The sequence below is a fragment of the Robertmurraya massiliosenegalensis JC6 genome (genome assembly GCF_000311725.1).
Taxonomy (GTDB): domain Bacteria; phylum Bacillota; class Bacilli; order Bacillales; family Cytobacillaceae; genus Robertmurraya; species Robertmurraya massiliosenegalensis.
The window spans coordinates 1,064,671-1,122,341 of sequence record NZ_HE978511.1 but is presented as its reverse complement, the minus strand read 5'-3'; the positions used below and the strand labels follow the sequence as shown (position 1 = coordinate 1,122,341).

The 57,671-nt window shown below is 38.3% G+C and carries 41 protein-coding genes, 3 tRNA genes and 1 CRISPR repeat array (1 of these 45 running past the window's edge); of the genes, 31 read left to right on the top strand and 13 right to left on the bottom strand.

The window, feature by feature from the left end; all coding sequences use genetic code 11:
- From nfsA to BMSHG_RS25755, 12 genes are all read left to right on the top strand, one after another.
- A protein-coding gene (gene nfsA, locus BMSHG_RS05615) for an oxygen-insensitive NADPH nitroreductase (RefSeq protein ID WP_019153458.1) crosses the window boundary here: on the top strand, positions 1 to 541 show its 3' portion. 209 nt of this gene lie to the left of the window's left edge; the window shows 541 of its 750 coding nt (coding positions 210–750); the start codon falls outside the window, past its left edge; its stop codon occupies positions 539 to 541.
- A gap of 418 nt (positions 542 to 959) precedes the next feature.
- On the top strand, positions 960 to 2,831 hold the full coding sequence (locus BMSHG_RS05605) for a PrkA family serine protein kinase (RefSeq protein ID WP_019153456.1): 1,872 nt from the start codon (positions 960 to 962) through the stop codon (positions 2,829 to 2,831).
- 439 nt (positions 2,832 to 3,270) lie between these two features.
- Positions 3,271 to 4,443 (top strand): sporulation protein YhbH, encoded by a 1,173-nt coding sequence (gene yhbH / locus BMSHG_RS05600; protein WP_019153455.1) that lies wholly within the window; start codon positions 3,271 to 3,273, stop codon positions 4,441 to 4,443.
- 509 nt (positions 4,444 to 4,952) lie between these two features.
- The gene (locus tag BMSHG_RS05595) at positions 4,953 to 5,927 is read left to right on the top strand and encodes a helix-turn-helix transcriptional regulator (protein WP_019153454.1); all 975 of its coding nucleotides are present in this window, start codon (positions 4,953 to 4,955) and stop codon (positions 5,925 to 5,927) included.
- Positions 5,928 to 6,265: 338 nt separating this feature from the next.
- The gene (locus BMSHG_RS05590; protein WP_019153453.1) at positions 6,266 to 8,677 is read left to right on the top strand and encodes a CRISPR-associated helicase/endonuclease Cas3; all 2,412 of its coding nucleotides are present in this window, start codon (positions 6,266 to 6,268) and stop codon (positions 8,675 to 8,677) included.
- A gap of 157 nt (positions 8,678 to 8,834) precedes the next feature.
- Positions 8,835 to 9,560 carry a type I-C CRISPR-associated protein Cas5c gene (gene cas5c / locus BMSHG_RS05585; RefSeq protein WP_019153452.1) on the top strand — a complete coding sequence of 242 codons (726 nt, stop codon included), beginning with the start codon at positions 8,835 to 8,837 and terminating at the stop codon, positions 9,558 to 9,560.
- Complete coding sequence (gene cas8c / locus BMSHG_RS05580) at positions 9,561 to 11,435, top strand: type I-C CRISPR-associated protein Cas8c/Csd1 (protein ID WP_019153451.1); 1,875 nt, start codon at positions 9,561 to 9,563, stop codon at positions 11,433 to 11,435.
- Between the two features lie 3 nt (positions 11,436 to 11,438).
- Positions 11,439 to 12,302: a type I-C CRISPR-associated protein Cas7/Csd2 gene (cas7c, locus tag BMSHG_RS05575; RefSeq protein WP_019153450.1), complete on the top strand. Its 864-nt coding sequence runs from the start codon at positions 11,439 to 11,441 to the stop codon at positions 12,300 to 12,302.
- The gene (gene cas4, locus BMSHG_RS05570) at positions 12,292 to 12,954 is read left to right on the top strand and encodes a CRISPR-associated protein Cas4 (RefSeq protein WP_019153449.1); all 663 of its coding nucleotides are present in this window, start codon (positions 12,292 to 12,294) and stop codon (positions 12,952 to 12,954) included. The genes cas7c and cas4 overlap by 11 nt, the downstream gene beginning before the upstream one ends.
- Complete coding sequence (gene cas1c / locus BMSHG_RS05565) at positions 12,951 to 13,982, top strand: type I-C CRISPR-associated endonuclease Cas1c (RefSeq protein WP_019153448.1); 1,032 nt, start codon at positions 12,951 to 12,953, stop codon at positions 13,980 to 13,982. The genes cas4 and cas1c overlap by 4 nt, the downstream gene beginning before the upstream one ends.
- An 8-nt stretch (positions 13,983 to 13,990) precedes the next feature.
- A complete protein-coding gene (gene cas2, locus BMSHG_RS05560; RefSeq protein ID WP_019153447.1) occupies positions 13,991 to 14,281 on the top strand; it encodes a CRISPR-associated endonuclease Cas2 in 291 nt (96 codons plus the stop codon).
- A gap of 169 nt (positions 14,282 to 14,450) precedes the next feature.
- Positions 14,451 to 26,776: a CRISPR direct-repeat array (repeat unit 32 nt; unit sequence GTCGCACCTTACATAGGTGCGTGGATTGAAAT).
- Positions 26,777 to 26,799: 23 nt separating this feature from the next.
- A complete protein-coding gene (locus BMSHG_RS25755) occupies positions 26,800 to 27,372 on the top strand; it encodes a class I SAM-dependent methyltransferase (RefSeq protein ID WP_262362257.1) in 573 nt (190 codons plus the stop codon).
- Positions 27,373 to 27,419: 47 nt separating this feature from the next.
- Here BMSHG_RS25755 and BMSHG_RS05550 read toward each other — a convergent pair whose 3' ends face one another.
- Together BMSHG_RS05550 and BMSHG_RS29220 are read right to left on the bottom strand one after the other, a co-directional pair.
- Positions 27,420 to 29,075, bottom strand: a complete 1,656-nt coding sequence (locus BMSHG_RS05550; protein ID WP_019153445.1) for an FAD-binding dehydrogenase — start codon at positions 29,073 to 29,075, stop codon at positions 27,420 to 27,422.
- Between the two features lie 116 nt (positions 29,076 to 29,191).
- Positions 29,192 to 29,314 carry a hypothetical protein gene (locus tag BMSHG_RS29220; protein ID WP_019153444.1) on the bottom strand — a complete coding sequence of 41 codons (123 nt, stop codon included), beginning with the start codon at positions 29,312 to 29,314 and terminating at the stop codon, positions 29,192 to 29,194.
- A gap of 161 nt (positions 29,315 to 29,475) precedes the next feature.
- Between BMSHG_RS29220 and speD the strand changes: the two genes are divergently transcribed.
- Both speD and BMSHG_RS05535 read left to right on the top strand, forming a co-directional pair.
- Positions 29,476 to 30,288: an adenosylmethionine decarboxylase gene (gene speD, locus BMSHG_RS05540; RefSeq protein ID WP_019153443.1), complete on the top strand. Its 813-nt coding sequence runs from the start codon at positions 29,476 to 29,478 to the stop codon at positions 30,286 to 30,288.
- 407 nt (positions 30,289 to 30,695) lie between these two features.
- Positions 30,696 to 31,313, top strand: a complete 618-nt coding sequence (locus BMSHG_RS05535) for an NUDIX hydrolase (protein ID WP_019153442.1) — start codon at positions 30,696 to 30,698, stop codon at positions 31,311 to 31,313.
- Between the two features lie 416 nt (positions 31,314 to 31,729).
- Here the strand turns inward: BMSHG_RS05535 and BMSHG_RS05530 are convergent, their stop codons facing one another.
- Positions 31,730 to 32,563 (bottom strand): aldo/keto reductase, encoded by an 834-nt coding sequence (locus tag BMSHG_RS05530; RefSeq protein ID WP_019153441.1) that lies wholly within the window; start codon positions 32,561 to 32,563, stop codon positions 31,730 to 31,732.
- A 105-nt stretch (positions 32,564 to 32,668) separates the two neighbouring features.
- Between BMSHG_RS05530 and BMSHG_RS05525 the strand changes: the two genes are divergently transcribed.
- From BMSHG_RS05525 to BMSHG_RS05500, 6 genes are all read left to right on the top strand, one after another.
- Complete coding sequence (locus tag BMSHG_RS05525) at positions 32,669 to 33,655, top strand: Gfo/Idh/MocA family protein (protein ID WP_019153440.1); 987 nt, start codon at positions 32,669 to 32,671, stop codon at positions 33,653 to 33,655.
- A gap of 76 nt (positions 33,656 to 33,731) precedes the next feature.
- On the top strand, positions 33,732 to 34,397 hold the full coding sequence (locus BMSHG_RS05520; RefSeq protein ID WP_019153439.1) for a YIP1 family protein: 666 nt from the start codon (positions 33,732 to 33,734) through the stop codon (positions 34,395 to 34,397).
- Entirely contained in the window at positions 34,397 to 35,518 is a 1,122-nt protein-coding gene (locus BMSHG_RS05515; protein ID WP_019153438.1) for an efflux RND transporter periplasmic adaptor subunit, read from the top strand. Before BMSHG_RS05520 ends, BMSHG_RS05515 begins: the two co-directional genes overlap by 1 nt.
- Positions 35,515 to 36,192, top strand: a complete 678-nt coding sequence (locus BMSHG_RS05510; RefSeq protein ID WP_019153437.1) for an ABC transporter ATP-binding protein — start codon at positions 35,515 to 35,517, stop codon at positions 36,190 to 36,192. The genes BMSHG_RS05515 and BMSHG_RS05510 overlap by 4 nt, the downstream gene beginning before the upstream one ends.
- Before the next feature lie 6 nt (positions 36,193 to 36,198).
- Positions 36,199 to 37,392, top strand: a complete 1,194-nt coding sequence (locus BMSHG_RS05505; protein WP_019153436.1) for an ABC transporter permease — start codon at positions 36,199 to 36,201, stop codon at positions 37,390 to 37,392.
- A gap of 409 nt (positions 37,393 to 37,801) precedes the next feature.
- Positions 37,802 to 37,984, top strand: coding sequence for a LysM peptidoglycan-binding domain-containing protein (locus tag BMSHG_RS05500; RefSeq protein WP_019153435.1), 183 nt, complete (start codon positions 37,802 to 37,804; stop codon positions 37,982 to 37,984).
- On the opposite strand, the gene BMSHG_RS05495 is transcribed toward BMSHG_RS05500, so the two are convergent.
- A complete protein-coding gene (locus BMSHG_RS05495) occupies positions 37,981 to 38,703 on the bottom strand; it encodes a DUF421 domain-containing protein (RefSeq protein ID WP_019153434.1) in 723 nt (240 codons plus the stop codon). The genes BMSHG_RS05500 and BMSHG_RS05495 overlap by 4 nt on opposite strands.
- 145 nt (positions 38,704 to 38,848) lie before the next feature.
- On the opposite strand from BMSHG_RS05495, the gene proC reads away from it, so the two are divergent.
- Together proC and BMSHG_RS05485 are read left to right on the top strand one after the other, a co-directional pair.
- Positions 38,849 to 39,652, top strand: coding sequence for a pyrroline-5-carboxylate reductase (gene proC / locus BMSHG_RS05490; protein ID WP_019153433.1), 804 nt, complete (start codon positions 38,849 to 38,851; stop codon positions 39,650 to 39,652).
- A 28-nt stretch (positions 39,653 to 39,680) separates the two neighbouring features.
- On the top strand, positions 39,681 to 40,583 hold the full coding sequence (locus BMSHG_RS05485) for an aldo/keto reductase (protein ID WP_019153432.1): 903 nt from the start codon (positions 39,681 to 39,683) through the stop codon (positions 40,581 to 40,583).
- Positions 40,584 to 40,627: 44 nt separating this feature from the next.
- On the opposite strand, the gene BMSHG_RS05480 is transcribed toward BMSHG_RS05485, so the two are convergent.
- Positions 40,628 to 41,386, bottom strand: coding sequence for a GNAT family N-acetyltransferase (locus BMSHG_RS05480; RefSeq protein ID WP_019153431.1), 759 nt, complete (start codon positions 41,384 to 41,386; stop codon positions 40,628 to 40,630).
- Between the two features lie 75 nt (positions 41,387 to 41,461).
- Positions 41,462 to 42,763, bottom strand: a complete 1,302-nt coding sequence (locus BMSHG_RS05475; protein WP_019153430.1) for an NCS2 family permease — start codon at positions 42,761 to 42,763, stop codon at positions 41,462 to 41,464.
- Positions 42,764 to 42,975: 212 nt separating this feature from the next.
- Between BMSHG_RS05475 and BMSHG_RS05470 the strand changes: the two genes are divergently transcribed.
- A complete protein-coding gene (locus BMSHG_RS05470; protein WP_019153429.1) occupies positions 42,976 to 44,631 on the top strand; it encodes a M20/M25/M40 family metallo-hydrolase in 1,656 nt (551 codons plus the stop codon).
- Positions 44,632 to 44,662: 31 nt separating this feature from the next.
- Here BMSHG_RS05470 and BMSHG_RS05465 read toward each other — a convergent pair whose 3' ends face one another.
- Entirely contained in the window at positions 44,663 to 46,510 is a 1,848-nt protein-coding gene (locus BMSHG_RS05465) for a beta/alpha barrel domain-containing protein (RefSeq protein WP_019153428.1), read from the bottom strand.
- A gap of 413 nt (positions 46,511 to 46,923) precedes the next feature.
- Here BMSHG_RS05465 and BMSHG_RS05460 point away from each other — a divergent pair, with 413 nt between their 5' ends.
- Complete coding sequence (locus BMSHG_RS05460) at positions 46,924 to 47,991, top strand: cytochrome-c peroxidase (RefSeq protein ID WP_019153427.1); 1,068 nt, start codon at positions 46,924 to 46,926, stop codon at positions 47,989 to 47,991.
- Between the two features lie 676 nt (positions 47,992 to 48,667).
- On the opposite strand, the gene BMSHG_RS05455 is transcribed toward BMSHG_RS05460, so the two are convergent.
- Positions 48,668 to 49,543 (bottom strand): RluA family pseudouridine synthase, encoded by an 876-nt coding sequence (locus BMSHG_RS05455; RefSeq protein WP_019153426.1) that lies wholly within the window; start codon positions 49,541 to 49,543, stop codon positions 48,668 to 48,670.
- Between the two features lie 174 nt (positions 49,544 to 49,717).
- On the opposite strand from BMSHG_RS05455, the gene BMSHG_RS25750 reads away from it, so the two are divergent.
- Positions 49,718 to 50,119 (top strand): YhcU family protein, encoded by a 402-nt coding sequence (locus BMSHG_RS25750; RefSeq protein ID WP_235776309.1) that lies wholly within the window; start codon positions 49,718 to 49,720, stop codon positions 50,117 to 50,119.
- A gap of 48 nt (positions 50,120 to 50,167) precedes the next feature.
- Here BMSHG_RS25750 and BMSHG_RS05445 read toward each other — a convergent pair whose 3' ends face one another.
- Both BMSHG_RS05445 and BMSHG_RS05440 read right to left on the bottom strand, forming a co-directional pair.
- Positions 50,168 to 50,638, bottom strand: a complete 471-nt coding sequence (locus BMSHG_RS05445) for a thioredoxin family protein (protein WP_019153425.1) — start codon at positions 50,636 to 50,638, stop codon at positions 50,168 to 50,170.
- On the bottom strand, positions 50,639 to 51,073 hold the full coding sequence (locus tag BMSHG_RS05440) for a disulfide oxidoreductase (protein ID WP_019153424.1): 435 nt from the start codon (positions 51,071 to 51,073) through the stop codon (positions 50,639 to 50,641).
- A 190-nt stretch (positions 51,074 to 51,263) separates the two neighbouring features.
- Between BMSHG_RS05440 and BMSHG_RS05435 the strand changes: the two genes are divergently transcribed.
- Positions 51,264 to 52,985 (top strand): phospho-sugar mutase, encoded by a 1,722-nt coding sequence (locus BMSHG_RS05435; RefSeq protein WP_019153423.1) that lies wholly within the window; start codon positions 51,264 to 51,266, stop codon positions 52,983 to 52,985.
- Positions 52,986 to 53,039: 54 nt separating this feature from the next.
- On the opposite strand, the gene BMSHG_RS05430 is transcribed toward BMSHG_RS05435, so the two are convergent.
- Positions 53,040 to 53,288 (bottom strand): YhdB family protein, encoded by a 249-nt coding sequence (locus tag BMSHG_RS05430; RefSeq protein WP_019153422.1) that lies wholly within the window; start codon positions 53,286 to 53,288, stop codon positions 53,040 to 53,042.
- Positions 53,289 to 53,533: 245 nt separating this feature from the next.
- Between BMSHG_RS05430 and BMSHG_RS05425 the strand changes: the two genes are divergently transcribed.
- Complete coding sequence (locus BMSHG_RS05425) at positions 53,534 to 54,949, top strand: SpoVR family protein (protein ID WP_019153421.1); 1,416 nt, start codon at positions 53,534 to 53,536, stop codon at positions 54,947 to 54,949.
- A gap of 205 nt (positions 54,950 to 55,154) precedes the next feature.
- Here BMSHG_RS05425 and BMSHG_RS05415 read toward each other — a convergent pair whose 3' ends face one another.
- Positions 55,155 to 56,066 (bottom strand): helix-turn-helix domain-containing protein, encoded by a 912-nt coding sequence (locus tag BMSHG_RS05415; protein ID WP_019153419.1) that lies wholly within the window; start codon positions 56,064 to 56,066, stop codon positions 55,155 to 55,157.
- A gap of 317 nt (positions 56,067 to 56,383) precedes the next feature.
- Between BMSHG_RS05415 and BMSHG_RS28150 the strand changes: the two genes are divergently transcribed.
- A complete protein-coding gene (locus BMSHG_RS28150) occupies positions 56,384 to 56,533 on the top strand; it encodes a hypothetical protein (protein WP_019153417.1) in 150 nt (49 codons plus the stop codon).
- A 242-nt stretch (positions 56,534 to 56,775) separates the two neighbouring features.
- On the opposite strand, the gene BMSHG_RS05400 is transcribed toward BMSHG_RS28150, so the two are convergent.
- Positions 56,776 to 56,961, bottom strand: coding sequence for a hypothetical protein (locus tag BMSHG_RS05400; RefSeq protein ID WP_019153416.1), 186 nt, complete (start codon positions 56,959 to 56,961; stop codon positions 56,776 to 56,778).
- Positions 56,962 to 57,169: 208 nt separating this feature from the next.
- Here BMSHG_RS05400 and BMSHG_RS05395 point away from each other — a divergent pair.
- The 3 genes from BMSHG_RS05395 to BMSHG_RS05385 all read left to right on the top strand — a co-directional run bounded on the left by BMSHG_RS05395 (position 57,170) and on the right by BMSHG_RS05385 (position 57,502).
- Positions 57,170 to 57,241, top strand: a tRNA-Glu gene (locus tag BMSHG_RS05395).
- Between the two features lie 77 nt (positions 57,242 to 57,318).
- Positions 57,319 to 57,395: transfer RNA gene (locus tag BMSHG_RS05390), tRNA-Met, on the top strand.
- 17 nt (positions 57,396 to 57,412) lie between these two features.
- Positions 57,413 to 57,502 (top strand) — tRNA-Ser (locus BMSHG_RS05385).
- Positions 57,503 to 57,671: the final 169 nt, after the last annotated feature.

Below are 57,671 nucleotides of genomic sequence, written 5' to 3'. Positions count from 1 at the left end.
AGAGCATAATGGTCACTTCTTTGTATTCTGTGCAGACCTATATCGACATACGTTGATTGGAGATCTAGAAGGAAGGGATGTTGAACCTTCTATTGAAAGTACAGAAAAATTTATGGTTGCGCTCGTAGATGCTTCATTGGCAGCCCAAAACGCAGCACTTGCAGCTGAATCGATGGGGCTGGGCATTTGTTACATTGGAGGAATTCGCAATCAATTAGATGAAGTGGTGAACCTATTAAAGACACCGAAAAGAGTGATACCTTTATTTGGTTTAGCAGTGGGCTACCCAGAGAAAATATCTGGACAGAAGCCTAGATTACCTTTCAAACATGTGTATCACGAAAATACGTATGAAGAAAAGGAACAAACCTATTTAGAAGAACTGAAAGAATATAATGAAATCATTCAAAAATATTATGAAGAAAGAACCGGCGGCAAAAGAAAAGATACATGGACAGAACAAATGGGTACGATGCTCGAAAAGCAATCCCGCATGTATATGAAGGAATTTGTTGAAGGACAAAAATTGAAATTACGGTAATGAAAAAAGCTGCTGAACGCTTCAGCAGCTTTTTGTATGTAGCAAAAATTATTTATTCGCACCTGGCTTATCGTTGTAGCCAGCTGTGAAGATAGCTGATAGGAATGCAACCATAACCCCAAGAATTAGAATTAGTTTCACTTATGTATGCCCCCTTAAAATTAAATTTTATCATCATAAATTATTCTCAAAAATAACATATAGGTTTATTATAGCCTATTCAATTAAAAGTGTGAATGTTAAGTATGGATTTTTTTTGACAGGTCATTTTTCTGCTAGGTAAGGGACTTTTCTCTAGTGCGTTATCAAAACTCACTCTTGTTTACGCATGTTCGAATGATAGCTCGCATAGATTATATTAATCGTCTCTGATCAAGCTACAGGGGAGGGTCCTTATGGATATTTTAAAAAAATTGAGATGCAAAGACATGAAGAAGAAAAATTAAAATGGGAAGGTACTTTTGCAGAATATTTAGAGATCATTAAAGAACAGCCATGGGTTGCCCAGTCAGCACATTCCCGCGTTTACAATATGATAAAAGATGCAGGAGTAGAAAAAGTTGATGGGAAGAATCAATATCAATTTTTCAGCAACCAGCTGTTTGGATTGGAAGAATCTTTAGAGAAGTTAGTGGAGGAGTATTTTCATCCAGCAGCAAAGCGACTAGACGTACGAAAAAGAATTCTATTATTAATGGGTCCTGTGAGTGGGGGTAAATCGACGTTGGTTGCGATGCTGAAACGAGGTTTGGAGACGTATTCTCGGTCAGATCGCGGTGCTATCTATGCGATTAAAGGCTGCCCCATGCATGAAGATCCATTACATTTAATTCCGCATCATTTACGCCAGGACTTTTTTGATGAGTATGGAATCCGAGTCGAAGGAAATCTTTCCCCTCTAAATACAATGCGTTTGGAAAAAGAATATGGTGGACGGATTGAAGATGTAATAGTCGAAAGAATCTTTTTTTCAGAAGACAAACGAGTGGGTATTGGAACGTTCAGCCCATCTGATCCAAAATCTCAAGACATTGCCGATTTAACAGGAAGTATTGATTTTTCAACCATCGCTGAATATGGGTCAGAATCAGACCCTCGTGCCTATCGTTTTGATGGGGAACTAAATAAAGCAAATCGAGGGATGATGGAATTTCAAGAAATGTTAAAATGTGATGAGAAGTTTTTATGGCACTTATTATCATTAACACAAGAGGGCAATTTTAAGGCGGGCCGATTTGCGTTAATTTCCGCCGATGAACTCATAGTGGCTCATACGAATGAAACCGAGTATCGTTCATTTATTTCAAATAAGAAAAACGAAGCTTTACATTCAAGGATTATCGTCATGCCTGTTCCGTATAATTTAAAGGTTAGTCAAGAAGAGAAGATCTATGAGAAAATGATTCGAGAAAGTGATGTTTCAAATGTACACATCGCGCCACATACATTAAAGGTTGCTGCGATGTTCACGATTTTAACCCGATTAAAGGAACCAAAAAAAGGGGACATCGACCTCGTTAAGAAAATGAGGCTCTATGATGGTCAAAATGTCGAGGGCTTTAATACAGCTGATTTAGAAGAATTGAAAAAGGAATACAATGATGAAGGAATGAGCGGGATTGATCCTCGTTATGTCATCAATCGTATTTCTTCAACTATCATTCGAAAAGAAATGACGTCCATCAATGCATTAGATGTTTTACGGTCATTAAAAGAAGGGCTTGATCAGCATCCTTCCATTTCGGATGAATTAAAAGAGCGATATTTAAATTTCATTTCTGTTGCCCGTAAGGAATATGATGATATTGCGAAGAAAGAAGTGCAAAAAGCATTTGTGTATTCGTATGAAGAATCGGCTAAGACTTTGATGGATAACTATTTGGATAATGTGGAAGCTTACTGCAACAAAATTAAGCTTCGTGACCCGCTAACAGGTGAAGAAATTAATCCAGATGAAAAGCTAATGCGATCAATTGAGGAGCAAATTGGAATCTCTGAAAATGCGAAAAAAGCGTTCCGTGAAGAAATTTTAATTCGGATTTCCGCTTATGCCCGTAAAGGTAAGAGGTTCGACTATAACTCACATGATCGATTGCGTGAAGCCATCCAGAAAAAACTATTTGCTGACTTGAAGGACGTTGTGAAAATCACGACCTCCACCAAGACACCAGATGAGCAACAACTGAAGAAAGTCAATGAAGTGGTAGCACGTTTGATTGATGAACACGGATACAATTCCACTTCAGCAAACGAACTTTTGCGATATGTAGGAAGTTTACTCAATCGTTAAAAATAGAAAACTGACAGAGCGTGAGTGTTCTGTCAGTTTTTTTGTATCTAATTGGGAAGGTTGAAAGCGGGCTATGATGTGGGAAGATTGAAGAGGTTCCTCATAATCTCGTCATGAGCTCGACTTTAAAGTGAAGAGAGTCAAAAAGTTACGGATATTTTGTCCAATAGCTTGTCCATTTTTTTTAGGCTATTTAGTCATTGTCGAAATAATTTGTAAATTATTTATAATTACTGCATAGGATAGAGTAATCACCAATTTACTTTATAACTGAGACATCCGAGATATTGTATGCAAGAAAGTAAAATTGTGTGAATCTTATTAATTATTATTATGATGATGCCATGATGAATGAGAAAAGAAAAGTAGGCCAAATGGGAGAGTCGTCAAGGTTTTCTAAGGTGAACTTATAAGAACAAAAAAATAAGGAGGGGTTAAAATGACTGATGCTAACAATCATCAATTTGTAATTTCGAAGGAAGATTGGTCCCTCCACCGCAAAGGCCACGATGATCAAACACGCCACCAGGAAAAAGTCCAAGAAGCGATTCGAAATAATTTACCGGATCTAATTACAGAAGAAAATATTGTCATGTCAAATGGTAGGGAAGTGGTTAAAATACCGATTCGTTCATTGGATGAATATAAAATTCGCTACAACTATGATAAGAACAAACATGTTGGCCAAGGTGATGGGGATAGTCAGGTTGGTGACGTGGTTGCGCGTGATGGTTCAAGTGGCCAAAAAGGACCTGGGAAAGGTCAAGGTGCAGGAGACCAAGCTGGTGAAGATTATTTTGAGGCAGAAGTATCGTTAATGGATATTGAGGAGGCGCTATTTAAGGAGCTGGAGCTTCCGAATTTGAAAAGAAAAGAGCAAGACGATGTCGTTGTTGAGAATGTCGAGTTTAATGATATTCGAAAGACGGGCTTAATGGGGAATATTGATAAGAAACGAACGATGATGACGGCCTTTAAGCGTAACGCAATGACGGGAAAGGCAAGCTTTCATCCTATTTATCGTGAGGATTTGAAATTTAAAACGTGGAATGAGGTTGTAAAACCTGATTCAAAAGCGGTAGTTCTAGCGATGATGGACACAAGTGGTAGTATGGGGATTTGGGAAAAGTATATGGCACGCAGTTTCTTTTTCTGGATGACCCGATTTTTACGGACAAAATATGAAACGGTTGAAATTGAATTTATTGCTCACCATACAGAGGCTAAAGTTGTCAGTGAAGAAGACTTTTTCTCAAAGGGAGAAAGCGGAGGAACGATTTGTTCTTCAGCTTATCGAAAAGCATTAGAATTAATTGATTCGAAATATAATCCAACCAGATATAATATCTATCCATTCCATTTTTCCGATGGAGACAATTTAACGTCTGATAATGCAAGATGTGTCAAGCTTGTAGAACAAATTATGAAGGTATCCAATATGTTTGGATATGGAGAAGTAAACCAATACAACCGCCATTCAACCCTCATGTCTGCGTATAAAAACATCAAAAATGAAGACTTCCGATACTACATCCTCAAGCAAAAAGCCGATGTATTCCACGCCATGCGAAGCTTCTTTAAAAAGGAGCAGGAAGATAAGATGTATGCATAATTTCCGACAAGGAGTTCTTAATGGACTCCTTTTTGGTTGTTCCGGAATTTATAAACTCCCTCGACTTGAGGATAAGTGTTCGATAAAATGCTCGTATAAACAGTAGAAACATCGGTATGAAAAAATAACAGGAAAATTTCCGCTTAATAAGCAAGAATCATGAAAAAGAGCCGACATAACAGGAAAAATTCCTGCTATTCACTGAAAAAATGCCAAAATAAACGATTTTGCCCTCCATAAGCGGAAAATCTTCCGTTATTTCGCCTAAAAGGGCTTCCATTGATGAGATAACAGGAAAAATTCCGCTTAAGGGTGAGTGATGTTTGGATTGAATTAGACAAACCGGAAGATTCTTACATTTTGTAGGGGCTTTGTTCTGTGTGCTTCTTTTTGTGGTTTGCTAGGTCTGTCTTTAAGGAAGATAATTATGGAAAAAATTATCCAACTTAGCTCTAATTAAGTGATAAAATGGAAGCAAATAGAAATTATTTAAGGGGGGAGAATACCGCTTGCGTTCTCAAAAAGCAGAAAGATTATTTTATATTGTAAATTATTTAGATAATCATGAAACCGTTACTGCAGCAGAGTTGGCAAGACATTGTCAGACATCAATTCGTAGCATATACAGAGATATGAGAGTGTTGGAAGAGATTGGTTACTATTATACAAATGAAGGTCGACAAGGATATAAACTTATTAGTAAACCTGTAGAATCACCACAAAATTTAACTTTTGAAGAATGGATGGCACTCATTCTTTACCCATTTGTTTCGGGGAACATTACTTCAGAAAAGCATCCCCATTATTTAGCTTATCGTTCCGGTCTAGAAAAAATCGGAGGAAAGGTACATAACAATAAGAGTGTGCAACCAATCAGTGCTCAAATTGGAGAGCGGATATTATTTCAAGATCAATATTATAACTCAAATCATGTAGAAATTATGCCGCTTTTAGTCCAAGCTATTGCGCAAAATATTTCGATACAAGTATCATATTTTTCAATGCATCGGAATGAAATGTCATATAGAAAATTGGATCCTTATTATCTTATACCACGAGGTGGTCAGCTTTACGTTATAGCTTTCTGTCATTTACGAAAAGAGGTAAGAGTATTTCGCCTAAACCGAGTTCGGTCTATTCAATTAACGGAAGCGCACTATCAGATACCAAAAAGCTTTTCAATTTCTGATTTTCTGGCAAATAGATGGTCCATATTTGCAGAAGAAATGGAGCCAATTTCATTCATCGTTAAATTCCAAAAAGAGATTAGTAGATACATATATGAATACGATTTTTACACAGACACAATATTAGAAGAGCAAGAGGATGGCTCCCTCTTACTTAAAACAAAAGTGAAGAGTAAGCTCGAATTTTTAAGATGGATTCGTTCTTTTGGAACTAGTGCAGAAGTAATAGAACCAGCGACCATACGTAAAGAGTTGCAGCGTGAATTTGAGGAAATGGTAAAAACATATCAAAAGTAGAAAGTATATAAAACAGTCATTTTGAGTGCCTTGATTATTTTTTAAGGGACTCTATTTTTTTGCTTTTTTTTAAAAGAATATTTGTTCCCTGACACTTTTTGTCAGTCCTGTATTTATAATTACTGATATGGAAAGAAGAATAGCAAATAAGCAAGAAATAAATTTAATTCTAGCTGAGTTTAAATTATGAAATTAAATTGTCTAAACTTGGAATTTAATTGACTTTTTTCCAGATGAATTCCAGAATGGTAGTAAAGTACTGTATTGATTTTGACCTGAGTAAATTCAACAATGCTGATTTATTGAGTGTAAATAAGAAATAAAAGGAAGGTGAACGGATGGAGTATATTGCACATATCCGTGAAAAGGATGGGAAGATACAAACAGTAAGGGAACATTTGGATGAAGTACGTCAGTTATGTGAACAATTTGGAGGGAAAATCGGACTACAGCATTTGGCTGGCCTAACCGGACTCTTACATGATTTAGGAAAAAGCACAGAAGAATTTTATGATTATATTCAAGCGGCAGTTGCTAATCCAGATAATCCTCCACCAAGGGGCTCTGTTGACCATTCTACTGCTGGTGGAAAGTTACTCTATAGTAAATTTTATGATGATGCTCAAGATCCCATAGTCAAACTTACGGTAGAATGGTTGGCCATGTGCATCATTTCCCATCATAGTGGGTTAAGAGACTTCCTTTCATCTGATCTAACATCACCTTTTTTAAACAGAGTTAAAGAGAAAGATATTAAGGAATTCGATAATGCAAGAGACACCTTTTTTAATGTACAAATAGATGAATCGAACTTTGATGACTATTTTGAAAAAGCTAAGAATGAGGTCGTTCATCTTTTGAAAAAGTTTAGAGAGGATAAACTGAAGCCGTTCACATTCTCACTTATTGTCAAATACATATTCAGTGCTTTGATTGATGCCGATCGAACGAATACTAGAGTGTTTGAAGAAGATGAAAATGAAGAATCAGCATTTGATTCTGATGTATTTTTTGAAGAGAGTTACTATTCATTAATGGAAAGGATAACATCGTTTCAGGTGTCGGAAGCAGCTAGTCATCCTATTAATCAATTAAGAAATGAAATGTCGGAACAATGTGAAGCGTTTGCTTCGCATCCATCGGGGATCTATACACTGTCAATCCCTACGGGTGGTGGAAAAACTTTTGCTAGCCTCAGATATGCACTGAAGCATGCAGTTAAATATAAAAAGGAGAGAATAATATATGTTGTGCCATATACAACCATAATTGAGCAAAATGCAAAAGAGGTACGAGATATTTTAAAAAATGATGAATTTATATTAGAACATCATTCCAATGTAATAGAAGAATCAGGTTATGAAAATGAAGATTATGATTTAAAGACGAAGAAACTTAAGCTTGCTAGAGATAATTGGGAAAGTCCGATTATTTTTACAACTATGGTCCAATTTTTGAACGTTTTTTACTCAAGAGGGACAAGAAATGCTAGAAGGATGCATAATTTAGCTAATTCTATTGTTATTTTCGATGAAGTTCAATCTGTACCAATTAAGTGTATTTCATTATTCAATGAAGCCCTTAATTTTCTAAATGGTTTTTGCAATTCTAGTATTGTACTGTGTACAGCTACACAGCCGGCACTAGATTTTGTAGAGAATAAACTTCATGTTTCTACGGATGCAGAAATGATTAAGGATATCAATCTGGTAAACAGGAGTTTTAAGCGTGTCAATATAATAGATAAAACAACTCCTAGTGGAATGAATGCTCCTGAATTAACGAACTTCATCTTAACTGAGATGGAGACAGTGGATAATGTATTGGTCATTCTAAATACAAAAACAGCTGTTCGAAAACTCTTTGAAGAACTTAAAGAACATAAAGAGTACGAATTGTTTCACTTGAGTACAAATATGTGCCCTGCACACCGTAAAAACATATTACAGAGACTAAAAGATTCTCTCTCTAAAAAAAGAAGAGTTATTTGTGTTAGTACGCAATTAATTGAAGCAGGGGTAGACATAAGTTTTCAAAGTGTCATTCGATCTATAGCGGGATTAGACTCCATTGCACAAGCAGCAGGACGATGTAATCGACACGGAGAAGATGTTATTCGAAACGTCTATATTATTAAGTCTGCGGATGAAATCCTTACCAAGTTAAGGGAAATAAGAATTGGAAGTGAACAGACTGCTCGTGTACTTGAAGAATTTAAGGGTAACCCTGAAATGTTCGGCAATGATTTGTTATCACAAGAAGCGATCAATATTTATTTTAAATATTATTACTATCAAATTCAAAATGAGTTAGATTATCCAATCCCAACCATAGAAAAAAACCTCTTTGATCTACTAAATTTCAATCAAGATTATTTTTCCGCATATTTCAATAAGAATAATGCGAAGTTTCCATTGATTAGTAGGCAGTCATTTGCTATAGCAGAGCAGTATTTTCAAGTTATAGATAGTCCCACAACGTCGGTGCTCGTTCCTTATAATTTTGAAGCAAGAGAAATTATTTCAAAATTAAATGGTGAAGTAGATAGTAATGAATTATCTTCTATTCTCAAAAGAGCCCAGCAATATATCATTAATGTCTATTCACCGGAATTAGAGGAACTAAGTAAAGCAAAAAATATTGATTTACTATTTCACGGAAGTGTCTATGCATTGAAAGAGGTGGCATACAGTGAAGCGATGGGTCTTGACCCTAAAGGGAATGGAATTTGGTCGTTAGAAATGTATTAAAACAAAAACTCATCAATTTAATAAAGATGAGTTCTTGAATAATAGAAAGTTTTCAAAATAGATGGGGATGAAAATAGAAGTTTAGTAATAATGAAACTATGTTTCTTATTTTTTAAAGTATCGATATGAAAATATTTTGATTACTGGAGGTGCAAGTTTGAGAAACCAAATTGAATTTGAAGTATCAGGTAGGTATGCATTATTCACCGATCCATTAACAAAAATTGGAGGAGAGAAAATGTCCTATCAAATCCCTACGTATCAAAGTTTGAAAGGAATTGTTGAATCAATTTACTGGAAGCCTACAATAATGTGGATAATTGATGAAGTGCGTGTAATGAATCCAATTCAAACAGAATCAAAAGGGATTCGATTAAAAAAATATCAAGATGAAAAGGGAGATTTGGCATTTTATACTTATTTGAAAGACGTTAAATATCAAGTCCGTGCACATTTTGTATTTAATCCACATAGAAAAGATTTGGGTTTTGATCGAAATGAAAATAAACATTTTAGTATTGCTAAGAGAGCTGTTGAAGTCGGAGGTAGAAGAGATATTTTTCTTGGTTCTAGAGAATGTCAAGGGTATGTTGAATCATGTGTATTTGATGAAGGAGTCGGATTTTATGATGAATATCCAGGTGAAATTGACTTTGGTGTAATGGTTCATGGTCTGAATTATCCAGATGAAACAGGTAGGACAAATATTGAAACACGGCTATGGAGGGCGAGTATGAAAGCTGGGGTCATAAAATTCATTCGTCCAGATGAATGTATCATGGTTCGGAAAGTTGGAGAAATGTCACCAAAGAAATTTGACGAATCTAATATACAAGATATTGAAGTACTGTATGAAGAGGTTTTTCACAAAAGGGGTGATTAAATGACATGGTTAAGAAATCTATACGAAACATATAATTCAAATAATAAATTTATAGGAGAATTTGAGAAAAATAAGTTTGATCAAGAATATGCTCTTATTCCGGTTGCTCATACTACTCAAAGTGCCCAGATTGAAGTTGTTTTAGATATTAATGGTAATTTTATCTCTGCGAAGGTAGTAGAGAAAAGCGATGCAAGCACAATTGTTCCATGTACAGATGCATCAGCAAATAGGACAAGTGCGCCAGCACCGCATCCTTTATTTGATAAGTTGGTTTACGTTGCAGGAGATTATTTGAAGTATGGTGGTGTAGCAAAAAAAGGAAACCCACACTCTGATTATATGACTCAATTAAAAAGTTGGTGTGATTCTAAATATGGCCACCCAAAGGTAAAGAGCGTGTATACCTACGTAAAGAAGAGTAGGTTAATTGAAGACTTAGTCAATGAAGGAATTATTTATGTTGATGAGAATAATAGATTTATTGAAAAATGGAGTAATAGTATTAAAGAAAAATATGGAGAAAAACCAGCATTGTTTAAGGTGCTAAATTCAGATCAAAGTGAGGCCTTTGTTCGATTTTCTGTTATTACAGTAGGGGAACCAGAATTAAGGTTGTGGAGAGATTCATCTATACATAAATCTTTTACGAGTTTCTATGAAGACTCCTTAGAAGATATGGATTTATGTTATGTGACTGGGAAAATTTTACCGTCAACAGAGAAACATGCATCAGGGATTCGTCGTCCTGGTGATATGGCCAAATTAATATGTAAGAATAATAGTAAATTAACATACTTTGGTCGTTTTAAAACTACTCGAGAAGCAGTTTCCATTAGTAATGAAGTCTCACAAAAAGCACATAATGCCTTGAAATGGTTGATCGCTAAACAGGGTTATACAATTGATGGGAAAGTTTTCCTCGTATGGGGAAAAGATAATGTAGAAATTCCATCTCCTTATGAAGATTCTGAAACTCTAGGGTTATATGATGATTTTGAATCGGAGCTATTGGGGGATGTAACTCATAAGGAATTTGCAAGCCAAGTGCAATTGGCAATTTCAGGCTATAGAAATAGTCTTGAGTATAAGTCTAGCGTCATAATCATGATCATTGACGCTGCTACTCCAGGACGAATGTCAGTGGTTTATTATCGTGATATGGATAAAGATCTATTCTTGAACAGAATAGAGAATTGGCATAAAACTTGCTATTGGCTTCACCAATATAAAAAGGGAATCAAATTTCATGGAGCCCCAGCAACTAAGGACATTGCCTTTGCCGCTTATGGATTGAAGGTAAATGAAAAGGTAATAAAGGGGCTAGTTGAAAGAATGCTACCTTCTATTATAGATGGAAGAGCTATACCATTGGATATAGTGAAGAGTGTTTTTAATAGGGCTTCTAATCCTGTTTCTATGGATAAGTGGGAATGGGAAAAGACTCTTAGCATTGCTTGTGCATTAATAAGAAAAACATATGAAAAGGAGGAGATAGATGTGGCTTTAGATAAAAACAATGATAATCGTGATTATTTATTTGGTAGAATGCTAGCAATTGCAGACGTATTAGAAAGAACGGCCCTCGATAATGATGAAAAACGTTCAACAAATGCAATAAGGTATATGAATGCATTTTCTCGGCATCCTTTCAGAACATGGAATGTCATTCAAGCAAGTATTCAGCCTTATCAAGCAAAGTTAGGAACACGATTAAATTACTTAAGTAGTTTATTAGATGAAGTAGGTTCAAAAATGAAACCTAATGAATTTACAGATGAACCACTTTCAGGAATGTACCTACTAGGATTTTATAGCCAGCGCCATGCACTATACAAAGGAAAGAAAAAAGATGAAGAAAAGGGAGAGATGTAAACTATGTCTATATTAGATCACAAAATTGATTTTGCTGTTGTTTTAACTGTGCGCAATGCCAATCCCAATGGTGACCCTTTAAATGGAAACCGACCAAGACAAAATTATGACGGTTATGGGGAAATTTCTGATGTTGCTTTAAAAAGAAAACTGAGGAATCGTCTTCAGGATATGGGAGAGTCCATTCTAGTGCAATCTGATGAAAGACGTAATGATGGATATAGAAGCATAAAGGACCGCGTTGATGCAAATGAGGAATTGACTAAGTATTCGAAGGGTAAGACAAAAGATAATTTCCTTTATGAAAAGATAGCTTGTGAGTCGTGGATGGATGTTCGTAGTTTTGGACAAGTTTTCGCTTTTAGTGGTTCAGAGATTTCAATTGGTATAAGAGGACCAGTATCTCTTCATACAGCAGTTAGCTTGTCACCAATCGATATTTCAAGTATGCAAATTACGAAAAGTGTAAATTCCACAACGAATACTAAAGATCCTGATAAAAAAACATCCGATACAATGGGAATGAAGCATCGAGTTGATTTTGGGGTTTATGTTTTTTATGGAAGTATAAATACACAACTTGCTGAAAAAACAGGTTTTTCATATGAGGATGCAGATAAGATAAAACAAGCATTAGTAACATTATTTGAAAATGATTCTTCTTCAGCAAGACCAGATGGGAGTATGGAAGTGAATAAGGTGCTCTGGTGGGAACATAATTCAAAATTAGGACAATATTCTGCTGCTAAAGTACACCGTTCTCTGGATATTAAATCAAAAGTTGATAAACCAAACTCCTTTGAAGATTATTCTTTAGAAGTTTATGAATTAGAGGGCCTCAAAGTAGAGAGCATTGATGGACTATAAAGATGAACAACAATATTTGATGCTTTCCGGAATCCAACATTTCCAATTTTGCAAGCGACAGTGGGCTTTGATTCATATTGAGCAACAATGGGCAGAAAATGTTCGAACCGTTCAAGGGCAACATCTTCACCAAAAAGCAGACAAGCCTTTTATAAGGGAGAAACGTGGAGATAAATTGATTGTTCGAGCCATGCCAATAAGATCAAATGAGCTTAAAATCACTGGAGTATGTGATGTTGTGGAGTTTGTTAAGGACTCCGTAAATGGTGTTGAAATTGATGGTTTAGAAGGTAAATACAGGGCTTATCCAGTTGAGTATAAGCGTGGAAAACCAAAGTCAAACGATTCTGATGTTTTACAATTAATTGCTCAAGCGATGTGCATAGAGGAAATGCTCCTATGTAAAGTTGAGGTAGGCTATTTGTATTACAATGAGATAAAACATAGGGTAGAGATTCCAATAACAGAGGAAAAGAAAAATATAGTCAGAAATACAGCTATTGAAATGCTAGATTACTATACTAGAAGACACACACCTAAAGTTAAAACTGGTGCATATTGCAATCAGTGCTCCCTTCAAAATATTTGTATGCCATCCATAATGAGCAAACGATCCGTGAAAAATTATATTGAGGGGAGAGTGAATGAATGAAAAAGTTACTGAATACTCTTTATGTTACGCAGCCTGATGTCTATCTATCTTTAAATGGAGAAAACGTTGTTATCCAAAAGGAAGATGAAAAACTAGCTAGAATCCCTTTACATAATCTAGAAGCAATTACTACTTTTGGATATACTGGTGCCAGTCCTGCGCTTATGGGCTATTGTGCAGATAAGAATATCTCATTAACATTTTTCACGAGGAATGGCCGATTTTTAGCAAGAGTAACGGGTGAAAGTAAAGGCAATGTGGTATTGAGGAAAATCCAGTACCGTATTTCTGATAATGAAGTACTTTCAGCAAAGGTAGCAAGGAATTTCATTGTGAGCAAGATTTATAATAATAAGTGGATAATTGAAAGGATGACTAGAGATTATCCACTTAGGGTCGATGTAACGAAATTTAAGGCTGTATCTCAGTATTTATCTGCTATTATTCGAGAGGTTAGAAAGTGTGAAGACTTGGAAATGCTAAGGGGCTGGGAAGGACAGGCAGCGCTTGGCTATAATAAATTGTTTGATCAAATGATTTTACAGCAAAAAGAGGATTTCTTTTTCCATTCTCGCTCAAGAAGACCTCCCCTTGATAATGTTAATGCTATGCTATCATTTTCGTATTCCTTGTTAGCCAATGATACGGCAGCTGCTATAGAGGGGGTAGGTTTGGATGCTTACGTTGGCTTCTTACATAGAGATCGACCTGGGCGACCTTCCTTAGCATTGGATATGATGGAAGAATTACGAGGAGCATTTGCTGATAGATTTGTGTTGTCGCTCGTTAATAAAAAGATAATGAACAAGGACGATTTTTTAAAGAAGGAAAATGGTGCCGTGATCATGACGGATGAAGCAAGAAAGAAATTTTTATCTGAATGGCAGGCAAGAAAACAGGAACAAATCACACATCCGTATTTAGGAGAAAAAATTTCTTGGGGATTAGTTCCACATGCACAAGCGATTTTATTAGCTCGATACTTGCGAGAAGATTTGGATGAATATCCGCCATTTTTCTGGAAGTAGGTGATCATTTGCTTGTATTAATAACGTATGATGTTAGTACAGTTAGTGTTGGGGGACAGAGAAGGCTACGAAAAGTTTCAAAGGTATGTCAAAACTATGGTCAACGAGTTCAAAATTCAGTATTTGAATGTGTTTTGGATTCAACACAATTCGAGTCTTTGAAATTTGAGTTGATGGGTATTATTGATGAGAGTACGGATAGCCTTCGATTCTATCGATTAGGGAATAACTATAAAACCAAGGTTCAACATATTGGAATTAAGGAATCACTAGATATAGAGGGTACCATGATTCTATAAGTGCGAATGTGAAGTGTACATGAAATACTAGGAGGATTCGCACTTAATTTCGTTTAGAACTTTTTGTTTATTTAGAATCATTATAAATATTGTCCTTTCATTTAATAAAGGAAATAGTGGTTTTTTTAATAAAAATCTATATATAGTGTTAGTTTGTTAAAAAATCGCTGTCGCACCTTACATAGGTGCGTGGATTGAAATTTGTGCATCTGCCCCTTTTGCTCGGACCGCTTCTCGTCGCACCTTACATAGGTGCGTGGATTGAAATTTCCATCGACCAACCTAAAGAGTTAGCACTAGGGTCGCACCTTACATAGGTGCGTGGATTGAAATGATTAGGATTGCTGGCTCATACGTCTGTGTTAGTAGTCGCACCTTACATAGGTGCGTGGATTGAAATAATCTCTCCTCAATGGATTACCAAGTGACACCATTGTCGCACCTTACATAGGTGCGTGGATTGAAATCGAAAGGTCCAAATCGAAGAAGGAGACAAAGCAGTCGCACCTTACATAGGTGCGTGGATTGAAATATTTGCCCTGACCCTTACAAATACTCTAGCTCAAGTCGCACCTTACATAGGTGCGTGGATTGAAATGGCTACAACAACGGGTGTTAGCGCTGCAGCTACAGGTCGCACCTTACATAGGTGCGTGGATTGAAATAACGGTGGAATGTCATTTGGTAGAAAACTTACTAGTCGCACCTTACATAGGTGCGTGGATTGAAATGGTAAGGATCTACTTGGGATTATCCGGAAAATCCGTCGCACCTTACATAGGTGCGTGGATTGAAATTTTTTCACCGATAAAGTCATATCTTGATATTCAAAAGTCGCACCTTACATAGGTGCGTGGATTGAAATTCCTGCTTGTCGTGCTTTAATGGCATCTTCTAGTCGCACCTTACATAGGTGCGTGGATTGAAATCGTATCTTGCGTAAATGGTGCAAAGTGTAAATCGTCGCACCTTACATAGGTGCGTGGATTGAAATCCATGAAGTCTTTAATCCTTTTTTGCTGGAAGCACGTCGCACCTTACATAGGTGCGTGGATTGAAATTGTTGGAATGTCCATATCAAGCAGAGGTCATTGAAGTCGCACCTTACATAGGTGCGTGGATTGAAATTTTATACGTTCTAGATTCTCTTCAACTTTTGATGTCGCACCTTACATAGGTGCGTGGATTGAAATTTCAGGGCGAAGGTGACGACCAAACGATTTTTGACGCGTCGCACCTTACATAGGTGCGTGGATTGAAATGTCTATGGAGTTGTGTAAGACAAAATCATTTTCGTCGCACCTTACATAGGTGCGTGGATTGAAATATTTTCATAAGTTCGTATGCGTATCGGTTGGATACTGTCGCACCTTACATAGGTGCGTGGATTGAAATTCTTAAGTCATTACCTCGGCACCATAACAGCAACGTCGCACCTTACATAGGTGCGTGGATTGAAATCCCTTCACGGGTTATGAAAAATAAAGTCGGTAAGATGTCGCACCTTACATAGGTGCGTGGATTGAAATTTGGGTTAGTAGCGGCATATGCGGCGTATTCCAGTCGCACCTTACATAGGTGCGTGGATTGAAATAATCGTCCTAATTCGACAGCAAGGGAGGAAATCCGTCGCACCTTACATAGGTGCGTGGATTGAAATTATTAAACAAATTGTAGAAGCTACAGGGATTTCTCGTCGCACCTTACATAGGTGCGTGGATTGAAATACGAAGATCCGCATTATAGATCTAGTGAAGATCGTCGCACCTTACATAGGTGCGTGGATTGAAATCTCTATCCAACTACATTAAATATCGTTGCTTATGTCGCACCTTACATAGGTGCGTGGATTGAAATAAGCTTTAGCTCTTTTTGTTTGAGTTGGTGCTTTTTGTCGCACCTTACATAGGTGCGTGGATTGAAATCTATCTGAACCAGAATAGTCCAAAAGATAAACATGTCGCACCTTACATAGGTGCGTGGATTGAAATTGCTGGTGTGCCCTCAGGTAAAACTATCTCGTTATCGTCGCACCTTACATAGGTGCGTGGATTGAAATTATTTGGTCATAAATTAAGTCAGCTGCTGAACGTGTCGCACCTTACATAGGTGCGTGGATTGAAATTGCTTAGCCACATTACAAAAGCAACAATACCTAATGTCGCACCTTACATAGGTGCGTGGATTGAAATAAATTTAAGCTGTCACGTTCGGTACGTTCATGAAGTCGCACCTTACATAGGTGCGTGGATTGAAATACCGCAAGGTGAAACACGATCCAAAATAGGGGAAACGTCGCACCTTACATAGGTGCGTGGATTGAAATAGTAAATATAGCTAAAACTTCAGTAACAGTAGTAGTCGCACCTTACATAGGTGCGTGGATTGAAATCTTGAATCCTGAGTATATTGTAGATGTTGATTATGTCGCACCTTACATAGGTGCGTGGATTGAAATAATTGAGTAATAACTTGTAAAAGCAGATCAATATCGTCGCACCTTACATAGGTGCGTGGATTGAAATCTTTTAAATCCAATTCTTCAAAACACTTTGAAATAGTCGCACCTTACATAGGTGCGTGGATTGAAATAATTGAGTAATAACTTGTAAAAGCAGATCAATATCGTCGCACCTTACATAGGTGCGTGGATTGAAATTAGATGTCTATGTTTGTTCGAATGATCATGAATGTCGCACCTTACATAGGTGCGTGGATTGAAATCATTGGATTCCTTAAAGACTGAACTTGCACAGATAGGTCGCACCTTACATAGGTGCGTGGATTGAAATAATTGAATCGTTCGATTCCAGCGAGACAAAGCACGTCGCACCTTACATAGGTGCGTGGATTGAAATTCCTATCTCTACAGATATTAATTTGTTAGCTCAGAGTCGCACCTTACATAGGTGCGTGGATTGAAATTTTTCGCAAAAGCATTAGTATTTCGTTATTGATGTCGCACCTTACATAGGTGCGTGGATTGAAATAATCAAAAGACGTAGCAGAAGCAATGAATGTCGCGTCGCACCTTACATAGGTGCGTGGATTGAAATAAGATACACGTTTAAGACCAGGGAGGGATTTCGAGTCGCACCTTACATAGGTGCGTGGATTGAAATTTAGTAAACAATGAACCAGTAACCGACAGCCTAACGTCGCACCTTACATAGGTGCGTGGATTGAAATCATCTGCTTTTCTAACCAATCGAGCGACTACATGTCGCACCTTACATAGGTGCGTGGATTGAAATTTGTGGGGTTGGATTGTCAGGGTCTGGTTCTTTGTCGCACCTTACATAGGTGCGTGGATTGAAATATGCCACCGAGTTAGAATGAGAATAACAATTGCGTCGCACCTTACATAGGTGCGTGGATTGAAATAAGCAAGGCACGTTACTTTATCCTGCCAAACTTGCAGTCGCACCTTACATAGGTGCGTGGATTGAAATGACCACTTACGAATCAACGGTGTCGATGAAGCTATGGTCGCACCTTACATAGGTGCGTGGATTGAAATTCTTTCGTCCTCACGGTCTAGGTTGTGACGGCTATGTCGCACCTTACATAGGTGCGTGGATTGAAATTTAACGAGCGAGATTTAAAAGACCTCATCGATTGTCGCACCTTACATAGGTGCGTGGATTGAAATTCTTTAATTTATTGACGTTGCTACCGTCTTATTGTCGCACCTTACATAGGTGCGTGGATTGAAATTCGGTGGGTATTTAGGATTTTCACTTTGTAAAATGTCGCACCTTACATAGGTGCGTGGATTGAAATTTCTTTTATTTCTTTCTTTTTACGGACCAATGTAGTCGCACCTTACATAGGTGCGTGGATTGAAATTCTGAACATCGTGTCGATTCGAGTTGAGGAATTACGTCGCACCTTACATAGGTGCGTGGATTGAAATAACAACTTTTAGCAAATGTGTATCGTAAAGAGCGTCGCACCTTACATAGGTGCGTGGATTGAAATGAAAGCGTGGAAAGAATTCAGGAACGCTTACAAGTCGCACCTTACATAGGTGCGTGGATTGAAATATTACTGACTCATTAATGATCAATTCTTGCTTGAAGTCGCACCTTACATAGGTGCGTGGATTGAAATTGTGGACTAAACACCGTACGATTTTTCGAATCGAGTCGCACCTTACATAGGTGCGTGGATTGAAATTGACGGTATGCCGTTTGGTCCAGAGTGCCATGGTGTCGCACCTTACATAGGTGCGTGGATTGAAATAAAAATTTAGGGACAATTACGCTAACTACGATCACGTCGCACCTTACATAGGTGCGTGGATTGAAATATGAGTTAGGTCATCCATTCCAGCATGTAGGTTCGTCGCACCTTACATAGGTGCGTGGATTGAAATGTTACAGACTCTGCATTATCAACAAAGATCGGAGGTCGCACCTTACATAGGTGCGTGGATTGAAATACGAGGGAAGAAAAGGTTATTTTACTTGAAGCTAGTCGCACCTTACATAGGTGCGTGGATTGAAATTTCGGTGAGGTAAAGTTCCTCTTCTAGTTTTTCGTGTCGCACCTTACATAGGTGCGTGGATTGAAATACCATTCTGTTGTTTTCCCACTCTTGTCTAACCGTCGCACCTTACATAGGTGCGTGGATTGAAATTCACTTCCAAGACTTTGCACATATTCCGGTTGCGGGTCGCACCTTACATAGGTGCGTGGATTGAAATAGGAAAGTTGGGGCAAGGTCAGTATAAAGTCCATTGTCGCACCTTACATAGGTGCGTGGATTGAAATTATAGACGCAGTGAAACTTAAAGCGCAGAGGTTGTCGCACCTTACATAGGTGCGTGGATTGAAATAAACACATTAAACATGTTCCAGTAAACCTGATATAGTCGCACCTTACATAGGTGCGTGGATTGAAATTCCACATAATCGGCTCTTTATAAAGGGCGTCAATCGTCGCACCTTACATAGGTGCGTGGATTGAAATCTCCTGGATGCGAGTCTTTAACTGGTAAACCTTGTCGCACCTTACATAGGTGCGTGGATTGAAATACCGAGTTGTTTCGATGTTAGTTTATTTCTTTTCCGTCGCACCTTACATAGGTGCGTGGATTGAAATACCTAATAAATAATCTGTTGATACGTCAAAAAAATGTCGCACCTTACATAGGTGCGTGGATTGAAATAGAACAAACCCAGTAAACTCTTGCCCCCTACTAGTCGCACCTTACATAGGTGCGTGGATTGAAATCTCGGCTAAAGCTCCAGCATGTTTCGCTAAAGCGTCGCACCTTACATAGGTGCGTGGATTGAAATGTCGAAGCCTTAACAACAAGCCTGCACGCATCATGTCGCACCTTACATAGGTGCGTGGATTGAAATTCGACCCACCAAGCACTTTTTATCGATTTTCCTTTGTCGCACCTTACATAGGTGCGTGGATTGAAATTTTATTGGTGCAATTCGTCCAGTACAGCAAATTCAGCGTCGCACCTTACATAGGTGCGTGGATTGAAATTCCAGTAAAGCTTTCTGTCACCATGACCTCCATGTCGCACCTTACATAGGTGCGTGGATTGAAATCTCCTGGATGCGAGTCTTTAACTGGTAAACCTTGTCGCACCTTACATAGGTGCGTGGATTGAAATACCGAGTTGTTTCGATGTTAGTTTATTTCTTTTCCGTCGCACCTTACATAGGTGCGTGGATTGAAATACCTAATAAATAATCTGTTGATACGTCAAAAAAATGTCGCACCTTACATAGGTGCGTGGATTGAAATAGAACAAACCCAGTAAACTCTTGCCCCCTACTAGTCGCACCTTACATAGGTGCGTGGATTGAAATAGCAAGTTGATTCCTTACAGAATTAAATTCATTTAGTCGCACCTTACATAGGTGCGTGGATTGAAATTCTTCAATCATCCCTAGCTGCTACGAATAAATCATGTCGCACCTTACATAGGTGCGTGGATTGAAATTAGCTGCAAGCGGTCAAACACTATATAAGCTTGTGTCGCACCTTACATAGGTGCGTGGATTGAAATCACCTACGACCCATTGCGTATAATCGTCAGTCCGTGTCGCACCTTACATAGGTGCGTGGATTGAAATATCACTCATACCCTCTAATTCAGGTACGGCTTGCTGTCGCACCTTACATAGGTGCGTGGATTGAAATTCCATACCACCACATTTATGAAGTCTGCTTCACGTTGTCGCACCTTACATAGGTGCGTGGATTGAAATGGGAATATTATAATCATCGGCTGACGAATATCACCGTCGCACCTTACATAGGTGCGTGGATTGAAATCCCATGTAAGTATGACGAGCGATAATCTTATATACGTCGCACCTTACATAGGTGCGTGGATTGAAATTCCAATCTTAATCACCACCTAAAATGCATTCTTGTCGCACCTTACATAGGTGCGTGGATTGAAATCTTATACAATTTATCAAGTTGTTCATCCGTTAAACGTCGCACCTTACATAGGTGCGTGGATTGAAATCGGTATTGGAATGTCGGGAATAACCTCAAATCGTGTCGCACCTTACATAGGTGCGTGGATTGAAATTTAGCTCATTTACAAGAAGTGTTGCCAGAAGTATAGTCGCACCTTACATAGGTGCGTGGATTGAAATTCCTTTCGTATAAAAGAAATCTAAGAAGGGGCTAGTCGCACCTTACATAGGTGCGTGGATTGAAATAAATTTTGATAAAATAAATTCTTATCCTTTATTGTCGCACCTTACATAGGTGCGTGGATTGAAATTCCCATTTACTCAACCTCCCAATACAAAAATAAAGAGGTCGCACCTTACATAGGTGCGTGGATTGAAATGCTTACTAATGAGCGTGAACGAGCCTATATTTTTGTCGCACCTTACATAGGTGCGTGGATTGAAATACTTACTCTTGTGTTTACTTCTGAATAATATCCGTCGCACCTTACATAGGTGCGTGGATTGAAATTTCTTTAAGTCTGTCTATTTCGTCAAAGGGAATAAGGTCGCACCTTACATAGGTGCGTGGATTGAAATAGGCACAACAATACCACTAGCAAAATGAAAAGTGTCGCACCTTACATAGGTGCGTGGATTGAAATAAACATTCCACCTTTATGACTACCTGAGTTGTAGTCGCACCTTACATAGGTGCGTGGATTGAAATTTGTCTAATAACACTTTTATCAACAATACCACCGTCGCACCTTACATAGGTGCGTGGATTGAAATTTTGCCCAAATCATATAATTTAACAGCAAACATGTCGCACCTTACATAGGTGCGTGGATTGAAATAGCATTCCTCCAAAATTGTTCTTGCAAGTCTTTGTCGCACCTTACATAGGTGCGTGGATTGAAATAATAATTACCTTTATAGCGTTTTTATCAAACTCGGTCGCACCTTACATAGGTGCGTGGATTGAAATACTAAATCCCGTTGGAATGTATTGAGCAGGTGTTTGTCGCACCTTACATAGGTGCGTGGATTGAAATTGAATCTGGTTTGTAAGCAACTTCATGTATCCAGCGTCGCACCTTACATAGGTGCGTGGATTGAAATATATAATCACCTCATATCAATTGTACATTATATAGGTCGCACCTTACATAGGTGCGTGGATTGAAATTTTTAGTTATGTAAAACTCATAAATTGCCACTAGTGTCGCACCTTACATAGGTGCGTGGATTGAAATTATTATTGTTTCTACTGATGATGTCCCCTTAGTACCGTCGCACCTTACATAGGTGCGTGGATTGAAATCAATCTAGACTTAGACCCACTAACATCCGCCACCGCGTCGCACCTTACATAGGTGCGTGGATTGAAATTTTGCGTCAGATTCTATATTTAATGCTTTAAACAAAGTCGCACCTTACATAGGTGCGTGGATTGAAATTGTTATGGCACCTGCATCTAATAGGTCTTTATAGTCGCACCTTACATAGGTGCGTGGATTGAAATACTTTGTACCCAAGTTCAGGTAATTCCTTTAAGTCGCACCTTACATAGGTGCGTGGATTGAAATATTTATTCGGGCCAACTGACTTCGAGTGATCAGCTGGTCGCACCTTACATAGGTGCGTGGATTGAAATCAGAGTTAGATGAAGCAGATAAACGGAAGAATGCAGTGTCGCACCTTACATAGGTGCGTGGATTGAAATTTGATTGAAGGATGGGCTAGAGACGGTCTTACGGAGTCGCACCTTACATAGGTGCGTGGATTGAAATTAGCGAATCTCTTACTGGAACAGCAGAAACGAAGAGTCGCACCTTACATAGGTGCGTGGATTGAAATAAACATACTCTCACCCTTTCAATCTTCTACGGAGTCGCACCTTACATAGGTGCGTGGATTGAAATAGCAAAATAAAAAGAGGTCCGGCAGATACTCCGAGTCGCACCTTACATAGGTGCGTGGATTGAAATACTTAAGGACTTATTAGCTGAAGCTGAAGTTAAGAACGTCGCACCTTACATAGGTGCGTGGATTGAAATGATATTGCCTATAACTAATACTCTTGATGGCTGCTTGTCGCACCTTACATAGGTGCGTGGATTGAAATTTCTATTCAACAAATCCTACCTTGTGTTTACTTGTCGCACCTTACATAGGTGCGTGGATTGAAATTCCAAATGCATCTCTTACATTTCTCCATGTCTTTTGGTCGCACCTTACATAGGTGCGTGGATTGAAATCTCTAATACAGTTAACAAACCGTATTTATGACCGGTCGCACCTTACATAGGTGCGTGGATTGAAATTTTTCTGCGGTATCCGTATGTAAAACGCCATATAACGTCGCACCTTACATAGGTGCGTGGATTGAAATAAACTGCACTTTCCAAATCGGTACTAAGTTGTCTGTCGCACCTTACATAGGTGCGTGGATTGAAATAAATGGATTGTTGTTATGTAATGACTGTCACAAGTCGCACCTTACATAGGTGCGTGGATTGAAATCAACTCGATACTGAATATAATCTTCTGTATCGTTGTCGCACCTTACATAGGTGCGTGGATTGAAATGGAAAATTATTTAGTGTTATATGGTCCGTTATCGTCGCACCTTACATAGGTGCGTGGATTGAAATCGTTTTCGTATGCAGTGTATGTAACACGAGCAACGTCGCACCTTACATAGGTGCGTGGATTGAAATTTCCATGATGGTATCGAATAATCCTTGAGCATAACCGTCGCACCTTACATAGGTGCGTGGATTGAAATTCTTACAGCAGTTCGTTTGAAAAAGAAAAAAGAGGTCGCACCTTACATAGGTGCGTGGATTGAAATAATAACACCGAGCTTATAATTAGCTTCGATCAACGTCGCACCTTACATAGGTGCGTGGATTGAAATTACAATCGATTTTTGTAATAATGAAAGAACCTCGTCGCACCTTACATAGGTGCGTGGATTGAAATTACCACGAGTAGGGTAGAGCGACAAGAACTTTTGGTCGCACCTTACATAGGTGCGTGGATTGAAATATCTACTTTCCACCTCGTTTACAGAAGGCATGTTTTGTCGCACCTTACATAGGTGCGTGGATTGAAATAAGAAGATAAAGATGGGTATTTCAGAGTCAATCTGTCGCACCTTACATAGGTGCGTGGATTGAAATGTCCTCAATCCTCATGCAAAATTCACGGTTTACGATGTCGCACCTTACATAGGTGCGTGGATTGAAATAGTTTACTCACCCTCGTTCCCTCCTTCCTTTTCTGTCGCACCTTACATAGGTGCGTGGATTGAAATACATCAAAACTATGTATACTATTATCCATTAATGTCGCACCTTACATAGGTGCGTGGATTGAAATGTCTAATGTAATAAGGAGAATGTGAGTGATGTAAACGTCGCACCTTACATAGGTGCGTGGATTGAAATTTACCGAGTGAGAGGGGATTACAAGAAGTATTCGGTCGCACCTTACATAGGTGCGTGGATTGAAATGATTATAAGGATGAGAGGAAACAAGTGTATGAAGTGTCGCACCTTACATAGGTGCGTGGATTGAAATAAATTACGTTCATAGGTACGGTTAAACCTATTAAGGGTCGCACCTTACATAGGTGCGTGGATTGAAATATCAATACTGGATTCAATCTTATCAGGGTTCCCAAAGTCGCACCTTACATAGGTGCGTGGATTGAAATCAGACCACGCAAGCACCTGAAGCTCTTGCAGCTTGTCGCACCTTACATAGGTGCGTGGATTGAAATAGTAAAATAATCATCAGGATTAATGGATAAATCGTCGCACCTTACATAGGTGCGTGGATTGAAATGCTCTCGATGGCTCTGAGTGTTCCATCCTCAAGCACGTCGCACCTTACATAGGTGCGTGGATTGAAATGCTCTCGATGGCTCTGAGTGTTCCATCCTCAAGCACGTCGCACCTTACATAGGTGCGTGGATTGAAATGCAAAGGTCTTTTTGATTAGTGCCACCACAAGGTCGCACCTTACATAGGTGCGTGGATTGAAATTTTAGGACGTCTGGCAAAACCGACAGCCAAAATGCGTCGCACCTTACATAGGTGCGTGGATTGAAATTTAGCTGTATACGAAATCACTTGAGACACTCCTATGTCGCACCTTACATAGGTGCGTGGATTGAAATTAAATCCGCAAAATCAAAATCAAACTTTTTATCGTCGCACCTTACATAGGTGCGTGGATTGAAATGGTCGTGGTTAGATTCGCAAGAAGATGGGGCTATGCTGTCGCACCTTACATAGGTGCGTGGATTGAAATCATCTGCTCCCTTGCGAGATAATAGCCCCCAATAATGTCGCACCTTACATAGGTGCGTGGATTGAAATACTTCAAAACTATTTAACAAAATGTATTGAGGATGTCGCACCTTACATAGGTGCGTGGATTGAAATTTGGAAGGTTTGATATTGATGTGTATACCGAGTTGGGTCGCACCTTACATAGGTGCGTGGATTGAAATTAAAGATGAGTACTATGTACTTTGAGGATGCAACGTCGCACCTTACATAGGTGCGTGGATTGAAATTTTCAACTGCAACAATATCAGATAGCGAATACTGTCGCACCTTACATAGGTGCGTGGATTGAAATACCAATTCCAGCAAATTCATCGATGATTGTATCATCGTCGCACCTTACATAGGTGCGTGGATTGAAATTAGGCTCCTGGTCCTTACTCCAAAACTTAAACCCGTGTCGCACCTTACATAGGTGCGTGGATTGAAATACCACCACTTACTTTCTTATCTAAGGCCATCTTGAGTCGCACCTTACATAGGTGCGTGGATTGAAATAGTAACTTCAATCGGATCACCTTTAAGTAGTTTTAAGTCGCACCTTACATAGGTGCGTGGATTGAAATGCCATCCATCCGCTCGACTCGCAACTGATTGCGAGTCGCACCTTACATAGGTGCGTGGATTGAAATACGCGCTTTCCTTCGCGAATGTTATTACTTCCGGTCGCACCTTACATAGGTGCGTGGATTGAAATGCTATATTCCATTTCGGTCAGCTCTCGGTCTACGAGTCGCACCTTACATAGGTGCGTGGATTGAAATTAAATTCACAGAAAGCTATTTTGTGGAATTGCTATCTGTCGCACCTTACATAGGTGCGTGGATTGAAATTATTGCTTTCGATAATACATGGAATAACCCATTAGGGTCGCACCTTACATAGGTGCGTGGATTGAAATTCTTTTAATTCCAAAAGGGTATTATGTTCGTCTACGTCGCACCTTACATAGGTGCGTGGATTGAAATGGACTTGTTGTTACATCCGTCTACGATAAAAGCGGTCGCACCTTACATAGGTGCGTGGATTGAAATGATTGCTAGATTCGAAGTGTATACGGTCGGCAGGTCGCACCTTACATAGGTGAGTGGATTGAAATGTATATTTTATGAAGCACGCGCCACATTTTCGCGTCGCACCTTACATAGGTGCGTGGATTGAAATATTGTCGTGGACCCGGCGTACATTAGCGATCATCGTGTCGCACCTTACATAGGTGCGTGGATTGAAATTCTGTCAAATGCTCGTAATTGCCCTTCTGGACCGTCGCACCTTACATAGGTGCGTGGATTGAAATCAGTACCGTTCCCGAATACTTGTTGAGCGAATAGATGTCGCACCTTACATAGGTGCGTGGATTGAAATCGTTTGTACTTTGCTAAATCCAATACGGTCACGGGTCGCACCTTACATAGGTGCGTGGATTGAAATCGCAAAGTGGAGCATGTTCAATGCGTATATAGTGTCGCACCTTACATAGGTGCGTGGATTGAAATTGATGTATTCCCTTTTGAAAGGAGACTCATCTATCGTCGCACCTTACATAGGTGCGTGGATTGAAATTATCAGCCATTAAATTCAAAACAAGATTTTCACGTCGCACCTTACATAGGTGCGTGGATTGAAATGCTTTTAGCACTAACAGTTTCCGCATAATCCTTGTCGTCGCACCTTACATAGGTGCGTGGATTGAAATCGCAGAACGCATAATCGCACCACCTGGACCCAACGGATCTAACAAAAGAAATGTTGGAAAATACAGCGAATCATCTAAGAACACAATATCCAAATATATTCTATGTACTGGCAGATGCGGAGTCACTTCCTTTTATGGATGAATCATTTGATATAGTGACGTGTCGGATTGCCCCACATCATTTTCCGAATCCAGATGATTTTATCCGTGAGGTAAGTAGAATGCTTAAGCCAGACGGAAAGTTTATTCTAATAGATAATATTGCCCCAGAGGATACGAAAAAGGGTGCATTTATGAATGAAGTAGAGAAATCAAGAGATGTTAGTCATGTCCGTTGTCTATCTATGTCAGAGTGGCAAAAACTTTTACAAAGCAATGCTCTAGAAGAAGTTCAATCCCGAGAAAGAAAAAAGAAATTTATATTTCCAGAATGGGTTAAGGTGACTACTAAAAGCCAGGAGCAAAGGGATGAGGTAGAAAAACTATTGTTAAATGCATCTGAGGAGATTAAAGAGTACTTCTCCATCGAAATAGCCGATGGTAAAGTCCAATCCCATCAAATTGATGAGTGGATGGTTCTCTGCAAAAAAGAATAGTCAGAATAAATCCCTCTCACATGAAGTGAGAGGGATTTTGTGTTTAATTAATCTAATTCCTTCAAAAGCGCACGTCCAGCTTGTCTCCCTGTAAAAAGACAGCCACCCACAAACGTACCTTCTAGCGAGCGATAGCCATGGATGCCACCGCCGCCAAATCCAGAGACTTCTCCGGCTGCATAGAGACCTGAAACAGGGTTTCCATCTTCAGCTAACACTCGTCCAGAGAGGTCGGTTTGCAAGCCACCGAGTGTTTTCCGACTGACAATATTTAAGCGAACTGCAATTAGCGGACCATTTTTCGGGTCTAAAAGTTTATGGGGCTTTGCCACGCGGATGAGCTTATCTCCAATATAATTACGCGCTCCTCGCATAGCGGTAATTTGTAAATCTTTGGTAAAGGTATTATCCATTTCCCGGTCTCGTGCTACGAGCTGTCTTTCGATATATGAGAGATCAAGTAAATTCTCTCCTGTAATTTTATTCATTCCTTCTACTAATTCAGGTAGCGAGTGGGCGATGACGAAATCTTCCCCTTTGTCCATGAAGGCTTTAACAGGTGATGTCGGTCCTGGAAGAATGCGCGATAACACTTTCTTAATACTTTTTCCAGTCAAATCCGGATTTTGTTCTGAACCAGAAAGGGCAAACTCTTTTTCAATAATTTTTTCGGTTAAAATGAACCAAGAATAATCATAGCCAGACTGTTGTATTGCTTCGAGCGTGCCTAATGTATCGAATCCTGGAAAAATAGGTGTAGGGAAGCGATTTCCTTTTGCATCTAACCAAATTGATGAAGGACCTGGAAGAATACGAATTCCATGATTTGGCCAGACAGGATTCCAATTCTTTATTCCTTCTGTGTAATGCCACATCCGGTCGTGATTGACAATTCTTCCACCAACTTGTTCGGTAATGGCAAGCATTCGTCCGTCAACATGGGCTGGGACTCCGGAAATCATGTTTTTCGGAGCTTCTCCTAAACGAGAAGGCCAATTTTTCCGAATGAGCTCGAAGTTGCCGCCAATTCCACCGCTTGAAACTAATACAGCTTTACCATGAAATTCGAAATCTCCCACCACTTCTCGGGAGCTTTCTTCTCCACGTGCTGCATCGCTCGGCGTAAGAACATCACCTTTTACTCCGATTACAGCTCCATTCTCTGTTATCAGATCATTTACTCGGTGTCGTGGTCGATAATCAATAAGTCCATTAGCAATTCCTCTTCTTACTCTTTCTTCAAAAGGCTTAACAATTCCAGGACCAGTACCCCAGACAATATGAAAGCGAGGAACTGAGTTACCATGTCCGTCGGCTAAATATCCACCACGTTCGGCCCAACCGACAACTGGAAAAAAACGAACGCCCATTTGATGCAGCCATTCTCTTTTTTCACCTGCAGCGAAATCAACATAAGCTTCAGCCCATTTTTTCCCCCAATAGTCTTCATCATCTTCTCGATCAAAACCAGCAGTGCCGAGCCAATCTTGCCACGCTAACTCCTTAGAATCCTTAATTCCCATTCTCCTTTGCTCAGGCGAATCCACTAAGAATAGTCCTCCGAAGGACCACCAAGCTTGTCCTCCTAGTGAGCTTTCTGGTTCTTGATCTAGGAGGAGAACTTTTTTTCCTGCTTCAGCTAATTCAGATGTAGCAACTAAACCTGCCAACCCAGCCCCAACAACAATCACATCGTATTTCAATGCTTTTCCCCCTGTTTCTCGTATTAATGGTATACATTCCATACGTGGCAATTGATTTCCTTCTTAAGGCATGGGAAAATCAAAAAGACCCTTTAGAATAGGGTCCTAAGGAAATGTTATTCTTTTAAATCCTTCTTCGTCTTTTCACTACGAATAGTAATGTCCTTGGAGAATTCTGTCTCATTTTTCTTGTTTGGATATTTATTTTTTCGTTCGCGGTTATCGTTCCGATTGGTCATCAATCTCATCCTTTCATTTATTTTCGTTATATTTTGCGCTGTTATTGGTTAAATTATCATGATTGAAATGATTTCCTTCCTATTTTTTTACGCATAATATTGTCATTTCAAAAAAATATAAGAACATGGAACTTTTTCATAAACGTAAAGGGGATTTGGCCATGAACCTAACACCGAAGCAAATTGTGCAGCTACATGGATTTAATAATTTAACGAAATCATTGAGTTTTAATATGTATGATATTTGTTACACGAAAACGAGAGAGGAAAGAGAGGCCTATCTTGAATATATCGACGAGGTGTATAATGCGGAGCGCCTGACAAACATCTTATCAAATGTGGCTGAAATCATTGGGGCCCATATTCTAAACGTAGCGAAACAGGATTATATTCCTCAAGGAGCGAGCGTGACGATCCTTGTTTCAGAAGGTCCTGTTGATGAAGCTGAAACGGAAGCGTTCGAAGAATCTCCAGGTCCGATTCCTGGCTCTGTAGTAGCACAAATGGATAAAAGCCATATTACCGTTCATACTTATCCTGAGTCACATCCGGATGAGGGGATTAGCACATTCCGCGCTGATATCGATGTGTCCACCTGTGGGGAGATTTCTCCGTTAAAGGCGTTGAATTATCTCATTCATTCTTTTGAAACAGATGTGATGACGATGGATTATCGAGTAAGAGGTTTCACAAGAGATATTACCGGGCATAAGCTTTTTATCGACCATGAAATCAATTCAATTCAAAATTACATTCCCGATGAAGTGAAGAAACTCTATCATATGATTGATGTGAATGTTTATCAAGATAATATCTTTCATACAAAATGTAAGCTAAAGGAATTTGATTTGGCGAACTATCTGTTTCATCAATCGAAGGCAGACTTATCAGTCGAAGAAGAGGAACAAATCACAGAAAAGCTCGTGATAGAAATGGATGAGATTTTTTACGGAACCAATATAACCGATGATTAATTTATACATTCCCTCGACTTGTGGAAAAGTGTTCGTATAAATAATAGGAATAACGGTATGAAAAAATAACAGGAAAAATTCCGCTTAATGAGCAACCATCATGAAAAAATGCCGAAATAACAGGAAAAATTCCTGCTATTCCCTCGATAAATACCAAAATTAACGATTTTGCCTTCCATAAGCGGAAAATCTTCCGTTATTTTCCTAAAAAGGGACTCCTTTGAAGAGATAACAGGAAAAACTCCGCTTAAGGGTGAGAGATTTTGGATCAAAGAATTAGTCAAACTGGAAGCTTCCTACATATTGTAGGAGCTTTTTTCTTAATTTTAAAGTAAATCAGGCTTTATGATTGTTAGTCGTAGAGGCTATAATAGAGATAATATCGTAAAAGATGCAAAGGGGGATATATGGATAAACATAAACTTAATGATATTTTCCAAGACCGTAAGCCTGGGATTTTAGGAAGAGACAAATATTCAAATTATGCCGTTTTACTCCCCATCATTGAAAAAAATAATGAGCTCCATGTTTTATTTGAAGTCCGCTCTTATGAGATGAGAAGACAACCTGGAGAAATCTGTTTTCCAGGCGGAAGAGTGGACCCGAGTGATCCCTCAGAAAGACATACAGCGATTCGAGAAACCTCAGAAGAATTAGGAATTGAAGAGACCAGTATTGAAAAAGTCTTTCCTCTAGACTTTGTGGTCAATCCTTTTGGTAGCACGATTTATCCGTTTGTTGGCTTCCTTAAAGATGCTACTCCATTCTCTATTAATAAAGCAGAAGTTGCAGAAATATTCACTGTCCCACTATCTTTTCTACAAAAGGTTGAACCTGATATTTATCACATTCATTTTAAGCCTGTACCTGAGGAATCCTTTCCTTACGAGAAAATCGTAGGTGGAGAAAAATATAAGTGGCAAATTCGGGGGATGGAGGAGCACTTTTATTATTTTGAAGATAAAGTCATTTGGGGATTAACTGCTAGAATTCTATCTCATTTTTTAACATTAATAAGAGAGTAACCGATGAATGGGTTACTCTCTTATTTGTAATTATTTTAAATAAATATTGACTTTAATTTCTAGATTGGTATAATTCTAATTAAGATATAAAATCAATCTAATTTAGCACATGGAAAATTTTAGTTCAAAGGAGTTGAACATTGTGGTCAAAAAAATTTGTGATACTTGTCACCAAGAAATGGTTCAGCTAAAGCATTCAAGTATTTGTGCCTGTGGACGTAAATTATTGACGGTTAAGAAATAATAAAGATTCTATAATCTAAAAAGAAAATCTTTATTTGTACTGGCAGCAATAGAAAAGAGAATTTCATTTTATCCATGGAATTATCTCACATAAATATTAGGCATTAGGATTATTCCACAATCCGTATGAAAACAGTCTAGTAGAAAGAAAACCTTAGCAATCTCGCTAAGGTTTATTTTTGATCTAAATCATTTGGATTCTTGCCCACTCGATCATTTTTGTTTAATGAACTAATTTGCTTCATTTCCTCAGAAGTTAGCTCAAAATCAAAAATATCGGCGTTTTCTTTTAGACGTTCTACATTGGATGATTTCGGAATCGTGATCACCTCTGTTTGCAGATCCCATCGTAAAATAATTTGTGCAGGTGTTTTGCTGTATTTTTGCCCAATTTCAATCAGTACAGGCTCATCTAATAAGATTCCACGTTTAAGAGGCGACCAAGCTTCTAATAGAATCCCTTCTTTTTTACAAAAAGCATGCACTTCTTCCTGTGTTAAATGCGGATGATATTCGATCTGATTAACCATCGGTTTAATCTCTGCGTCCTTCATTAAATCTTGCAGATGATGCACGTGGAAATTACTGACTCCAATCGCTCTTACACGACCTTCTCTATAGAGCTTCTCGAGAGCTTTCCATGTCTCTTTAAATTTTCTTGCGACTGGCCAATGGATGAGATAGAGATCTAAATAGTCCATACCAAGTCTTTTTAAACTATTGTCAAAAGCTTCTAATGTTTCTTCATAGCCTTGCTCATCATTCCAAACCTTTGAGGTTACGAAAATATCTTCACGTGAAATCCCTGAGTCCCGGATTCCTTTTCCAACTCCTTCTTCATTTTGATAGAAAGAAGCGGTGTCGATATGTCGATATCCGTGTTTTAAAGCAGCAGATACGACCTCGACAATTTCAGATTGATCTGTCACCTTATAAACACCTAATCCAAACCAAGGCATATGTACTCCATTATGTAATGCAACTGTGCTTTGTAGATCTTTAACCACGATTTCTCTCCTCCTAAATAGAACCCGAATACTATTATTTTCTCATATTCTTCTTTTCAGTTACAATAAATGGGCATACATAGAGAAAAAAAGGAGGATTTTTTTATGATCCGTTTTGGAGTAATAGGTACGAATTGGATTACAGATTCATTTATAAGTGCAGCAAGTCAACATCCAGAATTTAAGCTTGTGGCAGTATATTCAAGGACAGCAGAAAGAGCGAGGGAGTTTGCCGGGAAATATGGCGTTGACCTTATCTTTACCAATCTTGAAGAAATGGCAAAGAGTGAGGAGCTAGATGCCGTCTATATTGCAAGCCCAAATTCTTTCCATGCTGAGCAAGCGATCCACTTGATGGAACACAAAAAGCATGTTCTTTGTGAAAAACCAATGGCATCCAATACTAGGGAACTTGAACAAATGATCGCAACTGCGAAAAAACAAAATGTGCTGTTAATGGAAGCATTAAAAACGACTTTCTTGCCGAATTTTCAAGAGGTGAAAAAGAATTTGCAAAAAATAGGGCCAGTCAGACGATATGTTGCAAGCTATTGCCAGTATTCTTCTCGCTATGACGCCTATAAAGAAGGCACAATCCTTAATGCATTTAAGCCAGAGTTTTCAAACGGTTCTCTTGTGGATATTGGAGTTTATTGTCTCTACCCAGCTGTTTATTTATTTGGAAAGCCGAATGAAGTAAAGGCAAGTGGCCTCATACTCGAGACGGGTGTGGATGCAGAAGGAAGCTTAATTTTACAATACGATGATAAGGATGTTGTCATTCTTTTTTCTAAAATAACGAATTCCTATTTGCCTTCCGAAGTACAAGGAGAAGAAGGAAGCATTGTTTTAGATAAGCTTAATCCACCAGAGGATGTAAAAATACGCTATCGTGATGGGCGTATAGAAGATATTGCTGTCGAACAATCCAATCATCCGATGTACTATGAAACGAAGGAATTTATTGAGCTTTTAAATAGCGGAAAATATCAATCAAGCATTAATTCGTTTGAGACATCACAACTGGTGATGGAAATTCTCGATGAAGCAAGAAAGCAAATGGGAGTCGTCTATCCTAGCGATTTAAATTAATAAATATATGAAACTTTTTCCAAAACACCTCGTAAAAGTTGTTAAGAACAAATAATTTTTATAGGGGTGTTTGATTATGGAAAAAGAGATTAGTTCAAGTAAAGGTGGAAAGCCTTCTCTAGTTGGGATGTTTTGGAGCCCGGGTGAACAGCTTGGGAAAATACGTGAAAATCCACGTATTTGGGGAGCTTTAGGCATTATTACGCTTCTTTACATCATTGGTTCAGCAATTTTGGCCACAAACCTCACAGCCCAAGATCTTGTTGTTCCAGGTATTTCACTTGAAGATGCAGAACAAATCTTAGGTTTTACAAAAGCGCTAACCGTTGTATCCGTATTTATAGTCGCCTTATTAGGGATCCTTATCTCTGCTGTTATTCATTTAATCATTGTTAAAATCGCCGGTAAAAATGTGACATTTAAACAGCTCTTCTCTATGAATACGTATATTGCGTTAATTGGAGCTGTAGGAATGCTTTTGAATACACTTATTCAAATAAGCATTAATGGAGATCCAAGCATTTATGTGACAAGTCTAGGAAGTTTATTTAATAGTGATTCTCCTATACTTGCATCATTCGAAGTATTTTCAATCTGGCAATTAATTTTAACTGCTATTGGATTGTATAAAGTGGGTCAATTATCAAAAACGGCTTCATGGATCATCGCCATTATCTTCTTTGCTATTTCGTTGGGCTTTGCTCTACTTGGAGTGGCGCTTGAAGGGATAACGGGACTGTAATGAAAAAGAAAATCTGGATTGGCATAGGTGTTGCCGCTTTAATCATCATAATGATAGGGGTAAGTGCTTATCGAACTGCTTTTGCTAAGCCACTTGCCGTCGAGGTAATGGAAGTGAAACAAGAAAAAATTTCTTCCACCTTAATGGTGCCAGGGACTTTAGAGCTTCAGGAGGAACAAAATGTATTTCCTTCTCCAGAACTTGGCAAGGTCGAAGAAATTCTCGTAGAAGTTGGACAACAGGTTAAAAAAGGCGATGTTCTAGTCAGATTTGATGATTCTCAACTGGTTCTCGAAATCGAACAGAATAAAATATCTGTTGAATCTGGATATTTGCGGATCAATCAACTACAAAAGCAAAAGGAGCATCTTGATAGTAGGAAAAAAGATCTTTCTGAACAAATCGGTAAAAAAGAAGCAGAAAAGCAATTGGCTGCCGAATATGACCAAAATGAAATGGAATTAAGGCTAGCGAATTTGGATTTGAAGCAAACTCTTTTACAAAAAGAAGCACTTGAAGAAAGAGTAAAAGATTTTGAACTTATAAGTTTGGTAGAGGGTACAGTTTTAGCGGTAAATGAGAATGCAACAGAACTTGTAACAGAAGTGCAGGAGCCGCTTGTCCAAGTTGGTAGCTTACATAGTATGATCGCCACTGGTTCTTTATCAGAGTATGATGTGTTAAAGGTGAGCAATGGACAAAAGGTTACGATAAAATCAGATGTTCTCCCAAATGAAGAATGGCAGGGGGAAATCATAGATGTGGCAAGTGTTCCACAGAATACGGGGTTGGCAAACCCGATGGAGAATCAAGCAGTACAGTTTCCGATTATCGTTCAGATCAACGATGGAATACAACTTAAACCAGGCTTCCAACTGATTATGGAAATTGAAACCGAAGAAAAAGAAGGATTGGTTATTTTCTCTGAAGCGGTTGTCTATGAGGATGATAAATCATTTGTTTATCTAGTAAATGATGGCATTGCCCATAAACAAGAGATTGAAATTGGCCTTACATCTGGTGAACGAATGGAAGTCGTAGAAGGTCTTAAAGCTGAAGATACGATTGTATTGAACCCGTCAGATAAAGTGAGTGATGGGATGGAAGTGACGCTCGAATGATTGAGTTAAGGGATGTGACAAAATCGTATACAGTCGGGAAGGAACAAATGGATGTATTGAAATCGATCCGACTAACGATTGAGGAAGGCGAATTCACAGCAATTATGGGGCCATCAGGATCCGGAAAGTCGACTTTAATGAATATCATTGGTTGTCTGGATAAGCAAACAAGTGGACAGTATTTGCTAAACGGTGAAAATATCTCCGATTATGAGGATACCGCTTTGGCACGGGTTCGAAATCAATCGATCGGTTTTGTGTTTCAACAATTTCAATTATTGCCAAGGTTAACGGCTCTCCGCAATGTAGAATTGCCCATGATCTATAGTGGAATTGGGAAAAAAGAGAGGCTTGAACGAGCAGCAGAGGCCCTCCGGAAAGTCGGTCTTAGCGACAGGATGGAGCATTTGCCTAACGCTTTATCAGGTGGACAAAAACAACGTGTTGCAATTGCAAGAGCGATCGTTAATCAACCGCAAATCATTTTAGCAGACGAGCCAACGGGAGCGCTTGATACGAAGACAAGTGTGTCGATCATGGAACAATTTGTTAAGCTAAATGAGGAAGGTACCACCGTTGTATTAGTAACACATGAACAAGAAGTTGCCGAGTATACGAATCGTACGATCACTGTTCGTGATGGTGCAATTGTTGCCAACGACAGGAGGAGGTAAAAGCTTATGAGTATGATGGAAAATATGAAAATGGCATTAAGCTCATTAAAGGCTCATAAGCTCCGCTCTATTTTGACGATGCTCGGGATCATTATCGGTGTTGGTGCTGTTATTATTGTCGTTGCCATCGGCCAAGGTGGTGAAGCTGTTCTTAAATCACAAATTACAGGGCCAGGAAACACCGTTGAATTATATTACCAACCAAGTGAGGAAGAGATTCAGGCGAACCCAAGCGTGCTTTATGACGCTGCATTTACGAGTGAAGATATTCGAATATTAGAGGCGATTCCAGAAGTGGAGCAAGTGGTTGCATCAAGTTCTGAATATTCGCCTATACGTTATCGGGAGCAAACAGGAGATAGTTCTGTTTTTGGGATTAACCAAGCTTATATGGATCTGAATAATTTAGAAATGGAGAAGGGCCAAGGATTCTCTGAATCAGACTTTAGAAGTGGACGAAGAGCGGCTTTAATCAGCTATTCTTTGCAAGAGAAATTTTTTGAAGGCCAAAATCCGTTAGGGGAAGTCATTCGAATTGATAATCAACCGGTTGAAATTATCGGTGTACTTGCGAAGCCAACTGGTCTTTTTGCTTTTGGCTCAATGGATGTCTATCTGCCTTTTAATACGTGGAAAATGGTTTTCGGAAAAGATGACATCACACAAATGACCCTTCAAGCAATTTCAGCGGATCATATTCAGACCGTTGGGGAAAAAGCGACGTTTCAATTGAATCAGCTTCACAATACAGAGGATTCATATATGGTCATCAATATGGAAGAAATGGCTGAAGGAATCGGGCAAATTACAAGAATTATGACGATCATCATTGGGAGCATTGCTGGAATTTCTTTATTTGTCGGTGGAATTGGGGTTATGAATATTATGCTTGTGTCTGTTACAGAACGGACGCGGGAGATAGGAATACGTATGGCACTAGGAGCAACAAGAAACCAAGTGCTGACACAATTTTTAATCGAAGCGATTATTTTAACGTTAATTGGTGGAATCATTGGAATTCTTCTCGGTTGGGGCGTTTCAAGTATTGTCGCTTTCTTTGCCGGATGGCCTTCACTTATTTCATGGCAGGTGGTCGTTGGCGGGATCGTCTTTTCGATGGTGATCGGAATTATTTTTGGACTACTACCAGCAAACAAAGCCTCAAAGCTTGATCCAATTGAAGCTTTAAGATATGAATAAATTTAAGATTCAGTCTGTTGATAAACTTTAGATAACAGGAGATTTTCCGGTTAACTGGAAAATGAAGTTCGTTTCGGGGAATATAAGGGAAGTTTTTCCGCTTATACAGTGAAAAATCGATTGTTTTTCCGATTTTAGCGCCAATAAGCGGAATTTCTCCGCTTATAATCGTTATTTATAGTGTGAATCGCAAATTAAGCGGAAATTTTCCTGCTATTTTCCCTATCCTTCTATATCCTCGCTCTAGCTCATTGAAGTATTTGTCCATGCCCATTCCAGACAGCTAACTTTTAGAAAATCCTCTTTTGTTTTATTCCAAAATGGTCACAAAAAAACTAGGCTTATCCGCGTTTAACGCCCAAATTGCGGGGTATTTATTGAATAACTTTAAGCTATGGTGGTGATCATTTTGGAAAAGAAAACAACTTCTCAAGGCATGTTAAAGGTATACAAAATTAAACGAGGTGATACCGTATGTTCGATCGCCAGAGAATTGAATATCCCCATTATGTCCATCTTCATGGTTAACAAGCATCGAGACCCGAAACAGCTGACCATTGGAGATACGCTTCGTATTCCGATGGAAGATTAGTGTAGGATGAGTGGTGCTTGACCAGTTGACGTCTTCTTTTTAGATGAAATATGGAGTTCCTTCGCTTGATTGATTGCAGCGTAAAACACTGAGCTTGTATCGTAAATATTGTTTTTCTTCAATTCATTTTCCAACCATTTCTCATCTAAATGGAAGGACCGTAGCACTTGCTTATAGAGGATTCCATTTATAATAACAGGTATTTCCATCCCTTGCTCTGGAACAATTGTATGGATATTTTCAATTTTGGCGGTTTCCTTCGGATGCGCAAGTTTGACAGAGAGGCTTCCATTTGCCTCAATGATGGCAATCTCAACATCCTTTACATTGAATACATCATGTTCACGTAGCATGTTGAGGACATTGTCGATGGAGTATCGAATTCTTTTCATGTTTTCTATTAAAAATTGGCCGTTATGAATGACGATGGTCGGTTCAAAAGTGAGTAGTTTGCCTATTTTTCGATTGTGAATTTTCAGTAAGGAGACGGTAATTTGCAAAAGTCCAATCGCAATGACGGAAATAACGGTATAAAAGTGATTGACTTTTGGTTCAGCGATATCCGCTCCCACTACAGAACCTAAGACGATAATCACTAAAAAATCAAAGACAGGGAGCTCTCCAATCGAACGTTTTCCCATTATTAATGTAACCACTAACAATAAAGGGAGAATCGTAATAATGCGACCTAAAATTTTTAATACATCTATGAATTCCATAAAAACACCTCAGAAAGTACTTATATTGCTATTCTTTCATTAAATTTATATTTTACTCATATTTCAAGTCTCTGGAGTTTTCAGAGACTTTTTTGTATAGTGTTAAGAGAATCATAAGGTTGATACATTAAGGAGTTTTAACAAAATGAAGAAGATCGGATTTATTGGCTGTGGAAAAATGGCTCAAGCGATGATTAAAGGAATGTTATCATCAGGAACGATTTCTACAGAAAATATGATGGTAAGTGCGAAAACAGAGAATACCCTCATGACGGTAAAAAATCAGTTTTCAATTAAAACGACTATCGATAATCGAGAAGTTGCTCGCTGGTCCGATATTCTCTTTCTTGCTGTGAAACCAGATATACACAGTGAAGTGATTGCTGAAATTAAACAAGTTATAAAAGAAGAATTAGTGATTATTACGGTTGCAGCGGGAATCACTTTACAATGGTTGGAAGCGGAGTTTGGGCAGGCGATAAAAGCGATTCGTTCAATGCCGAATACGCCATCCTTTGTCGGAGAAGGCATGAGTGCACTTGCTGTCAACGCAAGAGTAAATCGTGACGAAGTAGATCGTGTACTGGAAATTTTTCGTTCATTTGGACAAGCTGAAGTGATGAAAGAAGAGCTTATGGACAGTATTCCGGCGATTAGTGGCTCTTCTCCAGCCTATGTGTATATGTTTATTGAAGCTTTGGCAGATGGTGGAGTGAGGAATGGCATCCCAAGAGAGCAAGCATATCAGTTTGCCGCTCAAGCGGTATTAGGGGCTGCGAAAATGGTTTTGGAAACGGGACTCCATCCAGGAGAGTTAAAGGATCAAGTTTGCACACCAGGTGGTGCAACGATTGAAGCTGTTGCTTCACTTGAACAAAATGGATTCAGAGCCGCTGTTTTAAAGGCAATGGAGCAATGTACAAATAAGACGCAAGCACTTAAAGCGTAACGAAAATACATAAGAAAAGGTGAGAGATATGGAGAGAGTCAAACTGACAGATGATTTAAATTTTTCAAGAATGATTCACGGACTTTGGCGATTGAATGATTGGAAACTTGGCGATGAAGAAATTCGTTCATTAATAGAGCAATGCCTAGAGCTGGGAATTACGACATTCGATCATGCTGATATTTACGGTGGTTATCAAAATGAGGCCCTTTTTGGCAAGGCGTTGGCGCTAAAGCCTTCGCTTAGAGACAAAATGGAGATCGTCACGAAATGTGGGATTAAACTTGTATCAAAGGCACGTCCTGAGCATGAAATTCAACATTATGATACGAGCAGAAAACATATCATTTGGAGTGCAGAGAACTCTTTGAAAAATCTACAAACTGATTATATTGACGTGTTGCTCATTCACCGTCCAGATCCGTACATGGATCCTAGTGAAGTAGCAGATGCCTTCATTCAATTAAAGGAAGAAGGAAAAGTGAAGCATTTTGGGGTTTCAAATTTCACTCCATCTCAATTTGCGATGTTAGAGAGCTATCTTCCATTTCCGTTGGTGACAAACCAAGTAGAAATTTCTGTGTCTTATTTGCAAACATTTCTCGACGGAACGATTGACCAATGCTTGCAAAAAAGGGTAGCTCCTATGGCATGGTCTCCACTAGCCGGAGGTTCGATTTTTTCAAATGAGGATGAAAAGTCGATGCGCTTGAAAAAGGCGCTTCAAGAGGTAGGAGAAGAATTGAATGTTTCAGAACTGGATAAGCTGATGTTTGCGTGGCTACTTGTTCATCCAGCAAACATCATGCCCATTATTGGTTCAGGTAAAATCGAACGGATCAAATCAGCTGTAGATGCCCTACAAATCAACATGACTCGTCAGCAATGGTTTAAAATATGGATTGCATCAACAGGTGAAAATGTGGCTTAGTAAGGTTAAATCGAGTATGAAATCATGACGATTTTATACTCGATTTATTTTTGTGAAAGTTTTGAGAGAAGCTTATCAAATTTCGCTGGACTCATCATCTCATGCGTGATAAATTTGCCATTATAAAAAAGACCAAAGCTTGTCCATATCGTTGGTGAGTTCTGTGCATCTGCCATTGTTGTGATTCGGTTCGTTTGAAAAGAAATTCTTCGCTCATTTGCTATTTTTCTTAATTCATCTAGAGTCCCTACAGCAAATGGACATTGTGCGGTGTAATAGATGGCGATTCCTTTATGATCCAAAAGTTCATGTTTACGCTCTTTAAATATAGGGGAAGGAGCTTCAGGATTCCATGTTAATGCGACTAATTGAAAATATGGATCTGCTTCATCTACTATTTTAAAACCGTGATGTTCGAAGAAATGTTTCTCACTTAGAAAGGGATAATTCTTCTTTCCAACAATATGTACAATTCCGTCCATTCCTCGATTCATCGCATCTTTTTTACAATAATCTAGCAATTGCTTTCCGTAGCCGTTGTTTTTATGTCGCCCGGATACCCATAAACAATTAATATACATATAATTGGGTGCATCAATTGGAGCCCATGCATTCTCGGCTGGTAAGTATTCAATAAATACCTTTGCCCGTTCATCTAAACGATAAAATACTAGTCCTTCATCCATGCGTTCAGTAAGCCATTTCTTTTTCTCACGTACAGCTTCCTCATATTGCTTGGCGCCTAAAGCACAACAGATATGCTCGGTTTCGATACAATCTTTAGAAATCTCAATAAATCCCATATTTTCGACCTCCATAATGTATAACTACCTCAATTTTATCATGGAAGTAAAAAAAGAACCTTCAAAAGAAGGTTCTTAATGTGGCAAATACACTAATTGGTAGAAAAATAACACCGCAAATACGTAAATGACAGGATGAACTTCACGCCATTGTCCTTTTACTACTTTTAATAGAGGATAAGAGATAAATCCTAGTGCAATTCCTGTTGCGATACTTGAAGTAAGCGGCATTGCTAAGATTGTCAGAAACGCTGGGAAAGCTTCATCGAGCTCATTCCATTTGATTTTTGCGATTGAGCCCATCATTAAGCTTCCAACAATGATTAACGCTGGTGCAGTTATTGCGGATAATCCGGATACTGCACTTACAAGTGGACCAAAGAATGCAGCTAGAATGAAGAGTACCCCAACTGTTACGGAAGTTAAACCTGTCCGCCCACCAGCAGCGACACCTGCTGAAGATTCAATGTAAGCCGTTGTCGGACTTGTTCCAAACATCGAACCTACCGTTGTACCAATTGAATCAGCAAGCAATGCTTTTTTCGCTTGTGGCAATTTGTTTCCTTTCATAAGTCCAGCTTGTTGAGCAACACCAACCATCGTACCTGTAGTATCAAAAATCGTTACAAGCAAGAAGGAGAAGACTACAGCATATAGGCTGTGAGAGAAGACTTCTCCAAGTGCATCAATTGGATTTAAGACAATCAGTCCTTCAGGTAAGCTAGGAAGTGCAACAAATCCTTCTGTGAAGGAAAGCTCTCCGATGAAGTAAGCGATAAATCCTGTAATAATCATCCCAAAAAATAAAGCTCCATGGACACGTAATGTCATTAAAATTAAAGTGACAGCGAGTCCAATTAGCGTTAAATAAGCGGATGGTTCACGTAAATTCCCTAAAGCAACCAAGTTTGTTGGATGGGCCGTAATAATGCCGGTCAGACGTAATCCGATAAAGGCTATAAATAGTCCAATACCAGCGCTAATTCCAAACTTCAGATTTTCAGGAATCGCCTCAATAAGCATGTTTCTTAGAGGCGTTAAAGATAGTATGATGAAAATAATCCCGGCGATAAAAACAGCAGCAAAGGCTGTTATATAATCAATATTTCCATGACTACCGACGACAGAATAGGCAAAATAGGCATTTAACCCCATTCCAGGAGCAATGGCAATTGGATAGTTAGCAAATAATCCGATCCATAATGTCCCAACTACTGCTGAAATGATGGTAGCTGTGAACACTTGATCAAATGGTACCCCAGCATCTGCTAAAATAATTGGGTTTACGACGACGATATAGACCATCGTTAAAAACGTTGTAACGCCTGCTAAAAGCTCTGTTTTAACATTCGTTTGATGCTCTTTTAATTTAAACATGTTGACCTCCAAAACACGAACATTTTAAAAACACATTCTCTATAATATTCGTTTTAGGGGTAGATTTCAAGGCTAAAATTGAATATTATTGATTTAAGTCAATGTCTTAATGTTCGAAATAATTTACATTTTTATCATATTTATAATGATAGTTTGATATTAAATCGCTCATTTTATTTTCCTATTTTGAAAAAGCGTAAGGAGGATGCACATTGTTTAAGGAAATCCATAGCCTAACATGTGAAGAACAAGTTGAAATTTTAACCCGTGAGCTCATAAAAATGGAGAGTTACAGCTGCACGGATGGGGAGCTGCGTAAAACAAGTTGGTTAATGGATTTGTTAAGAGACTTTCCTTATTTTCAAAAGAATCCTCAATTTCTTTCGTGTGAAGTGATTGAAAAAGATCGCTTTTTGAGGAAAAATATCTTTGCGTTTGTTAAAACACCGAACCAATCGAAGAAAACAATCATTTATTATGCACATATCGATACGGTAGGGACTGAGGATTTTGGCGCACTTCAATCCATTGCCCATAACTCTGATGCCTTAACTACCTATTTTTCAAATTATGAACAGGATCCGGAAGTGATGGAGGATGCCAAATCTGGAGACTGGCTCTTTGGCAGAGGCGCTCTTGATATGCAGAGTGGGATTGCAATTCATCTGGCAAACTTACTTTATTTTTCAGAGAATCTAGATGAACTAGATGGGAATCTACTTGTCATGTTTAATCCTGACGAAGAAAGCCAGCATGCAGGGGTCAGGGGAGCTGCAAAAGTGTTACTCCGACTGAAAGAGGAACATGGATTGGATTATATTGCGGCGATAAATGATGATCTCATTTCCCCGTTATATACAGCGGATTATCATAAATACATTTATACAGGTACCGCGGGAAAGTTGCTCCCTTGTTTTTCAATATTCGGTCGGGAAGCTCATGTTGGGGAGAGTTTATCAGGAATTGACCCAACAATAATTGCTTCAGAACTGAATATACGGATTGGGCAAAATATTGATCTCATTGAGAAAGTAGATGGTGAGCTTGTTCTTCCGGCAAGTTGCTTGTATATGCGAGATGATAAGAAGCAGTATGATGTGCAAACAGCTTTAAGCTGTCATATGTATTTTAATTACTTTTTTTATCAGAAATCACCAGCGAAAATTATGGATGAATTGCTTCAAATAGCAGAGGAGACATGTCGAACATTCTCTGACCGTCAGAAAATAAGTTATCAAAAATTTGTAGATATGAATCATTTGCCATCTCGAGATTTAGACTGGACACTAGAAGTGATGACACTTGAAGGAATGCTAAAAGGACTAATAGAAAAAGGTCTTCCCGTTGAGGCAGAAATGGAGCGAGTGTTAATCGAAAATAGGGATAAGGATGATCGAGAGATCGCGTTTTTAATCGTAGATGCCCTTCAAAAGCTAGACCCTGAAAAGAAACCGAGAGTGATTCTTTTTTATGCCCCACCATTTTTACCAGCGAATTATTTGGATTTGAACAATAAAAGAGGAATGGCTATTTCAAATAAAATAAAGGTTGTGCTTGAAAAAGAGGCCGCGAGAACCGGTGAGTCTTTTAAGCTAAAAAAGTATTTTCCGTATTTGTCCGATGGTAGTTTCCTCTCATTCAATGGTTCGGAAGATGAGATTAATTCGCTTCAAAGAAATTTTCCAGCGATGGAAGCACTATTTCCGATCCCATTAAAATCGATGAAAGCATTAAATGTCCCTTCGATCAATGTTGGGGTGTATGGGAAGGGTGCTCACAAATGGACGGAGCGTGTCTATAAGCCGTATAGCTTCAACATACTCCCAAAACTTATTCGAAAAATAACGAAAGCATTATGGGAAGTGTAAAGAAAGGAACTGCGAACATGCAGTTCCTCTTTTATTTCCTTTCTTTTTCAAATAGAAATTCCCTTGAGAGGAGAAGACCTACAATAAATAAAAATAAGGCAAAGTATGCTGGGAGTAGGTGAATAAAAGTTGTGTAGCCAATGACAAAATGAGTAGCTAAACCTGCTGAAAAAGCAGGGATTCCTCCAAAGAGGAATGTGTACCAAACCCATTTTTGCCCTTGATGGAACCCCCAGAGTGAAAGTGTAAGAACCAATAGCCCTACACTGATGAGTGCTCCGCCGAAACCAGCGCGATCATGGGCGATGACCGGGATTAATTTACTAGTGATGTTGTGTAATTGCTCAGGTGTCATGCAAATATAGAGAATATCTGTTGGAACAAAAACGTTGGTGATACCAATGGTTGAAATGACAAGTCCACCCAATAGAAAGGAGAATCCAAGAATCGTAAACGATAGCTGCCCCCATATTCCTTTTTCCCAACTAGAATGATTGGTTCTATTTCGTGAACGTGAAACTTCTTGAAATCCTTTTGTTGTCTTCCAACCTAAATAGAAAATGGGGGAGAGGATAGCCCAAAATAGTCCATGGAGCCAATCAAAGTATCCATAGCCAATGAAAAGAAAGATTCCAAGAAAACCAATCCCACCGGCAAGATTAATCGCCTTCCTTGCCCAATGAAGCCCATACCGAACACCAAAGCGTGCTAGACACATATAGACAATCCCACCCGAGATCATTGTCCCTGCCAATGTCATTCGATCATGGGCCATAAAGTTAATGAGTCTTGGATTCAATGCCATTAACTGCTCTCGCGTCATTTGTAAAAAGACTTCATCATAAGGAAGTATTACGGAAGTCATGCTAAAGATGAGTGCTAATAATCCACCAAGAAAGATGCAGAATCCAAATAACCAGTACCATCCCCATCCTTTGAAAATTTGTTCCGACTCACCTTGATCCAATAAAGCTTCATTTATTCGTTTTGGAAGTCCTGGCCCGCCAAAGACATAACCACTAGATAGCATGACAAGGTCAGCGCCAACTTCTAGTAATATAAGGGCATCTTTCGGCTCATATACCCCTCCTGAGATGATAATGGGGAATGTTGCCGAACGTTCTTTCATCTGCTTTAATGCTAAAACCAAGTGCTGAGTTTGCTCTCGAGGTGCATATTGATATGTTTCTTCTTTTACAAATGATTCTTCTATAACAAGTCCATCGATTAATTTTAATCTCTGTAGTTCAGAAATTTCGTTCACCCTATCCTTCAAAAGCAAATGGGGAAGAGATAGGAAGATTTTTGTATCTGCACAATGTCGTTTAATGTCAATTAGTTCATCTTCATTTAATAGGTCTTCAAGTATAAATGCATCAGCAAAGGGTAGTAATGAATCGATCATGAATTGTAATTGCTGAAAGTCATCGGTTTTTCCAATTCGAATGAAGAAGGGAATGTCGACAGATGTTCGTTTTTCTAGTTTAGCAATAGCGTTTTCCATTCCAAGTGATTCAAATGGTAAAGGATAATAAATTTGTTGTTTGTTCGCACTTATTCTAGTCTTTTCTCTAGTTTGGGAAGCTGATATAGGCCCGATTTCAATAAAACCAAAACCAAGATGAGAAAATGCTTTCGTTCCTGTTAAAAGAGGATCAACTTTACCGCTTAATCCGATCGGGCTCGCAATAGAAATGTCACCTAACTCCTTTTTTAACTGTGGAGATGGTGCCATATGACCGAGAAATTCAATAAAACCAGAACCACCAGGTAAAGAAGAAATAAAGCTCATTCCTCTATGAATGAATTCTCTTCCCTTTTCTCCTGGAAGTCGAAATAGCCAAGGTTTAAAAAGTGGATGATAAGACCAATCTGGCATTTCATCACCGTCCAAAAATAGTTTATATGTGAAACAATTTCATAATAGTGCTTCTCAAGTTAAAAAACGAACAAATGTAACTCTAAACAGTATCAATATTAGAATCGTAGGATGTGTTCGAATAAAAAAGTCCGGTTTTTAATTTCTCTTCGTACATTGTGAAATGGACTCATGTAAATGATACACTATTTTTCTGTATTAAAATGATCGAAATTGACATTTCAACAACGAATTAATGGTATTAACAACAGTAATAACGTGTTTATATTGCATTGTGATATATTTCACATTTTATTCAAAAATAAGTCGAAAATAATAATTAATCTAATTATATAATAAATGTAATTGGATGGAATTAATGGAAAGTCGCGACATAATAGTTTCAGCCAATAAATTATTTTGGGGGTATTACAATGAAAAGGATGAAGCTACTCTTAACTCTTCTTTTCGCTTTATTGTTGTTGGCAGCATGTGGTAGTAATGAAGCCAATTCACCAGAAAAAAGCGATGCAACTGGAGGAGGAGAACCAGCAACAACTGAACCTAAAGTAGATGAAGAATTAGAAGCAGCTAAAGCAATGTTTGAACCACTTACTGAAGTTCCTGTACCAGAGGATAATGAAATGACAGATGAGAAAATTGCACTTGGACAAATGTTATATTTCGATGAAAGACTATCTGGAAATAATAAATTAAGTTGTGCTTCATGTCATGCTCCTGGGGCAGGCTATGGTGACGGATTAGCTACATTTATTGGATTTGAAGGTTTTGCTGGACATCGAAACAGTCCTACAATCATCAATTCAGCTTATTATAAGGAAAACTTTTGGGATGGACGTGCAGGTAGCCTAGAAGAACAAGCACTTGGTCCAATTCAAGCAGAAGGCGAAATGAATCAAAATCTTGATGAGTTAATTGAAGAATTAAATCAAACAGGTTATGTAGATGAATTTAATAAAGTCTTTAATGACCAAATTACCGCAGATAATATCGCTAAAGCGATTGCTTCATTTGAAAGAACTATCGTTGTAAAGGATACTGCATTTGACAAGTATCTTGCCGGTGATGATGATGCAATTTCTGAAGAAGCAAAAGAAGGAATGAAGTTATTCACAGGGAAAGCAAGCTGTATTTCATGTCACGCAGGTCCAATGTTATCTGATCACAACTACCATAATCTTGGTATGGATGGAGACGACGGAAGATTTGCTGTAACTGGAAATGATGGAGATAAAGGTAAATTTAGAACTGCTGGATTACGTGGAATTGCTGATACAGCACCATATATGCATGATGGAAGTCTTGCAACGTTAGAAGATGTTATTAATTATTACAATGTTGGTGGTGGAACTCATGGGAATAAGAGTGAGTTGATGAGACCACTAAACCTTACACAGGAAGAAGTTAGTTATCTAGTTGCTTTCTTAGAAACGATGAGTGGCGAAATACCAATGGCAGAAAAGCCTGACCTTCCAATGTAAGATTTTACAAAGAGAACTTTAGGGTGATTCCAAAGAATTCCGTTTTCAAGCGAATACAAGTTAATGGACACAAGAAGGAAAAGACGTATGTAAGCATACGTCTTTTCTGTCATGACATCACGTTGTTAATCGACGGTCTCAAAACGCCGCTTAATTTCTCCGAAGACAGCTTCTAATATAAAGCAATAACAGGAAAAATTCCGGTTAATTAGCAAATATCGTTAAATAAGGCTTAAATAACAGGAAAAACTCCGCCTAATGACTTCAAAAACGTGAAAATAGGTGGTTTTTCTCTGCATAACCGGAAAATCTTCCGTTATCCCCCGACAATGAGCCTGAGCAGGGACTATAACAGGAAAAACTCCGCTAATTTCACTATCAAAAATTAACCGTGATGCCGCCAGAAAATCCCCTTACATCTTCCTGTAAAATAAATTATTTCAGTAAAAGCCCAAATCTCAGAGGACAATTAAAATTGGGTTTAGGACGAATTTTACGCGGGAAGAGATGAGTAACAACAACATAAGGCAGGAATTAAGTCGATTTCATATCGTACTACGTTCTATGGTAAATGTTCTCCTTATGAAATGGCTACTAGATTGTAAAAATTTCGGCTAGCTGCCGTTTATATAAATGGGCGTCCACAAAAAACGGGCGTCCTTTTGATCTTCTCCTACTACCAGTTCGCTGGTGAAGTTACCTGAATAGTTTCGAGAGTCAGAGGGTGAACGAAATTGAGTTCGGTTGCATGTAAACAAAGTCGCTCTTTAACAGATGTGTTCCCATATAGGCTATCGCCAATAATGGGATGTCCAATATGGCTGAGATGGACTCGAATTTGGTGGGTGCGACCTGTATCAAGTTGACATTGGATTAAGGATATATCCTTTTGGTTCTCGATGACTTCATAATGGGTAATGGCTGTCTGTCCACTTGGAGATACTCTTCGTTTTGTTGGATGATGGCGATCTCTACCGATCGGTTCATTAATCGTTCCTTTTTTAAACGGCATTTTGCCCTGTACAAGAGCCGTATAGGTACGTTTTATTTGTCGTTCTTCAAGCATTTTGTCTAGGAGCGAACCGACAAATGGATGTTTGGCAAAAAGAATAACACCTGATGTATCCCGGTCTAAGCGATGGATATGCTTAACTTGACGAAACTCTCCTTTAGCTTGTAAATGAAAAGCGACCCCGTTTGCTAAAGTATCCATTTGCTCAGGAACATTTGGGTGCGTATTCATTCCAGCTGGCTTATCTACAATTAATAAATGGTCGTCTTCATATAGAATATGTATATCCATATAGCTAGGAATCATCCCGAAATCAGCATCTGAAAAAAGCTTGATTCGAAGACGGTCATCTTTATTTAATGGCTCTGTCCAAATAACGGGCTGACCGTTAAGCCATACTTCTTTATTCATTCGTAAGCTGTGAGTGTGCTTTTTGGGTGCATGCCATATCTTTGAAAATAATTGCTCACTTGTAAGTCCTTGCCATTCAGAAGGGACGATCAGTTCAAACCATTGGCCTTTTTTTGAAGAAATAATCATGTCGATCACCTTTCATATATAGATTTCAATCATTGTAGTCAATTTTTGAGAAAATGAATCAGTTGTATTTCCTATTTTCTTTGGCGATAATTACCACGATTTAAGCCTTTGTACGTATGTTATCCTTATCGTATATAAAAAATCGATAACATGTTTTTAAAGGTGGTTTTTTGAGTGAAGGTTGTATTTGCATCAACACCAGATCAAGAAGAAATGATTAAAGAGCTTGTAAATACGTTTTATCAGAAGGTATTTCCTCTTTACTATTCTGACAAAGAAATTAAAAAATTTGAAGGATTGCAGGTGCTACATACCTCAACTAGACATTTTGAGTACTTTGGTACTTTGAAAGAGGCTTATCAAGTTATTACAAGCCTACAAACGTTAATTTCGATTTTAGAATCGCATACGCTAGAGCTAAAGCATAAGGGGATATTCCAAAAAAATGTAGGCATTCTTAAGGAATATGGATTATTTTTCCCATTTGATTTTGAACAATTTATTGAAGCAAAGCAAGATAAAGAAAAAAAGATGATGTTTTTAGTGTCTATACAAAGGCAGCCAATGAGTTGCTGATCTAAAAATAAAAAAAACGAAACGAACATGAGATTCGTTTTCGTTTTTTTATTTACTATTTTGATTAAACCAATCTTCGAAAACTTCTTTTTCCTTGTAGCCAACGATGCGAGCGACTTCTTCGCCTTCGCGGTATTGGACGATTGTTGGTGTTTCGGATACTCCGTATTGATCCCAACCAGCATCAAACTCTAATAAGTTATACTGAACTAAATCAATGCCCATGTCTTCAGCAAGCGGAGCTACGACAGGAGTTGTTCGTTGACAGTGCGAGCAAGTGGGACTGTAAAAATATACGGTTACATCTTCTTTATTGTCCAATTTAGCTTTTAAATCTTCTGGTAAAATCAGGTTTTGATAGTTAGGGTCGTCTAGCTGAGCCAATGTTTCAGGATGCAAAGTATCTTTCTTATATTTATTATCTTCTGATACTTTTTCCTCATTTTGCATTTTTGTTAAGATGGCCACTCCAGCGAATAGTACGATAATAATGACAAGAAAGATAATGACTTTTTTCAATTATGAAACCTCCTTCGTTTTCTTCCATATCATAAAGCTACAAACAAAGATAATGACAAAAACAGTAAGGGCTAGGAATGGAATCGTCACAAATCCAAACCAATTTATGTAGGCTCCTGTACAAGGAATACGACCACATGTGGGGGCGGTGTCAGCTAAGAAAGAAAATTTTTGAATCCCGTAATGGTACAAAGATATTCCGGCGCCAAAAACTGATAATACCATTGTATAAAGGGAGATGCGGTAATCCTTTTTTATCGTGGCAATCCCTAAAATGATTACAAATGGGTACATCAAAATCCTTTGATACCAACATAATTCACATGGTTCATATTGGCGTATTTCAGAAAAGTATAAACTCCCAAACATGGCTATAACTGATGCTGCCCAAGCAATAAATATAAATGATTCCCTTTGATCCTTTTTTTCGCTCATAACACCAATTCCTTTAAAGTTAGTCCTCATTATTTTATGATGTAAACAATTGTTTTTCAAATTAAACGATTAAGATTAAGTAATTATTTACATTTTGTTCACGGAGTTTATGAAAATGATGACCATAAAAATATGGTTTGAGATATAATAAGTGGATAGAGCTTCCATTTTTAAATTCTGGGGGGATATTATGGATTGGAAAGAACAAGCAGAGAGATGGCTCCAATTTGTTGAACTGGATGCTGAGTTGAAATCTCAATTGCTTACTTTAAATGAACAAGAATTAGAAGATGCCTTTTATAAAAATTTAGAATTTGGGACCGGGGGCATGCGTGGAGAAATAGGAGCTGGTACAAACCGAATGAATCTATATACGATTCGAAAAGCTTCTGCAGGCTTAGCGTCTTTTATTGATACATATGGTGCAAAAGCGAAAGAACGAGGTGTCGTGATTGCCTATGATTCTCGCCATAAGTCGGGAGAATTTGCTATGGAAGCGGCAAAAACTCTCGCAACAAGAGGAATTCAAACATACGTATTCGATGAGTTAAGGCCAACACCAGAGCTGTCATTTGCCGTACGTTATTTACATGCATTTTCAGGGATTGTTATTACAGCAAGTCACAATCCACCTGAATATAATGGCTATAAAGTGTATGGACCTGACGGAGCACAGTTAATTCCGAAAGATGCAGATGTAGTCATTGCAAAGGTTAATGAAATTGAGGATGAGCTTCGTATTGTAGTATCTGATGAACAGGAACTAAGGAATGCTGGACTTATTAAAATAATCGGTGAGGAGGTAGACCAGGCCTATTTAGAGAAACTGGTTACAATATCTGAAAATGATTTAGGAAAAAAATCAGATATTAAAATTGTTTTTACGCCATTACATGGAACAGCGAATACACCTGTGCGAAAAGGGCTTGAAGCATTAAACTATACGAATGTTACAGTCGTAAAGGAACAAGAGCAACCTGATCCACAATTTTCTACGGTAAAAAGCCCGAATCCAGAGGAGCATGCAGCATTCACCCTTGCGATTGAAAAAGGTCTAGAATTGAATGCAGATCTTTTAATCGCCACCGATCCAGACGCTGATCGCCTAGGGATTGCCGTGAAGGACTTGAAGGGCGAGTATACAGTACTAACTGGGAATCAAACGGGAGCTTTATTGCTTCACTATTTACTGACAGAGAAGGCTAGAAAAGACACCCTTCCGAAAAATGGCGTGATGATGAAGACGATTGTCACATCTGAACTAGGAAAAGTGGTTGCATCATCCTTTGGTGTCCATACGATTGATGTTCTTACAGGTTTTAAATTTATTGCTGAAAAAATTAAACAGTTTGAAGAAAGTGGCGAGTACAAATTTTTATTCGGATATGAAGAAAGTTACGGATACTTAGTTGGAGATTTCGCACGAGATAAAGACGCCGTTCAAGCTACCCTTTTAGCGACAGAGGTTTGTGCCTTTTATAAGGAGAAAGGAATGTCTTTATATGAAGCATTACTTTCTTTATTTGAAAAATATGGTTATTATCAAGAAGGACTTCGTTCTTTAACATTAAAGGGGAAATCTGGAGCAGAGCGTATTCAGCAAACGTTAACCTCGTTTAGAAATGAGCCTTTATTAGAAATTGGTGGACAAAAGGTCATTAAACAAGAGGATTATTTAGAAGGTATTCGTACAACAGAAAAAGGTAAGGAAAATATCGACCTTCCTAAGTCAAATGTGTTGAAATATTTTCTTGAAGATGACTCATGGGTATGTCTAAGACCTTCTGGGACAGAGCCAAAGATCAAGTTTTATTTCAGTGTTAAAGACAACGCATTAGAAGCGAGTCAAGCGAAATTAAAGGGTTTAGAAGAGAGCTTCATGAATGTTGTTGAGGAAAGAATGAATCAATAGCTAAATTTTAAAAGACACGGCCTTTTGACCGTGTCTTTTTTGGTGGAATTCTTTTTACATCCATTTCGCAGTCAGTTCTTCATGATCTTCCAGGTGGCTATTGGCATGGTCGATGTATCTTAACAATGAATATAAGTGTTTTTCAATGACCATATAGTCTTTTTCGAAATTGTAGGCATGTAAGAAGTGTTCAATTTTCTTTGATAAAAAATGGTCTTGTGTTCTAACCATCAAAATTAATAAATTGTCCCATTCAGAACGATGGGTGTAATATAGGGCGCGATCATAATCGACTATATCCATTTTTCCTCATCTCCTCTTTTTTAAGGAGTTGCTAATAGTGTGTGTCATGAGCCTATAAAATTTCTCTGTAAATGTTGGTCATCTTGGTTATAGAGGTTTTTCAGCATTTACCTGTGTAAAAATCAGCAAAATGGTGGACAGCTATAATGGGCCTTCCTAAAAAATTCATATCGATTTACGCTACAACTCATCATTTTTGATTTTGTCTCATACATTGGTGATAAGACAAAGAAGGAGGAAAATGAATGAGAGAGGAAGAGCGTAAAAAGCTGGAATATGCGATTGATGAGATTACGGAAATTGCTTCAGGATTTGGTCTCGATTTTTACCCGATGCGGTATGAGATTTGTCCGGCTGATATTATATATACATTTGGCGCATACGGAATGCCAACACGATTTTCTCACTGGAGCTTTGGAAAACAATTTCATAAAATGAAGCTTCATTATGATTTAGGACTTTCCAAAATATACGAGCTTGTAATTAATTCTAATCCTTGTTATGCCTTTTTATTGGATTCTAATTCGTTAATACAGAATAAATTGATTGTAGCCCATGTATTGGCTCATTGTGATTTCTTTAAAAATAACATGCGCTTTGAAAACACGAAGCGAGATATGGTGGAGAGCATGTCTGCTACGGCAGAAAGGATTCGTCAATATGAAATTGATCACGGGAAACAAGAAGTAGAAGAATTTCTTGATGCCGTACTTGCGATTGAAGAACATATTGACCCGTCCTTAATGCGACCAAAGCTCTCATGGACCATGGCGGATGTAGAGTTTGAAGTAGAAGAGGAACTTAAGGCGAGTCCCTATGATGATTTATGGAATTTAGATAAAAAAAATGAACCGCAAAGCTCAAAGAAAAAAATAAAAAGAAAATTTCCGCCACAACCGGAAAAGGACCTCCTCTTATTTATTGAGAGTTACAGCCGCGAATTAACGGAATGGCAACGTGATATTCTCACAATGATGAGAGAAGAAATGCTCTATTTTTGGCCACAGCTAGAAACGAAAATCATGAATGAGGGCTGGGCGTCATTTTGGCATCAAAGAATTTTGCGAGAAATGGATCTGACCTCTGATGAAGCATTAGAATTCGCTAAGCTTAATGCTGGAGTTGTGCAGCCATCCAGAACGGGAATCAATCCTTACTATTTAGGGTTGAAAATCTTTGAAGATATTGAGGAACGCTATAATAATCCGACAGAGGAAATGAAAGAGCGTGGAGTTAAAAAGAATTCCGGTAGAGAAAAAATGTTTGAAGTACGTGAGATTGAGTCAGACATTTCATTTTTAAGAAATTACTTAACAAAAGACCTTGTTATGCGCGAAGACATGTATTTATTTCAAAAACAAGGTCGTGATTACAAAATTGTTGATAAAGGCTGGCAGGAAGTAAGAGATCAACTTGTAAATATGCGAGTAAATGGAGGCTTCCCTTATTTAACCGTCACCGATGGAGATTATTTGAAGAATGGGGAGTTATACATTAAACATTGGTTTGAAGGGATCGAACTTGATTTGAAATACTTAGAAAAGGTGATGCCTTATATTTATCAGCTATGGGGAAGAGGCGTTCATATCGAGACGATGATCGAGGATAGAAATATGCTATTTACGTACGATGGAAAAGGAGTCCATCGAAAGTATCTGTAAGTCTTTTGCATATTACGGAGTATAAATTTTTATACTCCGTTCAAGTGTGTTTTTTAAAGGATATTTTAGACGTAATGGTTTAGGGAAACTAGCAGGAGATTTTTTACTTATGCAGAGAAAAATCTCCTATTATGTGGAGGGAATTCTATTTTTTAGCTGGGCTCTTCTGCTGATTCCAGATTTAACAATGGTTACGAACAAAGCCTTATAAAAAGAGTGGTTCCTGACGGTCACTAATCGATATGATCTCGTTTAATAGCTTTAAGTGGTTTTTAACCATCTGAAGTGCGGATTGATTATTCTCCAATATGTACACCATTTCTGCTAAATTAAACGACTCCATGGATTTTTCAATTTCGTTTAAGGCTTTGTAACTCAGTGCTTTTTGGAAGTATAAGTCTCCTTTTAAATACATAAGCTGATATTTTTCAGTAAGCTTTAGTCCTTGTTCACAAAATTGAATGGCATCTGCATGTCGAGATGTTAAACGTAAGACTCTAGCATAATTGTAGTTCAGTCTAACAGGAACATGTTTGTTAACGATTTCTGTAAATTTATTGAGGTGCTCCATTGCCTCACTATACACGTTTATCGCTTCATTTAGCATCTGACATTGACTATAGATATTTGCTTTACTAATTAAGATTTCGATTTCCCGTTCAGAATAGAGTTTTTTATTTGAGGCAGTTAAATTAAGTGCATCATCAAAGCATTGGATGGAATGTTGAAGATCGTGATCTAATTGAAAGGAACAAATTCCTTCATGCCACTTCAAGAATTGAGATAATTTTCTTTGCTGAAATAACTCATTATCTGATTCTGCCTTAATAATTCTACGTACCAACTCATAGTTGCGATTATTAATCGCTTCTCTAATTTCTGAAAATGTATCAATGACATAATCATGTCTAGGGATGCTTGATATATCTAGGAGATACGAAATATCCACACTAAATCGATCGGCAAGCTTAAGTAAAATATCTGCTGTCGGAAATACATTTCCATTTTCAATTTTACTAATATATGCCTGTGTGCATATATCTTTGCTTGTTTCATATTGGGATAATCCAAGGCGTTCCCTTGCTTCTTTAATTCGTTGCCCTAAATATCTTGCCATAAAATTCACTCCGAATATAACTATATTTATCATGGGGCATAAAAACGTCTGAATTTGCGAGAAAACACTCTATTTACCCTATTATATCAAGAAATTCAGAAAATTCATCCTTTCTTTTAACATGATAAAATTCATGTAAAAAGGAGGTGGGAATTATGAAAAGATTCCTAAGCGGACTACTGATTGTTTTACTTGCATTCTTTGGAAGCTATACTGCTGGCCCAGATGCTCTAATTCACCCAAATGAGGAAGAGCCTGGAGTTATGCATTAATACGATGTATATGCTATCTATTGAGAGAGATGGAGTTGTGAACAAGTGCTAGGTAAAGACGTCATGTTTAATGAAGAGAGGTACACGGTCATCTTTAATTACAATAATGGCATGATAGAAATTCGAAATGCGAATCTCGCTTATGACGTCCAGCTTGTGAACATTAGAGACGTCATCATTATCGAATCTGCTTGAAGGAACTACTTAAATGTAGTTCTTTTTGTTTTTTAGGAAAGTATAGATTTCGCAGTTGTGTATAACTTTGTTACGAAGTGTATCTACGTCTAGCTTCAGCGCCTATCGCCTAACAAACTTCAGGTCCCCTCCCTACGATAAGTCAACCAAGAATTGCTATCGCAATTCAGGTTTCCTATATCTCAGTCGAGGCCCTTCCAGTTATGTACGGCGATATTCAAGGCGCTTGCGCTTTTGTTCTTTTAATAATCTTTCTTTTTTTGTAAAAAGAATCTTGCATTCACAAAGAAAATGGTTCCTAGTAGGAACAGCATCGTACATAACCAAGCAGCGATGGCAGAATATTCGCTTTTAAATATATATTCACTTGCCAGATTAACAAAGAGCATAATTGTCATTGTGTAGTACATAGCTTTGACATATTTCATTTGCATCACTTCCTTAAGTTATAATGAGGAAATTAGGAACCGCTCCATTATTTACAGTATATGACATTGAGATAGTCTGTTTCAATTGATATAAGAGTTAATTTAAGAATGTTTTTTGAGGGATAAAATTTTTTATGAAAAAAGCATTGACGAATTCCTTTTAGAGGTGTTATATTGATATAGCTGTTTTGAAAAACATTTGAAGTCTGGCCCGTTGGTCAAGCGGTTAAGACACCGCCCTTTCACGGCGGTAACACGGGTTCGAATCCCGTACGGGTCATATACATTTTTTCGTGAAAGCGAAAATAATGTACCTTGAAATAGCGTAAGCAAAAATTATTTTCAACATATAATTTTGGCGGTGTAGCTCAGCTGGCTAGAGCATTCGGTTCATACCCGAAAGGTCGTGGGTTCGACTCCCTCCGCCGCTACCAAATTTATATTTTATTATGGAGGAATACCCAAGTCCGGCTGAAGGGATCGGTCTTGAAAACCGACAGGCGGGTCAAACCGCGCAGGGGTTCGAATCCCCTTTCCTCCTTATTTTTCTTTTTCAAGGAGAGTTATTTTCTCCTAACATTGAAAAGGCAGAGGAAAGCTATTTTCTCCTTACGTCGAAAAAGGCAGAGGAAAGCTATTTTCTCCTTACGTCGAAAAAGGCAGAGGAAAGCTATTTTCTCCTTACGTCGAAAAAGGCAGAGGAAAGCTAT

Bases quoted from the DNA above. Each gene is read 5' to 3' on its own strand.
- BMSHG_RS05605 (WP_019153456.1), top strand. From the start codon at position 960: ATGCAAAGACATGAAGAAGAAAAATTAAAATGGGAAGGTACTTTTGCA.
- yhbH (WP_019153455.1), top strand. From the start codon at position 3,271: ATGACTGATGCTAACAATCATCAATTTGTAATTTCGAAGGAAGATTGG.
- BMSHG_RS05590 (WP_019153453.1), top strand. From the start codon at position 6,266: ATGGAGTATATTGCACATATCCGTGAAAAGGATGGGAAGATACAAACA.
- cas8c (WP_019153451.1), top strand. From the start codon at position 9,561: ATGACATGGTTAAGAAATCTATACGAAACATATAATTCAAATAATAAA.
- cas7c (WP_019153450.1), top strand. From the start codon at position 11,439: ATGTCTATATTAGATCACAAAATTGATTTTGCTGTTGTTTTAACTGTG.
- cas4 (WP_019153449.1), top strand. From the start codon at position 12,292: ATGGACTATAAAGATGAACAACAATATTTGATGCTTTCCGGAATCCAA.
- cas1c (WP_019153448.1), top strand. From the start codon at position 12,951: ATGAAAAAGTTACTGAATACTCTTTATGTTACGCAGCCTGATGTCTAT.
- BMSHG_RS29220 (WP_019153444.1), bottom strand. From the start codon at position 29,314: ATGACCAATCGGAACGATAACCGCGAACGAAAAAATAAATATCCAAAC.
- speD (WP_019153443.1), top strand. From the start codon at position 29,476: ATGAACCTAACACCGAAGCAAATTGTGCAGCTACATGGATTTAATAAT.
- BMSHG_RS05535 (WP_019153442.1), top strand. From the start codon at position 30,696: ATGGATAAACATAAACTTAATGATATTTTCCAAGACCGTAAGCCTGGG.
- BMSHG_RS05525 (WP_019153440.1), top strand. From the start codon at position 32,669: ATGATCCGTTTTGGAGTAATAGGTACGAATTGGATTACAGATTCATTT.
- BMSHG_RS05520 (WP_019153439.1), top strand. From the start codon at position 33,732: ATGGAAAAAGAGATTAGTTCAAGTAAAGGTGGAAAGCCTTCTCTAGTT.
- BMSHG_RS05515 (WP_019153438.1), top strand. From the start codon at position 34,397: ATGAAAAAGAAAATCTGGATTGGCATAGGTGTTGCCGCTTTAATCATC.
- BMSHG_RS05510 (WP_019153437.1), top strand. From the start codon at position 35,515: ATGATTGAGTTAAGGGATGTGACAAAATCGTATACAGTCGGGAAGGAA.
- BMSHG_RS05505 (WP_019153436.1), top strand. From the start codon at position 36,199: ATGAGTATGATGGAAAATATGAAAATGGCATTAAGCTCATTAAAGGCT.
- BMSHG_RS05495 (WP_019153434.1), bottom strand. From the start codon at position 38,703: ATGGAATTCATAGATGTATTAAAAATTTTAGGTCGCATTATTACGATT.
- proC (WP_019153433.1), top strand. From the start codon at position 38,849: ATGAAGAAGATCGGATTTATTGGCTGTGGAAAAATGGCTCAAGCGATG.
- BMSHG_RS05485 (WP_019153432.1), top strand. From the start codon at position 39,681: ATGGAGAGAGTCAAACTGACAGATGATTTAAATTTTTCAAGAATGATT.
- BMSHG_RS05480 (WP_019153431.1), bottom strand. From the start codon at position 41,386: ATGGGATTTATTGAGATTTCTAAAGATTGTATCGAAACCGAGCATATC.
- BMSHG_RS05475 (WP_019153430.1), bottom strand. From the start codon at position 42,763: ATGTTTAAATTAAAAGAGCATCAAACGAATGTTAAAACAGAGCTTTTA.
- BMSHG_RS05465 (WP_019153428.1), bottom strand. From the start codon at position 46,510: ATGCCAGATTGGTCTTATCATCCACTTTTTAAACCTTGGCTATTTCGA.
- BMSHG_RS05460 (WP_019153427.1), top strand. From the start codon at position 46,924: ATGAAAAGGATGAAGCTACTCTTAACTCTTCTTTTCGCTTTATTGTTG.
- BMSHG_RS05455 (WP_019153426.1), bottom strand. From the start codon at position 49,543: ATGATTATTTCTTCAAAAAAAGGCCAATGGTTTGAACTGATCGTCCCT.
- BMSHG_RS05440 (WP_019153424.1), bottom strand. From the start codon at position 51,073: ATGAGCGAAAAAAAGGATCAAAGGGAATCATTTATATTTATTGCTTGG.
- BMSHG_RS05435 (WP_019153423.1), top strand. From the start codon at position 51,264: ATGGATTGGAAAGAACAAGCAGAGAGATGGCTCCAATTTGTTGAACTG.
- BMSHG_RS05430 (WP_019153422.1), bottom strand. From the start codon at position 53,288: ATGGATATAGTCGATTATGATCGCGCCCTATATTACACCCATCGTTCT.
- BMSHG_RS05425 (WP_019153421.1), top strand. From the start codon at position 53,534: ATGAGAGAGGAAGAGCGTAAAAAGCTGGAATATGCGATTGATGAGATT.
- BMSHG_RS05415 (WP_019153419.1), bottom strand. From the start codon at position 56,066: ATGGCAAGATATTTAGGGCAACGAATTAAAGAAGCAAGGGAACGCCTT.
- BMSHG_RS05400 (WP_019153416.1), bottom strand. From the start codon at position 56,961: ATGAAATATGTCAAAGCTATGTACTACACAATGACAATTATGCTCTTT.